Source organism: uncultured Streptococcus sp. (genome assembly GCF_905372115.1).
GTDB lineage: Bacteria > Bacillota > Bacilli > Lactobacillales > Streptococcaceae > Streptococcus.
Map to the genome: position 1 here is coordinate 1 of NZ_CAJPNR010000001.1, position 57,671 is coordinate 57,671.

General features: G+C 45.1%; 49 protein-coding genes and 3 pseudogenes (1 of these 52 running past the window's edge). 26 read left to right on the forward strand and 26 right to left on the reverse strand.

Going from position 1 to position 57,671, the window contains the following annotated elements; all coding sequences use genetic code 11:
* Both QZ169_RS00005 and QZ169_RS00010 read left to right on the forward strand, forming a co-directional pair.
* A partial coding sequence (locus QZ169_RS00005) for a CPBP family intramembrane glutamic endopeptidase (protein WP_295503937.1) occupies positions 1-404 on the forward strand: 404 nt, incomplete at its 5' end.
* A 109-nt stretch (positions 405-513) separates the two neighbouring features.
* Positions 514-1,131 carry a helix-turn-helix domain-containing protein gene (locus QZ169_RS00010; RefSeq protein WP_295503939.1) on the forward strand — a complete coding sequence of 206 codons (618 nt, stop codon included), beginning with the start codon at positions 514-516 and terminating at the stop codon, positions 1,129-1,131.
* Between the two features lie 89 nt (positions 1,132-1,220).
* On the opposite strand, the gene QZ169_RS00015 is transcribed toward QZ169_RS00010, so the two are convergent.
* The 10 genes and pseudogenes from QZ169_RS00015 to pabB all read right to left on the reverse strand — a co-directional run bounded on the left by QZ169_RS00015 (position 1,221) and on the right by pabB (position 10,585).
* Positions 1,221-1,943, reverse strand: coding sequence for a lantibiotic ABC transporter permease (locus QZ169_RS00015; protein WP_002910626.1), 723 nt, complete (start codon positions 1,941-1,943; stop codon positions 1,221-1,223).
* Positions 1,936-2,868: an ABC transporter ATP-binding protein gene (locus QZ169_RS00020; protein ID WP_295503944.1), complete on the reverse strand. Its 933-nt coding sequence runs from the start codon at positions 2,866-2,868 to the stop codon at positions 1,936-1,938. Before QZ169_RS00020 ends, QZ169_RS00015 begins: the two co-directional genes overlap by 8 nt.
* Before the next feature lie 145 nt (positions 2,869-3,013).
* Positions 3,014-3,709 (reverse strand): ABC transporter permease, encoded by a 696-nt coding sequence (locus QZ169_RS00025; RefSeq protein WP_295503946.1) that lies wholly within the window; start codon positions 3,707-3,709, stop codon positions 3,014-3,016.
* 12 nt (positions 3,710-3,721) lie between these two features.
* Entirely contained in the window at positions 3,722-4,630 is a 909-nt protein-coding gene (locus QZ169_RS00030) for an ATP-binding cassette domain-containing protein (protein WP_125406020.1), read from the reverse strand.
* 248 nt (positions 4,631-4,878) lie between these two features.
* A pseudogene (locus tag QZ169_RS00035) lies at positions 4,879-5,547 on the reverse strand (ATP-binding cassette domain-containing protein); the annotation flags it as partial.
* 144 nt (positions 5,548-5,691) lie between these two features.
* Positions 5,692-6,384, reverse strand: a complete 693-nt coding sequence (locus QZ169_RS00040; RefSeq protein WP_295503951.1) for an ABC transporter permease — start codon at positions 6,382-6,384, stop codon at positions 5,692-5,694.
* Positions 6,385-6,421: 37 nt separating this feature from the next.
* Complete coding sequence (locus tag QZ169_RS00045; RefSeq protein ID WP_002915960.1) at positions 6,422-7,180, reverse strand: ABC transporter permease; 759 nt, start codon at positions 7,178-7,180, stop codon at positions 6,422-6,424.
* Positions 7,181-7,196: 16 nt separating this feature from the next.
* Positions 7,197-8,105, reverse strand: coding sequence for an ABC transporter ATP-binding protein (locus QZ169_RS00050; RefSeq protein ID WP_268682019.1), 909 nt, complete (start codon positions 8,103-8,105; stop codon positions 7,197-7,199).
* Between the two features lie 133 nt (positions 8,106-8,238).
* Positions 8,239-8,853, reverse strand: a complete 615-nt coding sequence (locus QZ169_RS00055; protein ID WP_295503956.1) for an alpha/beta fold hydrolase — start codon at positions 8,851-8,853, stop codon at positions 8,239-8,241.
* Between the two features lies 1 nt (position 8,854).
* Entirely contained in the window at positions 8,855-10,585 is a 1,731-nt protein-coding gene (gene pabB / locus QZ169_RS00060; RefSeq protein ID WP_295503958.1) for an aminodeoxychorismate synthase component I, read from the reverse strand.
* A 132-nt stretch (positions 10,586-10,717) separates the two neighbouring features.
* Here pabB and QZ169_RS00065 point away from each other — a divergent pair.
* From QZ169_RS00065 to QZ169_RS00105, 9 genes and pseudogenes are all read left to right on the forward strand, one after another.
* Positions 10,718-11,090, forward strand: a pseudogene (locus tag QZ169_RS00065) (insulin activator factor).
* 88 nt (positions 11,091-11,178) lie between these two features.
* On the forward strand, positions 11,179-12,270 hold the full coding sequence (locus QZ169_RS00070; protein ID WP_295503960.1) for an AI-2E family transporter: 1,092 nt from the start codon (positions 11,179-11,181) through the stop codon (positions 12,268-12,270).
* A gap of 229 nt (positions 12,271-12,499) precedes the next feature.
* On the forward strand, positions 12,500-14,752 hold the full coding sequence (gene metE, locus QZ169_RS00075) for a 5-methyltetrahydropteroyltriglutamate--homocysteine S-methyltransferase (protein ID WP_295503963.1): 2,253 nt from the start codon (positions 12,500-12,502) through the stop codon (positions 14,750-14,752).
* Positions 14,753-14,889: 137 nt separating this feature from the next.
* Positions 14,890-15,768 (forward strand): methylenetetrahydrofolate reductase [NAD(P)H], encoded by an 879-nt coding sequence (gene metF, locus QZ169_RS00080; protein ID WP_002896521.1) that lies wholly within the window; start codon positions 14,890-14,892, stop codon positions 15,766-15,768.
* 1 nt (position 15,769) lies between these two features.
* A complete protein-coding gene (locus QZ169_RS00085) occupies positions 15,770-16,714 on the forward strand; it encodes an AraC family transcriptional regulator (protein ID WP_295504220.1) in 945 nt (314 codons plus the stop codon).
* Between the two features lie 108 nt (positions 16,715-16,822).
* The gene (locus QZ169_RS00090) at positions 16,823-19,060 is read left to right on the forward strand and encodes an alpha-galactosidase (protein WP_295503965.1); all 2,238 of its coding nucleotides are present in this window, start codon (positions 16,823-16,825) and stop codon (positions 19,058-19,060) included.
* A 246-nt stretch (positions 19,061-19,306) separates the two neighbouring features.
* A complete protein-coding gene (locus tag QZ169_RS00095; protein WP_295503968.1) occupies positions 19,307-20,149 on the forward strand; it encodes an HAD family hydrolase in 843 nt (280 codons plus the stop codon).
* 11 nt (positions 20,150-20,160) lie between these two features.
* Positions 20,161-20,757, forward strand: a complete 597-nt coding sequence (locus tag QZ169_RS00100; RefSeq protein WP_295503969.1) for a histidine phosphatase family protein — start codon at positions 20,161-20,163, stop codon at positions 20,755-20,757.
* Positions 20,758-21,364 (forward strand): annotated as a pseudogene (locus QZ169_RS00105) (histidine phosphatase family protein).
* 90 nt (positions 21,365-21,454) lie between these two features.
* Here QZ169_RS00105 and QZ169_RS00110 read toward each other — a convergent pair.
* Positions 21,455-22,309 (reverse strand): LysR family transcriptional regulator, encoded by an 855-nt coding sequence (locus QZ169_RS00110; RefSeq protein ID WP_295503970.1) that lies wholly within the window; start codon positions 22,307-22,309, stop codon positions 21,455-21,457.
* Between the two features lie 113 nt (positions 22,310-22,422).
* On the opposite strand from QZ169_RS00110, the gene QZ169_RS00115 reads away from it, so the two are divergent.
* Positions 22,423-23,277: an aldo/keto reductase gene (locus QZ169_RS00115; protein ID WP_295503972.1), complete on the forward strand. Its 855-nt coding sequence runs from the start codon at positions 22,423-22,425 to the stop codon at positions 23,275-23,277.
* 99 nt (positions 23,278-23,376) lie between these two features.
* Here QZ169_RS00115 and QZ169_RS00120 read toward each other — a convergent pair whose 3' ends face one another.
* Genes QZ169_RS00120 through QZ169_RS00130 form a run of 3 tightly spaced genes read right to left on the reverse strand, consistent with a single transcriptional unit; the run spans position 23,377 to position 25,719 of the window.
* Positions 23,377-23,781 (reverse strand): hypothetical protein, encoded by a 405-nt coding sequence (locus QZ169_RS00120; RefSeq protein ID WP_295503974.1) that lies wholly within the window; start codon positions 23,779-23,781, stop codon positions 23,377-23,379.
* Positions 23,762-24,673, reverse strand: a complete 912-nt coding sequence (locus tag QZ169_RS00125) for a phosphodiester glycosidase family protein (RefSeq protein WP_295503976.1) — start codon at positions 24,671-24,673, stop codon at positions 23,762-23,764. The genes QZ169_RS00120 and QZ169_RS00125 overlap by 20 nt, the downstream gene beginning before the upstream one ends.
* The gene (locus QZ169_RS00130) at positions 24,670-25,719 is read right to left on the reverse strand and encodes a bifunctional glycosyltransferase family 2/GtrA family protein (RefSeq protein ID WP_295503978.1); all 1,050 of its coding nucleotides are present in this window, start codon (positions 25,717-25,719) and stop codon (positions 24,670-24,672) included. The genes QZ169_RS00125 and QZ169_RS00130 overlap by 4 nt, the downstream gene beginning before the upstream one ends.
* Before the next feature lie 362 nt (positions 25,720-26,081).
* Here QZ169_RS00130 and QZ169_RS00135 point away from each other — a divergent pair, with 362 nt between their 5' ends.
* On the forward strand, positions 26,082-29,291 hold the full coding sequence (locus tag QZ169_RS00135) for a DNA/RNA non-specific endonuclease (protein WP_295503981.1): 3,210 nt from the start codon (positions 26,082-26,084) through the stop codon (positions 29,289-29,291).
* A 1-nt stretch (position 29,292) separates the two neighbouring features.
* On the forward strand, positions 29,293-29,778 hold the full coding sequence (locus QZ169_RS00140; protein WP_295503983.1) for an immunity protein YezG family protein: 486 nt from the start codon (positions 29,293-29,295) through the stop codon (positions 29,776-29,778).
* Positions 29,779-29,965: 187 nt separating this feature from the next.
* Here QZ169_RS00140 and QZ169_RS00145 read toward each other — a convergent pair whose 3' ends face one another.
* Positions 29,966-30,787: a PrsW family intramembrane metalloprotease gene (locus QZ169_RS00145; protein ID WP_295503985.1), complete on the reverse strand. Its 822-nt coding sequence runs from the start codon at positions 30,785-30,787 to the stop codon at positions 29,966-29,968.
* Positions 30,788-30,947: 160 nt separating this feature from the next.
* Here QZ169_RS00145 and QZ169_RS00150 point away from each other — a divergent pair, with 160 nt between their 5' ends.
* Complete coding sequence (locus tag QZ169_RS00150; protein WP_295503986.1) at positions 30,948-34,004, forward strand: AAA family ATPase; 3,057 nt, start codon at positions 30,948-30,950, stop codon at positions 34,002-34,004.
* Positions 34,005-34,065: 61 nt separating this feature from the next.
* Here the strand turns inward: QZ169_RS00150 and hutG are convergent, their stop codons facing one another.
* Positions 34,066-35,055, reverse strand: a complete 990-nt coding sequence (gene hutG / locus QZ169_RS00155; RefSeq protein WP_367113030.1) for a formimidoylglutamase — start codon at positions 35,053-35,055, stop codon at positions 34,066-34,068.
* Between the two features lie 107 nt (positions 35,056-35,162).
* The gene (locus QZ169_RS00160) at positions 35,163-35,675 is read right to left on the reverse strand and encodes a hypothetical protein (protein ID WP_295503990.1); all 513 of its coding nucleotides are present in this window, start codon (positions 35,673-35,675) and stop codon (positions 35,163-35,165) included.
* A gap of 61 nt (positions 35,676-35,736) precedes the next feature.
* Here QZ169_RS00160 and QZ169_RS00165 point away from each other — a divergent pair, with 61 nt between their 5' ends.
* Positions 35,737-35,943, forward strand: a complete 207-nt coding sequence (locus QZ169_RS00165) for a hypothetical protein (protein ID WP_295503992.1) — start codon at positions 35,737-35,739, stop codon at positions 35,941-35,943.
* A 158-nt stretch (positions 35,944-36,101) separates the two neighbouring features.
* Here the strand turns inward: QZ169_RS00165 and hutH are convergent, their stop codons facing one another.
* From hutH to QZ169_RS00200, 7 genes are all read right to left on the reverse strand, one after another.
* On the reverse strand, positions 36,102-37,643 hold the full coding sequence (hutH, locus tag QZ169_RS00170) for a histidine ammonia-lyase (protein ID WP_295503994.1): 1,542 nt from the start codon (positions 37,641-37,643) through the stop codon (positions 36,102-36,104).
* 35 nt (positions 37,644-37,678) lie between these two features.
* Positions 37,679-39,019, reverse strand: coding sequence for an APC family permease (locus tag QZ169_RS00175; RefSeq protein WP_295503996.1), 1,341 nt, complete (start codon positions 39,017-39,019; stop codon positions 37,679-37,681).
* A gap of 75 nt (positions 39,020-39,094) precedes the next feature.
* A complete protein-coding gene (locus QZ169_RS00180) occupies positions 39,095-39,694 on the reverse strand; it encodes a HutD family protein (protein WP_295503998.1) in 600 nt (199 codons plus the stop codon).
* 12 nt (positions 39,695-39,706) lie between these two features.
* On the reverse strand, positions 39,707-41,380 hold the full coding sequence (locus QZ169_RS00185) for a formate--tetrahydrofolate ligase (RefSeq protein ID WP_295504000.1): 1,674 nt from the start codon (positions 41,378-41,380) through the stop codon (positions 39,707-39,709).
* A 66-nt stretch (positions 41,381-41,446) separates the two neighbouring features.
* On the reverse strand, positions 41,447-42,073 hold the full coding sequence (locus QZ169_RS00190) for a cyclodeaminase/cyclohydrolase family protein (protein ID WP_223361842.1): 627 nt from the start codon (positions 42,071-42,073) through the stop codon (positions 41,447-41,449).
* A 14-nt stretch (positions 42,074-42,087) separates the two neighbouring features.
* Positions 42,088-42,987, reverse strand: a complete 900-nt coding sequence (ftcD, locus tag QZ169_RS00195) for a glutamate formimidoyltransferase (protein WP_101771756.1) — start codon at positions 42,985-42,987, stop codon at positions 42,088-42,090.
* A 118-nt stretch (positions 42,988-43,105) separates the two neighbouring features.
* The gene (locus QZ169_RS00200; protein ID WP_295504005.1) at positions 43,106-45,136 is read right to left on the reverse strand and encodes a urocanate hydratase; all 2,031 of its coding nucleotides are present in this window, start codon (positions 45,134-45,136) and stop codon (positions 43,106-43,108) included.
* A gap of 199 nt (positions 45,137-45,335) precedes the next feature.
* On the opposite strand from QZ169_RS00200, the gene hutI reads away from it, so the two are divergent.
* From hutI to rpsR, 4 genes are all read left to right on the forward strand, one after another.
* The gene (gene hutI, locus QZ169_RS00205; protein WP_295504007.1) at positions 45,336-46,601 is read left to right on the forward strand and encodes an imidazolonepropionase; all 1,266 of its coding nucleotides are present in this window, start codon (positions 45,336-45,338) and stop codon (positions 46,599-46,601) included.
* Between the two features lie 178 nt (positions 46,602-46,779).
* On the forward strand, positions 46,780-47,070 hold the full coding sequence (rpsF, locus tag QZ169_RS00210; RefSeq protein WP_002896497.1) for a 30S ribosomal protein S6: 291 nt from the start codon (positions 46,780-46,782) through the stop codon (positions 47,068-47,070).
* A gap of 11 nt (positions 47,071-47,081) precedes the next feature.
* Entirely contained in the window at positions 47,082-47,576 is a 495-nt protein-coding gene (locus tag QZ169_RS00215; RefSeq protein ID WP_002896496.1) for a single-stranded DNA-binding protein, read from the forward strand.
* A 36-nt stretch (positions 47,577-47,612) separates the two neighbouring features.
* On the forward strand, positions 47,613-47,852 hold the full coding sequence (gene rpsR / locus QZ169_RS00220) for a 30S ribosomal protein S18 (protein ID WP_000068664.1): 240 nt from the start codon (positions 47,613-47,615) through the stop codon (positions 47,850-47,852).
* 109 nt (positions 47,853-47,961) lie between these two features.
* Here rpsR and QZ169_RS00225 read toward each other — a convergent pair whose 3' ends face one another.
* Both QZ169_RS00225 and QZ169_RS00230 read right to left on the reverse strand, forming a co-directional pair.
* The gene (locus QZ169_RS00225; RefSeq protein ID WP_295504011.1) at positions 47,962-48,633 is read right to left on the reverse strand and encodes a DUF1129 domain-containing protein; all 672 of its coding nucleotides are present in this window, start codon (positions 48,631-48,633) and stop codon (positions 47,962-47,964) included.
* A gap of 18 nt (positions 48,634-48,651) precedes the next feature.
* Positions 48,652-49,596: a magnesium transporter CorA family protein gene (locus QZ169_RS00230; RefSeq protein WP_032912532.1), complete on the reverse strand. Its 945-nt coding sequence runs from the start codon at positions 49,594-49,596 to the stop codon at positions 48,652-48,654.
* A 128-nt stretch (positions 49,597-49,724) separates the two neighbouring features.
* On the opposite strand from QZ169_RS00230, the gene uvrA reads away from it, so the two are divergent.
* The 6 genes from uvrA to QZ169_RS00260 all read left to right on the forward strand — a co-directional run.
* Positions 49,725-52,556, forward strand: coding sequence for an excinuclease ABC subunit UvrA (gene uvrA / locus QZ169_RS00235; protein WP_295504014.1), 2,832 nt, complete (start codon positions 49,725-49,727; stop codon positions 52,554-52,556).
* A gap of 155 nt (positions 52,557-52,711) precedes the next feature.
* Positions 52,712-53,773 (forward strand): Xaa-Pro peptidase family protein, encoded by a 1,062-nt coding sequence (locus QZ169_RS00240; protein WP_295504016.1) that lies wholly within the window; start codon positions 52,712-52,714, stop codon positions 53,771-53,773.
* 61 nt (positions 53,774-53,834) lie between these two features.
* A complete protein-coding gene (gene efp / locus QZ169_RS00245) occupies positions 53,835-54,395 on the forward strand; it encodes an elongation factor P (protein ID WP_002896485.1) in 561 nt (186 codons plus the stop codon).
* Positions 54,396-54,414: 19 nt separating this feature from the next.
* Positions 54,415-54,804, forward strand: coding sequence for an Asp23/Gls24 family envelope stress response protein (locus QZ169_RS00250; RefSeq protein WP_002896484.1), 390 nt, complete (start codon positions 54,415-54,417; stop codon positions 54,802-54,804).
* On the forward strand, positions 54,797-55,228 hold the full coding sequence (gene nusB, locus QZ169_RS00255; protein ID WP_295504018.1) for a transcription antitermination factor NusB: 432 nt from the start codon (positions 54,797-54,799) through the stop codon (positions 55,226-55,228). Before QZ169_RS00250 ends, nusB begins: the two co-directional genes overlap by 8 nt.
* A gap of 225 nt (positions 55,229-55,453) precedes the next feature.
* Positions 55,454-57,671 carry the 5' portion of a pullulanase gene (locus QZ169_RS00260; protein ID WP_295504020.1) on the forward strand. It continues 1,481 nt past the right edge of the window, so only the first 2,218 of its 3,699 coding nucleotides appear in the window; it begins with the start codon at positions 55,454-55,456; the stop codon falls past the right edge of the window.

Consider the following 57,671-nt stretch of genomic DNA (forward strand, 5'->3'; position numbering starts at 1 on the left):
TGCAGCCGGCTTTGGAAAAGAAGTTCTCTATGTTTATCGCCTCCTCGATAACCGGTATTATTTGGGCCATCTGGCATATCCCTCTCTGGTTTTACGATCGCTTTTATGATCGAAGCAAGGATCTGTTCTCCGTTTTTATCATTTTCAGTATCCTTCTATCTTTTTGGCTTGCAGCTCTGTATAAGAAGACCCAGTCTGTCCTTGCTTGTAACATCTTTCATGCACTCTCCAACACTCTCATCCCGACTTTTGTTGGAATAGCTCAAGCTAACAATTTGGATTTTTCTCAAGTTAATCCCTTCTTTTACTTTGGAGGTGTGATTCTCCTGACACTTTATAGTATCTATCTCTGGTATCGGACGGATAGGGAGGAAAAAGCTCTTCCATCTAAAGAAGAAGTCTAGCATTTTATGAAGAGGTGACAATCAGACTTTGCAATCTCTCCACCTTGTGCTATAATAAGTTTCAATGAAAGAAAGTATAAAAAATAAGAAAGATTAGGTAAAACAATCCATGAATCTATCAGACAGAATCCAGTACCTGCGAAAAGCGCGGGGCATTTCTCAGGAGGGGCTAGCCGACCAACTCGGTGTGTCCAGACAGGCCGTTTCCAAGTGGGAGAGTGAACAGAGTATGCCTGATTTAGATAAGATCATTTCCATGAGTGACTATTTTGAGGTGACCACAGACTATCTGCTCAAGGGAATTGAGCCTGTAGTCCAGAAAGAGGAAGAGCAGTCAATCAAGTACAGGAGAATAGCCAGCAATATTTGCTATCAGCTCTCTCTTGGCTTTGTCGGTCTGGGCATCATCCTCTCCATTATCCTAGCTGATTTTCTCAAGATCAGTGTCTTGCTAACGCCGGTGCTGATTGTCCAGGGAGTAGGGCTGTTGGTGTGGGGAACGGGCCGCAATCTATCCGAGGTAAGACCTTCTTTTCAGGTTAAGCTAGCCTTGATTTTATTCTTGTTCTTTGTTCCCCTCGGATTTCTATCTAATGTTCTTTTTCCTCTGGGCAAGATCTTTCCATATCCGACCAGTCTGGCAGCCAGTCTTACCTTTGTCACTTTCTACCTTATCCTAGGAGTCTGCATCAGTCTGTTCTTGAAAAAGCAAGATTGGAAGCAGTGAAAGAAAGCCGATAAAGCGGTTCTAGACCAGAAGGAGTGAAATCCGCTCAAAAAAACTCAGCTAATTTAGTGATTAGCTGAGTTTTTATTTTACAAATCTCTCTTTTTCAGTGTAGCCAGTCCTGCTAAGCTAAAGACCGTGATCAGACTGAGAGCAAAGATAGCTGTTTTGATGATGACACTTGGTATTGAAGCGTCTCCGTAGACGAACTCCATCTTGATAGCCTTGAACCATTCATTATTGGCATCAACCATTTGACTAGGGAGGCCGAGTAAGATGTAGGTCATGATATAGGTGATAAAGACGACACTATAGTTTCGAGTCAAGTAGAGGACAAAGCTGGTAATGCAGTACCAAGCATAGGTACAGATGACCTGCATGACAAAGAGTATTGCGAATTGTCCCCAGAAATTATCTGGCAGGGTTCCCATATTACCACCGGTTCGGACAAATTCGATGACAATACCAAAAATGTAGAGTAGTATGAACTGCATAGGAAGTAAGCTACCGATAGTCAGTGATTTAGAGAAGTAATACTGGGTCCGAGTCTTGCCTGTAGTCAGGTTATTGTGATAAAGTTTGTCATTGAGATCAACACCGAGAAGCAAGCTAGTCATGACATTGCAGGCAATAAAGAGCATGCCGCTGTTGTAGGAGACGACATCTATGGCAAAAAAGATACCGTTGTCGGAACTGACAACTTTGGAAGTGAAAATGCCGAGGAGAATTCCAAAGATGCAGAAAGCCTGCACTCCCCAGAATCCTACGGAGCGGAAGAGACGGTAGTAATCCGCCTTGATACTATTAAACATGAGTGTTTCCTCCTTGTTGGTTGATTAAGTCTGTAAAGTATTTTTCTAAGTCTTTGTGGGCGTAGTAGATTTCCCCGATTGGGATGTCGGCTAGGACTAGTTCCTTGGCAATCTTGCGAATTTCTTGTACTTGGCCGGAAATATGCAGCTCATCTTCCTTGTTGGTTGGTCTGAGCTGGTAGCCTAGCTTGTCTTGCACTAAATGAGCAGCTTGCTTGAGATTATCCGTTTTTAGGATGATATAGTCGCCGCTTTCTCGGTTAAATTCTTCCTTAGACAGCTCCTTGATGAAATGCCCTTGATTGATAAAGCCAAAGCGAGTTGCGACTAGATAAAGCTCGGACAGGATATGGCTGGAAATGATGATGGTGATGCCTAATTCTTGATTGAGGCGCTTGACCATTTCTCTAAATTCCTGAATCCCAACTGGATCTAAACCATTAATGGGCTCGTCCAGGATGAGCAAGTCGGGACGCCCCAAAATGGCAATGGCAATGCCCAACCGCTGTTTCATCCCCAGAGAGAAATTACGGAATTTCTTCTTTCCAGTATCGGTCAGGCCGACATATTGCAGGGTTTCTTTGATGACTTTGTCAGCATTTGGAATGCCCCGATCGGTACAGTAGTAGCGCAGATTTTCATAGGCCGACATGTGGGCATGAGCTACAGGGGTCTCGATAACAGATCCAGTATGGCTGAGGGCTTTTGTCCATTCTTGTTGGTTCTGAGAGCCCAGAACAGACACGGACCCTCCGCTAGGATAGATGACTTGCGTGATGATTTTGATCAGTGTGGTCTTACCAGCACCGTTTTTTCCGATGAGACCGTAGATCTCTCCTTTCTTGATGGAAAGACTGACATCTTTCAGAGCATATTGATCACCGTATTTTTTAGTGAGTCCTTTCACTTCTAAAACATTTTGCATGATGTTTCTCCTTTAGTTACTTTGTTTATACTTTTAGTATACAAACTAAATTTCAAATATTTCTCAAGAAATTCTAAAATATTTCTAAAGAAATTTAAAATTGGAAAGATTAAAATGAGCCAGTCAAGAACCGGCTCATTGTTTACTATAAATCCTTTTTGTGGAAAGTATAAAGACTTGCTGCGGTGAAGACTGTTCCTAAAACCAAGGCGATTAGAACAATTCTTAAGGTTACACCGTTGCTTTGGAGAGTCTCAAAATCAAAGCTCATGGTGAAATGCTGCAGCCATAGAGATTTGGGATAAAATTGAGCCAGAGCTCCGGTTAAAGATGCGCAGAAAAGGTAACCTCCCAGAGCAGCAATCATAGATTTGCTCAGATAAAGAATAAAGGAAATAACGGCTGTCCAAGCAATAACAGTCAGGCACTGCACAAAGAATAGAAGAATAAACTGAAGCAGGAAGGTAGCGGATAAATCACCAATACCGTTTAGGATGGCAGCTAGGATAAAGTTGATGCTATAAAAGAGAGCTAGCTGCAGGAACGTTACGCAGACCATGACTAGGGCTTTAGAGACGAAGAAACTGGTACGGGAAACGCCGCTGGTTAATGTATTCTTGTAAAGCTGCTTGTTCAGATCTGTCCCGATGACGACCATAGAGAGGATAATGATGATAAATGTATTATTACCGATAGCGTTGGACACAGCTTGTATAAGCTGGACAGCATTTAATTTGCCAAAGACTGCGCTCAAGGTCGTCAGTAGAAAGATGAATTCGGTAATCCAAACAGCCTTGGAACGAAAGAAACGGTAAAAATCTGCTTGAAAAGTATGTAACATGGTTTTTTCTCCTTACTGGACTAAATCTGTAAAGTATTTTTCTAAATCTTTGTGAGCTGCATAGATACCATTGACATGAATGTTGGATAGGACCAACTCCCTGTTGATGTCATTTAGTTCCTGCTCTTGGGCGACAATGTGCAGTTCGTCAGATTTATCAGCGTCCTTGAGCTGATAGTGGAGCTTGCCTTGGATGAGATTGGCAGCCTGATCTCTATCGCTGGTTTTGAGGACGATATAATCTTCGCTGGCTCGGTCAAAATCGTCTTTGGTGAATTCTGCGACAAGGCGTCCTTGGTCAATCACGCCAAACTTGGTGGCTACCAGATAAAGCTCAGACAAGATGTGGCTGGAAATAATAAAAGTAATCCCCAACTCTTGATTGAGTCGCTGAATCATCAGTCGAAATTCCTTGATGCCAAGAGGATCGAGGCCGTTGATGGGCTCGTCTAAAATCATGAGTTCAGGCTTGCTGATAAGTGCAATAGCGATCCCCAAGCGCTGCTTCATTCCTAGCGAAAAGTTGCGGAATTTCTTTTTACCAGTATTGCTCAATCCGACATAGGCCAGGGTTTCCTTGATGAGCTGGTCGGGCTGGGCAATCTGGTGGACCTTGCAGTAGTAGTTGAGGTTTTGATAAGCAGTCATTTGATTGTAAGCGACTGGTGTTTCGATGACAGTTCCTATCTTGCGCAAGGCTTCGTTCCATTCCTTAGAGTTCTGCGAACCAAAGACAGACACGGTTCCGCTGTTGGCATGAATGAGCCGGCTAATGGTCTTGAGAAGAGTGGTTTTGCCAGCTCCGTTCTTGCCAATCAGTCCATAAATATCACCTTTCTGGATTGAAAGACTCACATGGTCAAGGGCATATTGCTGGCCATATTGTTTGGTAACTTGCTTTACTTCTAAAACAGTTTGCATGGTATATTCTCGCTTTCTTAGGTTTGATTTTAGTATACAAGCTAGATTTCAAATATTTCTCAAGAAATTCTAAAATATTTCTAAAGAAATGCAGAACAACCAATCGGCTGACTGGCTGCTGGGGGTGATTATTTTTTATATTAAAAGATGTCGAGTTCTCAAAAGCGACAAAGGTTTCAGCAATGCTTAGTGAAGAATAGTCATTGCTAGACCTGTAGCTAGTTAAGCTGTTCTGGTATAAGTTGAGGGTCGAATTCTTCTTTGCTAAATTCTGTTACAAGCTTGCCTTGTTCCAGAATGCCAAATTTGGTGGCGACCAAGGAAAGTTTAGATAGGATGTGACTGGAAATGATAAGGGGCGTTCCTAGTTCTTGGCTGATTCGTTGGATCATGAGGTGGAATTCCTTGATATCAATAGGTCCCAGATTATTAAAAGGCTCATCCAATATCAGCAGGTCTGGCTTATCAATAAGGGCGATAGCGATGCCTAGCCGCTGCTTCATACCTAGGGAAAATTCACTGAATGTTTTCTTGCCAGTCTTGGTCAGACCGGTGTAAGTTAGGCATTCTTGGATAACCCTATCAGGATTGGCAACCTTTCGATCAATGCAATAATAGAGCAGATTATCAAAGGCCGTCAGATGCTCGTGGGTAATCGGTGTTTCGATGATAGCTCCGCTTTGCTTGAGCGCCTTCTTCCATTCCTTCTGATTGTCAGCAGAGGAAAAGAGGACAGTGGTTCCGTTGCTGGCATGAATGAGCTGGGAAATCATCTTAATCAGGTTAGTTTTTTCACTCCCTTTCTTGCCAATCAGTCCATAAATATCGCCTTTTTGGATAGATAGGCTGACTTGATCAAGGGACTCTTGCTGGCTGGATTGTTTCGTAATATGTTTAATTTCTAAGATATTTTGCATGGTGATACTCCGTTTCTTTGTGCTTACTTTTAGTTTACAGCCTAGACTTCAAATATTTCTCAAGAAATTCTAAAATATTTCTAAAGAAATGCGGAAGCAATCCAAAAGCAATAAAAAAGCAGCCAAAGGGCTGACTGCTTAAATTTATAAGTCCCTGTGCTGAAAGGCTTGGTAACCACCTAAGATAGAACCAGCTAGGATAAGGAATAAGAATAGTTCAGAATTTATCTGAGGGAAAACGATGACGAGGCTAGACTGAAGCATAATCAGGGCGAAAAAGACGAGATAGCTGACTAGGGTGGAGCGGGTCAGGTAGAGAAGACAGGTAACTACGGAACTGCAGGTCATAATAAAGAGAAAGGAGCGAAAGAAAGACAAGGAAAAGCTCCAGAAAAAGTTCTTTGGCATAGTTCCAAGTCCGTGGAAGAGGCTCCCAAAGATAAAGGCTATAGCAAAGGCTGCCGCCATTTGCAAGATGATAATTGTGATAAGAACAGCTATTTTGGATAGGTAAAATTCTTTCCGAGAAATCCCGCCAGCTAATATATTGTTGTATAGTTTTCTAGTCAGGTCACGACCTAACAGAGAGATGATGAGCACAAGGACAGTAATCATGACAAAGGGCAGGAAGTCTTTAGCAAGCTGCCCGAGAGCTTCAAATCCTGTCCAACCTTGGATGACTATTTCTTCTGGATCAGAAGATGTAGAGATATAAAAATTAAAGTTGCTTTCACCAAGAGAGCTGATGAAAATGAGAAAAAAGAGCAGCCCTTCTATTAGCCAAAAAAGCTTAGAGCGGACAAGCTGGTAGAGCTCCGCCTGGATAGTATGTAACATGAAATCTCCTCTGAATATTTAAGATTGTTCCTGCTTTTTATAAATCTTTCTTTTTGAAAACTATCAGCCCGCCACCCAGAAAGAGCAGGGTGACCGTTACCACTGTCAGGATAGCCTTGATAACAGCCCCGCCATCTGCTGCCATATTTGTGTTAAAACGCAGAGTCAGATAGATCAGCCATTCATTGTCCGGGTAAAAGATGAGGGGAATAGTCAGTAAGGTACCGCCAAGGAAATAGGTCAGAAAGATAGATACGATGGAGTGGCTGGCATAGAGTACAAAAGAAATGATGGCAATCCATGTAACCGTGCTGAGAAATTGAATGAAGAGAGCAGCTCCCAGCTGAGGCAAAAAAGAGCTGGGGGCACTTCCAATTCCGTTGGACAGACTAGCGGTCACAAAGGAGATAGATAAAATCATCAGGAAGTGAAAGGCTGCGATACTAACGCAGACAAAGAATTTAGAAAAATAATAGCTGAGCTTAGAGATGCCATAGCTCAGACAGTTTTTATAAAGTTTCCGAGATAGGTCCACTCCAAGGACCATACCGATACCAATGATGGTGAAAAAGAGCATACTGTCTGTATTGCCTGCAAAATAGTCCAGAGCTTGAAGGCCGGTTAGTTTTCCTAGAGCTTGAGTAGCAGCCTCATTTCTGGAGATATTTGCTCCAAAATGAATATTTGCTTGGAAGAAGGTTGCTGAGAAAATCACACAGACTAATAAAAACTCAGTAATCCAAAAGCCTTTTGAACGCATGAGCCGGTAAAAATCGGCTCTAATGAAATCCATCATGATAAGCCTCCCTTTGTCATTTGACCAAGTCTGTAAAGAAGTTTTCTAGGTTTTGTCGTGCATAGTAAATCTCCTGCACTGGTATATCTGCAGTCGCAAGTTCCTTGACAATCTTGCTAATCTCATGAGAATGGGTGAAGATATGAATCTCGTCAGAAGCATTGACCACCTTGATGCGATGCATGAGCTGGTCGTGAATCAGCCGGCTGGCTTCTTCTAACTGTGACGTTTTAAGCACGATATAGTCTTCGCTCTGTTCTTCAAACTCCGCCTTGGAAATCTCGCGAATCAGCCGTCCCTCCTCGATAATGCCGAACCGGGTCCCCACCAAGTAGAGTTCAGACAGGATATGGCTGGAGATGATAAAGGTCATGCCTAACTCTTCGTTGAGCCGCTGTACCAGCTGGCGGAATTCCTTGATGCCGACTGGATCCAGGCCATTGATAGGTTCGTCCAGTATCATCAGGTCAGGTCTGGTAAGAAGCGCGATAGCTAGACCCAGCCGTTGTTTCATCCCGAGTGAGAAGTCGCGAAATTTCTTCTTGCCGGTATCCGTCAAGTCCACGTATTCCAAGGTTTCACGGATGACCTTGTCCGCATGGGGAATATGGCGGAGCTTGCAGTAGTAGCTGAGATTTTCATAGGCTGTCAGGTGGTTGTGAGCAACCGGTGTTTCGATGACCGATCCGACCCGTTTGAGGCTCTGCGTCCATTCTTGATAGTTCTGAGAGCCAAAGAGGGAGACATTGCCACTGCTTGCTTCCAAGAGCTGGGTAATGACCTTGATCAGAGTGGTCTTACCGGCCCCGTTCTTGCCAATTAAACCGTAAATATCTCCTTTTTTTATCGTCAGACTCACATCGGTCAGAGCGTACTGCCGGCCGAATTTTTTGCTGACTTGCTGTAAAACCAAAACATTTTCCATGATCAATTCTCCTTTTCATGATGTTAGGAGAGAAAACTCCTCTTCCTATTAATTAGTATATCGCCAAACCTTCAAATATTTATAAAGAATTTCTCAAATATTTCTAAAGTTTTTGGTTTGTCTTGTAAAAGGGTCAGAATTCATGTAGGAATTTCTCAATTATTTGAGCAAATGTTTCTGGCGCTTGGCTATTCAGAGAATGGCCGCCCTTTTCTATAATGCGAAGTTGAGAATCTTTTAGCAGCTTGTTAAGTTCATAGGCAGCTTTTAGATTGGGCTTGTCTTTGTTTCCGCAAACCAGCAGGCTGGGGAGCTTGATTTTCTTTACCTTATCAGTAAGATTTACCTTACGCAGTTCGGTCAAAATCCGCAGCATCTGGCCTTTATCCGCCCCTTGCTTGGTGAAGACGCTTTTGGGCATCAGTTTAAAGACGAGAATCTTCAGTCTGTAGAGAAAATTATCTGCTAAATTGTATTGAGTCCCGGATAAAATCAAACCCTTCAGATGAGTAAGAGCTTGGTCAGCTAGGTCCAGTGCCAGCAAGCCACCGAGTGACAAACCGACTAAGATAAAAGGCTGTTCTTCAGCTTGAAGGTGCTGGAGGGTTGCTTGTCGAATGTCTTGGTAACTTTCATTGCCCTTCGGAAAAAGAGCCAGCGACTCCGTTGGGACATCGGCTAGGGCTTCTTGAACTTCTTTCCAAGAACGCTCATCTTGCCCTAGTCCGTGCAGAAAGATAACTTTCATGTCAGAGCTCTCCTTTATCAATCTCCAGCTCGTACAGTCCCCTGACTGCATTGCAGGCGTAGATTTTCTCTGCTTGAGCCAGGTCAGCTAACGTTAAAACTTTCTCAGTAGCCTGACCCTTATCCAGTAGCTGCTGGCGGTAGATACCCTTGAGCAGGCCTAGTTCAGCTGGAGGCGTGTAGAGCTTGCCGTCTAGCTTCAGCAGCAGATTTCCGATAGAAGTTTCCAGCAGCTGGCCTTGGGCATTGTAGTAAATCTGTTCTTGCTGCTCCAAGGTCAGATGTGGCCGATGGCTGGTCTTGAAATAGGTGAAAGGCTGGGCTAGATTGGCTGTTTGCTTGACCAGTTTTGCCTTTCTGAAAGTCGCCGTCAGCGGCAGCAGAGGAGCCGCTTCCAGCTCAATACCGCCGTCTTTTTTAAGAGCTATACGCAGCCTGTAATCCTGCCCTTTATCCAGCTGAGCGCAGGTTTCTTCTAGCTCTTGCTTCAGTTTGTCTTGGTCAAAAGGATAGGCAAAGTAGCCAGCTGCTTCTGTCAGTCTTTGCAGGTGTTTGTCTTGCAAGGTCAGCTTTCCGTCCGTCACTTTTCCTGTAGAAATCAGGTAGAATCGCGGATTTTTCCGATAGAGGACGGCAGATTTTTGCTGGGTTTCGATGTATTCAGATTTCCACGTGCTGTCCCAAGTGATGCCGCCGCCAACGCCATAAATGGCTTTTCTTCCCTCCAGCTGGATGGTGCGGATGGCAACGTTGAAAATCCGTCTCTGGTCTGGCAGGCAGATGCCGACTGTACCGCAGTAGACCCCGCGAGCAACTTTTTCTGTCGCCTTGATGATAGCCATGGTCGAAATCTTAGGTGCACCTGTAATGGATCCGCAAGGAAAGAGCGCCTTGAAAAGCTCTGCTAGCCCAATTCCCTCATGCAGCTGGCTTTTGATAGTAGAGGTCATCTGCCAGACTGTAGAGTATTGCTCGACGCTGCAGAGATGCTCAACCCGCTCGCTGCCTGTCTGAGAAATGCGATTCATGTCATTGCGGAGCAAATCGACAATCATCATATTTTCTGATCGGTTTTTGGCATCCTGGGCCAGCCATGCAGCCTGCTCTCTATCCTGCTCTAAGGTCAGTCCCCGATTGGTAGTTCCTTTCATAGGACGAGTGGTCAGCTCACCTCGGTGCTCCTCGAAAAAGAGCTCAGGACTGATGGACAAGATGGCGGTCTCATCATGCTCCACATAGGCATTGTAGGCAGCATTTTGCTCGACGACCAGCCTATTGTAAATAGCCAAGCTGTCCTCAGGATTGAGCTCCGCGCACAGCTGTACCGTGTAGTTGACCTGATAAGTATCGCCCTGGCGGATATGATGATGAATGGTCTCAATAGCCTTCTGGTACTCTTGCTCAGAAGTCAGCCCCTGCCAAGCCGCTGGCATTTCCACTTCCTCATAGGTCAAGGGAATGGCAGCCTCCTCGGCCTTATCGTGGATGGTAAAGTAGAGGAGGTATTCTTTCTGGAGCGGAGAGGAATGAACTTGGAACTTTTCCTCAAAGGCTGGAGCTGCTTCATAGCTGACATATCCGACAGCGTAGTATCCTTTCACCTGCCAGCCCTCAATCTCTGTTAAAAGCGCCTCTACCTGGTCAAGACGGCGAGTCTTTAGCTCCTTGATGGGATTCGAAAAAATCAGGCGTTGGCCCAACTGCTTAAAATCAATAATCGTTTTCTTGTGCATAAGCTTATTTTATCATAAGATAATTTGAATGAAAACGGATTTATCGGATGTGACAATCATTCTTTTATAAAGGTTGACAGATTAGAAAGTGACTAGGTATACTATGTTTAAAAAAGAAAGAATGAGATTGCTATGAAGTCAAAGAAATTGTTATTGGTAAATGGGATAGCTGGTATCTTGGGGGGGCATTCTAATCCTTTACGCTTCTTCTCAGAGATGGCACTGGGAAATAGTTGCTTTAGTTCCCAAAATGGTCGAAAAGTCTGACTGGGGCGTCCTGATCATACTGATCAGCTTGCTGCTTCTTTGTCTTTCCCTAGCTGGAATGGCTCATTATAGTGAAGAGCCAAGAGTCAATAAGATGAGCCATAAGCTTCTCTTTTTCGCCTTTCTTGCAGGAATCATTCCATTTTTGGGGAACTTGGCTGGCGTTCTAGCTATCATATCGGGGATTTTTTATCTTCAAGATGTACCCAAATTCAAGAGCGATGACAAAGCTGACTGACCTATGTGTCGCTCTGCTTCCTCCTGCTCGAAAGCCCTCGAAAATTATGATAAAATAAGGAAATGACAAAACCTTAAAAGGAAGCCTTATGAAAAAAATAAATGAATCTTATAAACTAATCATCTTTGCGGCGCTTGCTCTGGCTCTGGTTCTCTATATCGGGAATATCTGGTCTGGCCTGCAGAGCCTGACTTCGGTTTTTTCGCCTATTATACTGGGTGGAGTCCTAGCCTTTATCTTTAATGTGCCCATGAAAAAGCTGGAAGATTTCTTGGACAAATGCAGAGTCCCTCAGAAGTTGCAGCGCGGTTTGGCCTTGGTTTTAGAGGTGCTGATTTTAGCTCTCATTATGACAGGGATTGTTTCTATTGTCGTGCCGACTCTGACTACAGCGGTCAATCAGCTGAGCGAAACAATCGGCAAGGTAGCGCCTCAGGTAGCCAAGTGGCTGCAGCAGTCTGGTTTGCTTTCCTCTAGCCAGCTGAAAGATTTGACCAAGCAACTGCAAAACAGTGACATTGTCAACCGAGCCATCTCTCTTCTGGGCAGCCTAACGGGCAATATCTCTGCTATCTTTGGCAATTTCTTTTCTGTCATCATGTCTATTTTTCTCATGTTTGCCTTCTTGAGCAGCAAGGAGCATTTGCAGACAATCACTAGCCGTCTCCTGCAGGTCCTGCTTCCTGAGAAAGCTGTGAAACGCCTATCCTATGTCGGTTCTGTCATTGTTGAGACCTATGATAAGTTCCTGATGGGGCAGATGATTGAGGCCGTCATTGTTGGGATTTTAGTCTTTATCGCCTACTCTCTGACAGGTCTGCCTTATGCGGCCTTGACAGGAGTTTTGGCTGGAGTGCTATCCTTTATTCCCTACATAGGGCCATTCTCAGCTTGTGCTCTGGGAGCTATCTTTATCTTTACCGATAGCCCTTGGAAAGCCCTTCTCTCTATCGCAGTCTTTCAGGGAGTGCAGCTGATTGAGGGCAATGTTATCTATCCGCGCGTGGTTGGCCAATCCGTCGGTCTCCCAACTCTCTTTACTCTAGCCGCCGCCCTGATTGGGGGCAACCTCTTTGGCTTGGTCGGCATGATTTTCTTCACGCCTATCTTTGCAGTTATCTACCGCTTAGTTAGAGAGTTTGTTGTGGAGAAGGAGGAGAAAGAACCAGTTAAAGAATGAAAAGAAACCAATGAGATTTTATTCTCGCTGGTTTTTCTTTTTCCAAGGTCATAACTTCTACCTATAGCAAACAATAATTTCAGTCAATAGTGTTGTTAAAATAGGGCTTTTGGATTGGTTGATGAGGTTGGTTATAGTTTTAGACTATATCAAACTCTGGGAAATTCCAATTATACAGAGGGGGGATTTTCTGATAAGATAAAATCAAGAAAAATTTTGGAGGACGTTTATGTCAACGACTATCATTGGTTTCCCACGTTTGGGCGAATTCCGCGAATTGAAATTTACTACTGAAAAATACTTTAGACATGAAATCTCAGCAGAAGAGCTTCTGGCTGCGGCCAAAGAGCTGCGCGCTAAGCACTGGAATATTGTTAAGGAAAAAGGAATTTCAGAGCTTCCGTCTAATGATTTTTCTCATTATGATAATGTGCTGGATGCGGCCTTTCTCTTTAACGTGGTGCCGTCATCTGTGCAAGGCTTGGAGTTGACTGACTTGGAGCGGTATTTTGCCTTGGCTCGTGGCTATCAGGGCGAAAAAGGAGATGTCCGTGCTCTTCCGATGAAGAAATGGTTCAACACTAACTACCACTATATCGTTCCTAAATTTGAAAAAGAAACCCAAGTCAAGCTGGCTGGGCATAAGATTTTTGATGAATTTGCAGAAGCAAAAGAGTTGGGCTTGGTAACCCGTCCAGTTGTGGTTGGTCCATTCACTCTCCTGCAAGTATCTGACTTTGAAGACGGTGTGGCTCCGGCTGACTTTGTCGATGCCCTGGCTGCAGCTTATCAAGAAGTTTTTGCAAAATTAGCAGAGCTGGGCGCAGAGCGTATCCAGCTGGATGAGCCAAGTCTGGTCAAGGATCTGTCAGCAGAAGAAAAAGCTCTCTTCTTGGACCTTTATAAGAAGCTTTTGGCAGACAAGAAAGGTCTTGAAGTTTTGATTCAAACCTACTTTGGTGATGTTCGTGATATCTATGCAGACCTTGTAGAGTTGCCAGTAGATGCGATTGGTTTGGACTTTGTAGAAGGCAAGAAAACTCTTGACCTTGTAAAAGGTGGCTTCCCAGCTGATAAGACACTTTATGCAGGGATTGTCAATGGTAAAAATATCTGGCGCAACAACTACGAAAAGAGCTTGGCAGTGCTTGAGCAAATCCCAGCTGAAAACATCGTCTTGACAAGCTCATGTTCGCTGCTCCATGTGCCATTTACAACGGCTAATGAAGATTTTGAACCAGCAATCTTGAACCACTTTGCCTTTGCGGTAGAAAAATTGGATGAAATCCGTGACTTGGATGCTATCCGCAATGGTGGTGGTGCAGAAGCACTTGCTGCTAACAAGGCTCTCTTTGCAGCAGAGCGTGTTGGGCAAAATGCAGATCTGGCTGCTCGGATTGCTGGCTTGACGGATGCAGACTACACTCGCCTGCCAGTCTTTGCAGAACGTGAAGAAATCCAGCACAAGACACTCAATCTGCCACCATTGCCAACTACGACAATTGGCTCCTTCCCTCAAACCAAGGAAGTCCGTGCCAAACGCTTGGCTTTCCGCAAGGGCGAGCTGTCAGCAGAAGACTATGACAAGTTCTTGGCTGAGCAAATTGATGATTGGATCAAGTGGCAAGAAGAAGTCGGCTTTGACGTGCTGGTGCATGGCGAGTTCGAGCGTAATGACATGGTTGAGTACTTCGGTCAAAACCTGTCTGGCTACCTCTTCTCTAAGAATGGTTGGGTACAATCATACGGTATGCGTGGGGTGAAACCACCAATCATCTGGGGTGATGTGACTCGTCTCAACCCGATTACTGTTAAATGGTCTAGCTACGCACAAAGCCGTACTGACAAACCTGTTAAGGGTATGTTGACTGGACCTGTAACCATCCTAAACTGGTCTTTCCCACGTGAAGACATTTCTATCAAGGATTCTACTCTTCAAATTGCTCTTGCTATCAAGGATGAAGTTCTTGACCTTGAAGCTGCTGGTGTTAAGATTATCCAAATTGACGAGGCTGCTCTTCGTGAGAAATTACCACTCCGTCGCAGCGACTGGTACGAAGACTACCTTGACTGGGCAATTCCAGCCTTCCGCTTGGTACACTCAACAGTAGCGCCTGATACGCAAATCCACACTCACATGTGTTACTCAGAATTTACCGATATCATCCCTGCTATCGACAACATGGATGCGGACGTGATTTCCTTTGAAGCTAGCCGCTCTAACTTGGAAATCCTAGATGAGCTCAAGGCTAAGAACTTCCAGACAGAAGTAGGGCCTGGAGTTTACGATATCCACTCACCGCGCGTGCCGAATGAAGGAGAAATTGACCATACGATCGAAGCTATCTTGGCTAAGGTGCCAAGCAGCAAGGTCTGGATCAACCCTGACTGTGGTTTGAAAACACGTGGTATCCCAGAAACTAAAGCTAGCTTGGAGCGCTTAGTAGAAGCAGCTAAAGAAGCTAGACAACACCTGAAATAAACCTCCTCGAACCTCAACAGTTGATCTTGATGGAGGAACATACTAAAACTGAAGCAGAGCTGACAATCCTGCAGGAGCTATTCTTCTAGGATTGTCCTCAGCTATCGCTACCATCATTGAAAGGAACTTTTTGTTATATGGTTCGTCGTCATACACCTAGTCTCTCATTTGAAGTATTTCCTCCCAATCCGGCAGTAGGCAATGATAAGATTTTTCAGGCGTTGAGAGAGATGCAAGATCTGGCTCCTCACTTTATCAGTGTGACAGCCAGCAATAATAAGTTTGACATTGAGGAGACGACGGTTCGTTTGACGGAGTTCATCGCCAACGACCTCAAGATTCCGACGATTGCTCACTTACCTGCGGTCTATCTGACCAAGGACATGGTGTCTAATATCTTGCAGTCTTTGGATCGGGTTGGTGTCCATCAGATTTTAGCTTTGCGAGGGGATATTTTTCCAGATGTGGCGCCTAAGGATGATTTTACCTATGCGACTGACTTGATTGAATACATCAAGACAGAAGCACCGCACTTTGACATCATCGGAGCCTGCTATCCGGAGGGCCATCCGGATTCTCCAAATCAGATTTCGGATATTCAAAATCTCAAGAAAAAGGTGGATGCTGGCTGTTCTAGTCTGGTGACTCAGCTTTTCTTTGACAATGAGCGCTTTTATGACTTTCAGGACAAGTGCATTTTAGCGGGTATTGAAGTGCCTATCCATGCTGGGATTATGCCGATTCTCAATCGCAATCAGGCTCTGCGCCTTCTCAAAACATGTGAGAATATCAAGTTGCCAAGAAAATTCCGGGCTATTCTGGATAAGTACGAACATGACCCAGAGTCTCTGAGAGCAGCTGGTCTGGCTTATGCTGTGGATCAAATTGTTGACTTGGTGACCCAGGATGTGGCGGGCATACACCTTTACACTATGAATAATGCTGCAACAGCCTACCATATCTATAAGGCTACCCATGCCCTCTTTAATCATAACCCATCCGTCCAATCTTTCTAAGATGAATGAAGAAACCACTAATCAGATTCAGTTGCTGTTTAGTGGTTTTTGTTTTATAATAAGGATAAAAAAATTATCCAAATCTAAGGAGGAGCTGATGGAGCATTCGCTAACCTTGGTTAAGTCTATGCAGTTTGGCCAAGAAGATTGTTTTTTTGCCTTCTGTGGTTATTCAAAAACGGAAGCCCATCATAGCTTTGGGCCGGCTGTCCGGGATGTTTATGTCATTCATATCGTACTGGAGGGACGGGGGACTTACTCCGTGGGCAATCAGCGCTATGATTTGCAGGAAGGGCAGGGCTTTGTGGTGCCGCCAGGTCAATCGGTCTTTTATCAGGCTGACAGGGAAGAGCCTTGGTCTTATGTCTGGATGGGACTGGGTGGGCGTCTCTTGCCTCGCTATCTGCAGGCTCTGGGCTTACAGTCGAGCCAATGGTCTTTTGAGCTGACTTCTTTGCAGGAATTTAAGGCCTTGGTCTTTGAAAGTTTGGCCTATGAGGGCAGCGGAATAATAGCTGAACTAGCTCTGCAAAGGCAAGTTTATCGCTTTTTAGAACTCTTGTCCCAGCGTCTTAAGCAGACATCCTTAATCACGGAAAGCCGTCGGGTCAATCCTTATGTCCAGCAGGTCTTGGAACTACTGAGCAGTCATCTGCCAGAAAGTTTATCTGTGCAGGAGTTGGCGCAGAAATTGGCGCTGCACCCTTCCTACCTATCTCGGCTTTTCAAGGATGAAGTAGGCAAGGGGATTAAGGAGTACAGCAATGATTTGCGGCTCAATATGGCTGCTGATTTATTGACGAGCAGCCAGCTTTCGGTGGAAGAGATTGCCAATAAGACAGGCTTTGCCGGAACACAGAGCTTTTCAAAAGCTTTCAAGAAGGCGCGTGGCCAGTCACCCTTGAATTTTCGCAAGGCTAGCTCTCATCTGGGGCAGGAGCTGTAAAAAGTCACATTTGGATAAATAAAACTAGAAAGAAAGGCTTACCAAAAGGGGTGGCCTTTTTTATAATGAAAGGAGAAGCATGATTAGAGATAGCGAAAGGAGAAGGTCATGAATAAGGCGAGTATTTTGTTTAAGGAAGAGTGCAGGCAATTTCATCTGACTAATGGTGATGTTTCTTACATCTTTCGGGTTGCGGAGGATGGTAAACTCTTGCAGCTTTACTACGGAGCGGCGGTACCAGAGCGAAATTATTCTTATCTGGTGGAGTTGCAGCATCGGCCCATGACGACCTATAGGAAAGAAGGGGATTTACGCTATTCTTTGGAGCATGTGCGGCAGGAATTTCCAGAATACGGCACGACAGACTTTCGCCATCCCGCTATCTGTCTGCGTCAGGAAAATGGCTCACGTATTACTGATTTTGTCTATGTCAGTCATCAGATGGTAGATGGTAAGCCAGCTTTAGAAGGGCTGCCCGCTACTTATACAGAGGCTCAAACGGAGGCTAAGACTCTTATTCTAAGCCTGCGAGATGAGTTGACAGAAGTAGAAGTTCAGCTGTTTTATACGATTTTTGCTGATTGGCCGGTTATCGCTCGCTCCAGCAAAGTGATTAATCAAGGCGGGGAAACTTGCTATTTGGAATCCCTAGCTAGTCTGTCACTGGATCTGCCAGATGCTGACTATGACTGGCTGCAGCTATCAGGAGCATGGGCTCGGGAACGCTATATCAAGGAGCGCCCGCTTCAGCAGGGGATTCAGTCTATTGAGTCAACCCGCGGCATTTCCAGTCCCCACCACAATCCTTTTGTGGCTCTTAAGCGACCGGAAACGACTGAGTTATCAGGTCCAGTGCTAGGAGCGGCCTTGGTGTACTCGGGCAATTTTCTCATTCAGGCTGAGGTGGATACCTATGATGTGACCCGGTTGCAGCTAGGCATCAATCCTTTTTGCTTTGAGTGGAAGCTAGCTGCGGGCCAGTCCTTTACCAGTCCAGAAGCTCTGTTGGTTTACTCTGAGCAGGGCCTCAACGGCATGAGTCAAGCCTTTCATCAGCTATTTCGTCGACGACTAGCTAGGGATTACTGGCGCGAGCGAGCGCGTCCTGTGCTCATCAATAACTGGGAAGCTACCTATTTTGACTTTAGTGAGAATCAGCTGCTGGATCTTGCTGAAAAGGCTCAGCAAGTAGGAGTGGAGCTCTTTGTGCTAGATGACGGCTGGTTTGGCCAGCGGACTAACGATTGTGCTGGGCTGGGGGATTGGTTTGTCAATCCAGAAAGGCTGCCGCAGGGGCTGGGCTCGCTAGCAGAGCGAATTCACGGTTTAGGCATGAAGTTCGGTCTTTGGTTTGAGCCGGAAATGGTCAATAAGGACAGCCAACTCTACCGAACTCATCCTGACTGGCTGCTGGCAGTGCCAGATAGACAGCCCCACCATGGTCGGAACCAGTTTGTTTTGGACTATTCTCGGCTGGAAGTAGTGGATGAGATTTTTGAGCGTCTGTCGGCGGTTATCGAGGAAGCGCAGCTGGATTATATCAAATGGGATATGAATCGCCCTCTGACGGATGTCTTCTCAGCTGCCTGGCCAGCTGATCAGCAAGGAGAGATTTTTCACCGCTATGTCTTGGGTGTTTATGACTTGTATGAGCGTTTAATCAGTCGCTATCCGAGACTGTTATTTGAGTCCTGTTCTTCAGGTGGGGGCCGCTTTGATCCAGGTATGCTCTACTATGCTCCGCAGGCTTGGACCAGCGATGATTCGGATGCGATTGAGCGCTTGAAAATCCAGTACGGGACTAGTCTTCTCTATCCGCTTTCATCCATGGGAGCCCATGTCTCCATCGTGCCCAATCACCAGACCAATCGTCTGACTCCGTTGAAGACGCGGGGGAATGTCGCCTTTTTCGGTTCCTTTGGCTATGAGCTGGACCTTAATCAGCTAACTCCAGAAGAATTGGCTGAGGTCAGGGAACAGGTATCTTTTTACAAGCGCCATCGAGAGCTGATTCATAATGGAACTTTTTATCGACTGCAGTCGCCATTTAAGGGAGATGGGCAGACAGCTTGGATGGTTGTCAGTCAGGATCAGAATACTGCACTTTTAGGCACTTTCAAGGTCCTCAATCAAGTCAATCGCTCTCATCAGCGTTTGCAACTAAAAGGACTGGCTGTGGATAAGGTCTATCGGCTAGAGGGGCATGCCTATATGGGGGCTGAGCTTATGCGAGTTGGGCTGGTCACCACGGACGCTTCCAGTGGTCAGCTTTTAGATGAGTCTGAGCAAAAGCCGAGCTATGACTTTGATTCCAAACTCTGGCTATTTGAAGCAGAGGATGAGTAGATAAGATGGAGAATAAAAAGAGCAGAAGGAACAAGCTGATTAAAAGCTGTCCTTCTCGCTCTTTTTCTATGAGAAAAAAAGGATAGTACCATTATCTCTGATAATTCTATAGGAAAATGCTTTCGAAAAGGTATATAATAGGATAGAGGGTTCGTAAAATAATATTGGCCAAAAGTGAGGGAATTTGTAAAAATTGAAGAAAGCATTCGGCAAATGCGAGGAAGAAGATGAGGAAGAGGGGGATTTATGACGAGAAAAATCATCTTTCTGGATGTGGACGGTACCATCATCGATTATGATAGTCATATACCGGAGTCTGCTGTACTTGCCATTCGCAAGGCACGAGAAAATGGCCATCTGGTCTATGTCTGTACCGGCCGCAGCAAGGCTGAGATGCCGCCGGAAATTTGGGATATTGGCTTTGATGGCATGATTGGGGGCAACGGCTCCTATGTGGAGCATGAGGGGGAGGTTATTCTGCACCAACTGATTCCGCGAGATATCGCGAAAAGGCTAGTCGACTGGCTTCAGGAGCGGGGGCTAGAGTTTTACCTAGAGAGTAATAACGGTCTCTTTGCAAGCAAAGGCTTCCGTGAGGCAGCACGACCAGTTCTTCGGACCTATGTACTTGGAAAAGGTGTCAATCCAGAAAAAGTAGTAAATATGGAGGCTGAAGAAGCTCTTCATGGCCTGGTTTATGGTGGGGAGCTCTATCGGGACGACCTGAACAAAGTCAGCTTTATTCTCAGAATCTACCAAGACCATCTGGACTCTAAGGCAGCTTTTCCTGAACTTAAGGCAGGTACTTGGGGAGGAAAGGGTGAGCATGCTCTATTTGGCGATTTGGGTGTCAAAGATATTACCAAGGCGCATGCCATTGAGGTTCTGCTGAAGCATCTGGATGCTGACAAGGCGGATACTCTGGCTTTCGGTGATGCCAAGGTTGATATTCCTATGCTGGACTATTGTCAGGTCGGGGTCGCTATGGGAAATGGCGGAGCGGAAATCAAGGCTATGGCCGATCTGGTGACAGACTCGGTCAGCCAAGATGGTCTCTACAAGGCCTTTGAAAAGTTAGAACTCATCTAAAGGAGATATGAATGATGGCAAAAACTCTTTATCTGATGCGGCATGGCCAGACGCTTTTCAACCTATGCCACAAGGTGCAGGGCTGGTGTGATGCTCCTCTGACTGATTTTGGCATCTATCAGGCCAAGGTGGCAGGGCAATATTTTAAGGATTCCGGAATTACTTTTGACGATGCTTATAGCTCTACTCAAGAGCGGGCCTGTGATACCTTGGAATTGGTAACAGACGGGAAGCTTCCCTATAAGCGTGTCAAGGGACTCAAGGAGTGGAACTTCGGCACCTTTGAAGGGGAAAGCGAAGACCTCAATCCACCCCTGCCTTATAAAGATTTCTTTGTGACCTATGGCGGTGAATCCCAGAATCAGGTGCAGGAGCGTATGACAGCGACCGTTCTCAAGCTCATGCAAGAGACAGATGGCCAGTCCGTGCTCATGGTTTCTCATGGTGCAGCTATGGCCAATTTTGCTAGGGCTTGGCAGAAAAACTGGCGTCTGGATAGTCTGGGTCACATGACCAACTGTGGGATTTTGAAATTTACTTTTGAACATGACCAATTCTACCTAGAAGAGGTTATTGGTCACGATTTTAGCAGCTGGAAGGAAAAATAAATGAAAGATTTATACTTGATGCGGCATGGCCAGACCTTTTTCAACCAAGAAGGTTTGGTGCAGGGAGCTTGCGACTCTCCTTTGACTGAACTGGGACAGGATCAAGCCCGGCAGGCAGGAGCTTATTTGCAAGGGCGGGGCATTCGTTTTGGTCAACTTTACTCGTCCACCCAGGAGCGGGCTTCCGATACGCTGGAACTTGTCTCTGGCCGGACCGACTACACTCGCCTTAAGGGCATTAAAGAATGGAACTTTGGTCTTTTTGAGGCCCAGCCCGAACACCTGCAGCCGAAATTTCGGCCGGGAGCTACCTCTTTTGAAGACCTCTTCGTCCCCTATGGTGGAGAAGGTGTGGATCAAGTAGGTGAGCGCGTGCTAGTTACTCTGACTGAGGTAATGGAGCAGGCAGGCGGATGCAGAGCCAGTCTTGGCTGTCAGCCACGGCGGTGCCATGTGGGCCTTCTATCTCAAGATTGCGGCCCAAGCTCTGGATCCCAAGGTGCGCTTTGGTAATTGTGCCATCTGTCATTACCATTATGAGCAGGGATATTTTAAGCTGGCAGAAGTCATTGACCCGCTGATGGGTGATGTGTATGAGTGCGGATAAAGAAAGAGCATATTCTTGGCAGCTCTAGGCAACTGATGTTAGAATTAAAAAAAGGAAAATTATAGTGTTTTCCTTTTTTTGTAGCTATTGTTAAAAAAATTTTGGCCACTGGTTTTTGAGCTTCTTTGCTAGAGAAATAATCTTGTCCCTTTCTTCGATACGGTACACAATATAGAAATCCAAGTTTGCTTCTGGGTCTTGAATTGGCAAAAGCTGGCGGCGCTGTGTTGCTAGAGTTTTAACATCAATACTGAGGTTGGTTCCAAAATGCGGAAAGTTTGTATGGTCAAGAATTTCATGAAAGGCTTCTCGATCACGCTGATAGAGAAATTTTGAGTGGGGCATTTTTTTCTGGATAATATCACTCCAAATGCCGATATTTTCAAGGAGAATGAAGCTCACTCCATCCATCTCAGCGAAAGTGCTGCTCTTCTTATCAGAAGAAATAGTAAGAGTATCAACTAGAAAGGCCAGCTTTTCTCTTCCTAAATAGAGAGATTCCAGTGCTTGGCTATGGATTTCTTGATTGGAGATGATAGTGTCAAATTCCAACTGCTCTAGTCCATGCTCTATAGAGGAAATGGAAATATTGTCTGGGGAAATATCAAATATTTCCTCGGAAAAGCGTTGAAGAAACAAGCGAGGGCCGGGTTCAGTAGCGGCAATTTTCAGCATGGAGTTTTTGGAGTTAAATTGCTGAATTTTTTGGACAAAGTCGTCCTCGGCTTGCAGCAGCTTTTTTGCCTCTTGGACTGCTAAGAGTCCAGTTTCAGTCAGCTCAATTTTATTTGGTTTGCGGTCAAAAAGGACAACTTCTAACTCTTCTTCTAACTTTCGCATTCCTCGAGTAACGGTCGGTTGAGTGATTAAGAGCTGTTCGGCAACTTCTGCTAGGGTTCCGTATTGTTCAAATGCGATGAGTTGCTCTAATAACTGTCGGTTCATATCCACCTCCATGAGTATTCGCTATCTGTATACTATCATACAAAAGAAGTAATTTTCAAGTGGCAAGGTTGGGAGTATAATATGGTTAGCAATTAAAGAATGGAGACAAAAAGATGAATTATACAACTTTAAATAATGGAGTTCAAATGCCGATGGTTGGCTTTGGAGTATTCCAAATTCGTGATGAAGAAACTACTCAAAAGGTTGTAGAAGAAGCGATTGAGGTAGGTTATCGTCTAATTGACACAGCTCAATCTTATGGAAATGAAGAAGCCGTCGGAAAAGCAATCAAATCCTCTGGCGTGCCCCGAGAGGACTTATTTATAACAAGCAAGCTTTGGATTTCGGATATGAGTTATGAAGGTGCAAAAAAAGCTTTTGCCGAATCACTGTCTAAACTAGATTTAGACTATGTAGATCTCTATTTGCTTCATCAGCCAGTAGGAGATACATTTGGTGCATGGAGGGCTTTGGAAGAGCTCTACAAGGAAGGGAAAATCCGTGCCATTGGTGTTTCTAACTTTAAGCCAGATCAAATAGCTAATCTCTCCCTCTTCAACGAAATAACGCCTGCTGTTAATCAAATTGAGCTACATGTTTTCCACCAAAAAGAAGCTGAAGTGGCGTATCTAGCTGAGAAAGGAATTCAGACTGAGAGTTGGGGAGCTTTTGCGGAAGCTAAGTTTGATGTCTTTACAAATCCGGTGCTAATGGAGATTGCTGCAAAACATGGTAAAACAACTGCTCAGGTTATGTTACGTTGGCAGCTGCAACGAGGAATTGTATCTTTGTCTAAGTCTGCGACTTTAGAGCGTATTCGCCAAAATTTTGATATTTTTAATTTTGAATTGACAGAAGCTGATATGGAAGAAATTGCAACTATAAATAAGGATGCAACAGTATTCGCAGAGCACAATGAGGCTAGTACAGTCGAACTCCTAGCAGGCTTTATTGGAAAAACGTTTTGAGAAAAGGTAGAAATTTATAAAAATAGTAGCACTAAGCAGAAAAAACTAGCTTCAGAATTATTTCTGGAACTAGTTTTTTGTAAATATTTTTATTGAGATTTAAGTCTCTTTTGTCCACACACTTCGAGTAAAGACCATGGAGAGTAGCGCCAGAGCCACAAAGGCTGTTCCTAGGTACCAGTAGGGCTGATCCAGGGTCGTGGAGCGACCAGATAGGTTGACGATGCCACGGAAGAGCATGCCGGCTGTCATGATGGCTACTGCTGAGTTCCAGAGATTGAGGCTGAGCCGAGAGAGATTAGGGATGACCTTCATAAAGAGCAGGAGGAGGATGCCGCCCGCTAGAGGAACGGCAAAGAGATAGTGCATGTGGCTAGATGTTTCGCCGAAACTGAAGGATTCATAGATTCTGCTGAAAGCAAAGAAGAAAATAGTTAATAGTGCGTAGATAAGGGCCGTTTTTCTAAAACGTTTTTTGCTGGGATTAGTAACCGATGTAGACAATATCACTCACCGACCTTTCTGAGATAGTATTTCCGTTGGTTGTAGGCTTGTTAATGACCTGACCGTTAAAGTAAAGTGTAGAGGAGCCGCCACCATCAAGGTTGTAGGCAGTCTTGACGCCGTAAGATTTCATGATTTCGGCCATCTGGTAGAGGGAAAGTCCCTCGCTTTCTGAGGTGCGTCCGTCTGAAACGATGATGATGTAGTGGTTTTCATCAATGATACCGATAGCTGTCCGTGGATTGGAAGACATGGACTGGCCGACTTCGGAGTTGGTATCAACGACAATTTCACCATTTTCTACAAGAGATGGGCCGAAGGCCAAGAGATTAAGCACACCGTCTTTGACCAGTTGATCAGCAGAGACTTGGTCTTCATAGATAATCTTGAAGGAGCCGTCTTTGTAAATGGCTAAATCACCATTGCTGGAGTCTTCTCGGACAGTATCGCGGTATACGACGCCATTGCGGATGACATAGCCAGTCGTATTGGCTCCATAGTAGTCGCCGTTAATCGCTAGGATAGCATTGTTGTTGGCGGCCGTTTCCGAGGTCTTTGCTGTGACATTGTTTCCGTAGGTATTTTGGGCAAAGGCCGTTTTCAGGTATTCTGATGAGCTGACGGTCACATCAGCCATGTAGACTTGGGTGTTGCTGACGGTCTTTTCAGTCAGTGTGACCGAGATGTTGTCGTCTGAATAGCTGGTATCCGTCACTGTCGCTGTTTCCGCAGCCTTGCTGGCAGCCTCGGCATTGGACGACGAACTTGTGCTTGAAACCGTGGAAATGGTCTCTGCGATGACAAAGGTTTTCAGCATGGAGTAGCTGAAGGAAGCTGTCAGAAGCAGCCCGAAAATGGAGGCGTAGGCATAGCGTTTCTTTAAAAATTTCATGATGCGGTGTGTGTCCTTTCCTTAAAAATAAATCTCTTTTGGACCATCCAAGAGACGGTGAAGAGCAAGATGCCGACAATGATTTTGACAATCAGAAGATTGAGCCCAAAGACAGCGTAGAAGAGGCGAATCAGCAGTGTGTCTAGGATAAAGAGCACTACAGCTAGGCTGAAATAGCCAGTTCCTGTCTTGAGTATACTATCGTCGTTCTTAAAGACCAGCTTTTTATTGGTCGAATAGTTAAAGATTGAGCTGGTCACGCGGGCAATCCCATTAGCTAAAAGAATTCTCAGGCTGGTCGGCACAGCGGCTAAAAACAAGAGAGCCAGTGCATAGACGATGTAGTCGACGACGAAACTGCTGAGAGAAGTCAGGGCAAATTTGAAAATATTTTTATAAATCATGAGTCCATCCCGAATCGGCCGGAAGTGGGAGCCTTGATTGTCATTGATATAGACCGTCTCAATGGGAACTTCCAAAATGGGATATTCCTTGCTGGCTTCTAGGAGCATGTTCATTTCATACTCATAGCGCTGCCCCTCTACCTTTAGCATAAATGGAATCATGTTGGTCGTAAAGGCTCGTAAGCCTGTCTGAGTATCGGAAACATCCACCCCAGTCTGAAGCTTGAAAAGAGCCCGAGTCAGACTATTGCCGAAGAGGCTGCGCAGAGGCACCTTGCCAGTAAAGGCGCGTGCTCCCAGAATCAACTGATTGGGATTTTCAGAAGCTTTGGCCGCTACGCGGAAAATATCCCAGACCTTGTGCTGGCCATCTGCGTCTGCTGTTACCACCGTTCCGTATATTTTCAGTGCTTGGATAAAGGTAAAAGCAGTTTTCAGCGCTTGTCCCTTGCCTTGATTGACCTGATGACGGAGCACGGTCGCGTACTGCTCCGCCTGCTCAAAGACTATCTGGCATTTGGAAGAGCTGCCGTCATCGATAACAATGATATGAAAATCACTCTTATGGTGAATTTTTTTAATCAGCTTAATAAGATTATAATCCGGCTCATAGGCCGGAATCACTAGATAATCCATATCCATACCTCTTTCTTAGATGATTTTTAGAAAGTATACAGACTGCGGCTTAAAAGTTCCTGATATAAGTTAGTTTTAAGAAAATGTTAACATTTCTTTAAGGAAAGAGCATGGGGAAAATAGGATAGAAATGCCGATGGGGATAGAGTTGGATGATGCATAACTATCTTAAATGAGTCTTAAAAATTAGGAAAATAAATATGAAGATAATCCAACTTTTTATTAAAAAACTATAACATTGTACCAAAAATATTAACAGTATAAGAAATATGCGTTATAATATTAACGGTATTACATTATAGAAAGGTTGTCTTATGAAAAAATCATTTCGTAAAGTTGTTATAGCTTCGGCTGTCATACTGAGTGCGATGGCTTTTCAACCTCATGAGGTAAAAGCTTTCGATTTTGGCGGAGGTTTTAGTAGTTCTAGTTTTGGAAGTTCTTTCTCAGCCTCTGATTATGCGCCAATCAGTTCTAATTCTAGTTCAAGCTTAAGCAACATCAGCACAAGCGACTACCGTCCGATTAGTACACCATCGGTAAGTGAAAGTGTCAGCAATGTTAGTTCGAGCGACTATCGTCCGATTAGCACACCGTCGGTAAGCGAAAGTGTTAGCAACGTTAGTTCAAGTGACTATCAGCCAATTAGTACACCGTCGGTAAGCGAAAGTGTCAGCAATGTTAGTTCGGGTGACTATCGTCCGATTAGTACACCATCGGTAAGTGAAAGTGCCAGCAATGTTAGTTCGAGCGACTACCGTCCAATTAGCACACCGTCGGTAAGCGAAAGTACTAGCAGTGTTAGTTCGAGCGACTACCGTCCAATTAGCACATCGTCGACAAGTGAAAGTGTCAGCAACGTTAGTTCGAGCGACTATCGTCCGATTAGTACACCATCGGTAAGCGAAAGTGCTAGCAGTGTTAGTTCGAGCGACTATCGTCCGATTAGTACACCATCAGTAAGCGAGGACGCTAGCAATATCAAACCTAGCGATTACAAACCAATCAGCGATTCATCTGCAAGTGCTTCAGACAGCTTGGCGGATTCTGTTGATTATAAGGCGATTGCTGGTAAAGATGATACTGTAACGACAGACAGTCTTGCTAAAAAAGGTAAAGATGATGCCTTGAAAATGGCTGATTCCAAAGTAGATCAATCTGAAACAGACGCTTTGGGTGCAGTAGATGTTACCGAAAAGGCTTTGGAGTCTGCCAATGCTGGAACTCAAAAAGCAAGCACAGGCAGTAGCCGCTATAACTTAGCTGTCTCACCGGAAGTTGAAACGGCTTTAGATTCCTTGTCAGAAGAACATAGAAATCAGTTTATTAAAGCGCTGAAAGACTATGGTTATGGTCTGAATAATTCTGAAACGTCGGCTACCACGACTCCAGAGGATAGTTTAAGCTCAACTTCCTCAAGTAACAAGGGAAAGTTAGATTTTACTCCTTATGGTCAGTCTACTCTCACCGATAGCCAAGGTCAGCCTACATCGGCTTATCAAGACTTGTTGGATCTTGCAAATAGTAAAGAAAGTCAGCCTCTATTTAATCAATCCGCAAGTAATGACTATCAGATCAAGAAAGGTGATAGCTTAGCTAAAATCGGCAATCTCCATTATCCAGATGATAAGGAAAAAGCAGCAGCAGCTTCTATGCTGGCTCTTCAGGATTTGCATGGGCAGAATAAGCTGAACATCAATAATAAACAAAATCGTATTAATCTGACACCTGGTGATAAGGTCAATGTAGATTTATCTAACTATACATCAGAAGAAATCAGTGCATTAGCCAAAGGATTTAACAAAATCCAGTCGGCAGAAAATAAAATTGATACTTTCCGTCAGGCCCAAGAAGAAGCTAAGGCCTTGGCACGAGCTCAAGAAAGACAAAACAGAGCTTCTCAAGCAAGGAAAATCTGGCAGGAACAACCAACAAACGCTACTTCCAAACTAAGCGATTTGCTCCAGCAAAATACTGATTCATCCAGTGAAAGCAAAAGTCAAAAGATTGCTAAAGGATGGGCAAACCTGAGCGCACCTACGAAACCGAACCGATTTGGTCAGCCAAATTATCAAGCGGGTTACCAAGAGGTAAAAATTCGTCCAACAACTCTAGAAGAGGTAAGGCCGGGTGCACTCAGTCAATTTGTCAATAAATACCTTCTTGCAGATCCTAGTGCTTCGAATAAATATTTAGCCGAAACGAAGGTATTGCCAAAGGATTTTAGTCTAGATGCATTTGAAAAAAGATCCAAAATTAGCCATGAAGCTGGGAAAGCAGCCTTTAAGGAATATTATAATGATGCTGTTACTGGACTAGCTTCTTTGGCCGATTTAAGCTTTGATGGAATGAAAACTACGGCTCATAAGGCTGGGTTAGTCAATCTATCTAAAGATGAATTGAACGAAATTTATAATCGCGATTCTGCTGTATGGCAAGGGATTATTGATAAATGGGATTCAACCTCTGCACCAGAGATGTTATTAGGAGTAAGCAGATATGTAATGAATCTTGCGAGTCAATTATCTCCTGGCTCCCGCGAAATTAACTCTATTTCAAATTTCATGGCCGGAGACGGTTTGGCTCAAAAAAATCAGCTTAAAACTACCTTGGAAGCGGCCGAGTTTGCCTTACCAGCGTCGAAAGCATCTATAGCTGGAAAAATTGCAAAAAATGGCGTTGGTAGTGCGGCACATGCCATTGCTTCTAAAACTGGTAAAGTCTTAAATACAGCGGAAGGTTTTGGAAAGAATCTATTTGATGCTACTAAGAGTAAAGTTGATAATTTTGGTGAAAAATGGTTCCCACAACCTTCAATGGTGACACCAGAAGGTTTAGTACTTGATGTTTCAAAACCTTCTCATTCTAAATCAGCGCCAGCTTACCTCAGTAAAAAGACTGATTCTAATCTTGGTTTAACCAATAACAAAGATGGAGTTGGAGTTAAAAACAGCCTAAATAATACTATAGATCAGGAAGTCGGTCAACAACTGGCTAAACATAGCAATGAAGTAGCTAGAGGCTTAGAAGAGACTGCTGAAACTGCTAAGAAACCTTTTAAAGAAGTTGAATATGGCGAACAATTCACCAAAGGTGTCAATGGTCGTAAGGAGCTCTTACCAAACGTTCAGTATGTGGCAGAGAATGGTTACCGCTATACGACAGACGAGTTTGGTCGTATTTCTCGTGTTGAAGTGGATGATTTGGTTCTCAAGAAAGGGAAGCGGAATGCTCATAGCCAACGTGTGGCTGGTCGAGAATACCGGATTACTGAGGCAGAGCTTAAGGCAGGCCTGGATGATGGTGGACACTTGATTGGGACTCAGTTTAATGGCTCAGGTGATCTAGATAACCTTGTCGCTATGAACCGTGAAATCAACCGTTCTGGTGGAACTTGGTATAATATGGAGGAAGAATGGGCGAGTGCACTTAAGGAAGTGCCGCCTAGAAAAGTCACAGTAGACATCCAACCAGTCTACTCAGGTAAGTCATTGAGACCGGATTCATTTAAGGTAATCTATGAAATTGAAGGAAAAATGCCTGAGGTTAAAACAATCTTGAATCAAATCGGAGGATAAAATGGAAGAACAAATTAACGAAAAAATTATCGAAATTGTGCATCAAGCCAACGATATGATTCCAGTTGAGTGGGATGATCTTTATATCAATTTTGAAGTAGATAGAACCTTAAGTGGAGGAATTAACTTTTTCTTTAAATACAATGGAGAGTACCATTATTTCTTTTATATTCCTCGAGATTTTGGTGTTTCTAAGTTTGAATTTTTTGAGGAGTACGATAAATTATTTGAAAAAGCTCAGGAATTAAAAAAAGTATTCATGGATCATGAATTGAGCGATTGGTCAGCGGGGTTGATTCATTTGGATGAAAATAACAAGTTATCGATAGACTTTGATTATGCACCATGGCTTGAAAGTGACTTTGGACCAAGTGCTAGAACTTCTTTTTTCCAATATAAATACTTGGGCAAGCAACCTGACAACGAAAAAGAACTAGAACAGTTCAAAGCCATGGAAGCCTTCCAGCAGGAACATAACGGAAAATAGTTTGAATGGATAGCGAGTCTGGGACAAGAGTCTCCAAAACTTGCTATCTTAACAAATTGATAATTATAATCTTAGGTAGTTTAGTAGATAAGCTTCACCACATCCTATTTGCTGAAAAATAGTATTAGATAAAGATATCTTTATGATAAGAAACCAAAAAAACGACCCTAACGGTCGTTTTTTTGCATTAATCCACTTCCAATTCTTCCTGATCAATTTTATGGGCTGTTCGGTAGGCTTGGTAAAAGATAAAGACAGCCAGAGCAGTCATAGCCGGTACGATGATTGGGACGTCCGTTTCGATAGCAGTCAGCGGTGAATTCCAGAAGAAGTGGAGAACGAAGGCTGCTAGGAAGTAGAAGAGCCCCACTCGGAAGTAGTTTTTCTGAGTCTTGGCATAGCGTAGCATGAGAGCTAGACCGAGAGTGGTTAGGGCGGTGTAGAGCCAGTGAGAGGCAACGCCGCCTGTGATGCGGCCTAGGATACCAGAGATAGTGAAGGAGAAGCCTTCGGGCAGGTCAGAGAGGATATAAGAGAAATCCTCGCTAATCTGAAAGCCCATGCCAGCTGTAATACCCAGCATCAAGAAGGATTTGAGCTTTTTGACGGGGACTAGATAGACTGCGAAGGCAACTGCCAACAGCTTGAGGGGTTCTTCAACCAGCGGAGCTGCGATAGCATTTTCTAGGTCGCTGAGCAGAGTATTTGGGAAGCTCGTGCTGACCCACTCGTGGATATAGGTGTTGGCCAAGCCAGAGGTCCAGCCAGAAATGAAAAGGCCACCTAGCAGAGCTACCCCAAGACTAAGTGCAGGCGTCTGCCATTTTTTTCCCAGTTGACGAATCAAGAGCAGGGAAGGAATGATATAGAGCAGGGCCAAGAGGGCTGATAGTCCGACAATCCCATAGGAAGTACCTGACATACTGCCAGTAGTATAGGCTTGTGTCTCGTATTCTAAGCCAATCGCGCTCAGAAGGAGAAAAATGAAAAGAACAATATTTTTCTTCATAAGTAACTTTCTAAAATTTTATTTTCATCCTAGTATAACAAAAAAATCCTAAATAAAACCAATTTAAAAACTGGAAATTAAGGACTAGTATAATACTTTACTTGCCAAACTGTCTCTTTTTGTTTATATTAGTTTTATAAGGTTTCTTGGAGGCGTTTGCATGTCGAAAAATCTGTTGAGGTTGAAATTGCTGGGAAGTCCGAGTGTCTTTCTCAATCAAGAGGAAGTCTTTTTTCCTTTTGCCAAAATCAATGCTCTGCTTTACTATCTTCATATCAATGGTGCAGTCAATAGAGAAGAGATTGCAGGAATTCTATGGGAAAATAAGGATAATCAGACCGCCAAAAAGAATCTGCGCAATACAATTTATCAGGCTAACAAGCTACTAGGTGGGGAATGGATTGTCGCTCCTAACCGGACTGTGCTGTCGCTTAATCCCGAGTGTGCGATTGAAAGTGATGTAGAACTTTTTACGGATCATCCTGCGGAGCATCTGTCTCTCTATCAGGGGGATTTTCTGCAGGGCTTCTATCTCAAGGACAGCGAGGCTTTTGATTACTGGGTGTCTAAGATGCGGACGCGATATGAGCAGATTTATATCCAAGCCTGCTACCAACAGCTGGAAACAGAAAAAGATCATCTGGATTTGGAAGAGGCTGAGCGGAATTTGCGCCGTTTGATCAGCATTGATGAGTTTGATGAGAAGAACTACCATCTGCTCATGAAGCTCTATCAGGATAATGATCGGCCAGGTAAGGTGATAGAGACCTACTACAAATTGGTCAATATTTTAGATAAGGAACTGGGCATTAGTCCTACGGAACCTATCCAGCAACTATATCATGAGGTGCTTGCCAAGGACCGTAGCGAGCGCAAGACCAAGCAGTTTCTGCGCAATACGGATCACTTTTTCGGGCGGGTCGATGAAATCAAGCGCTTGGAATCTTATTTCTCTAAAGTGATAGAGACTCAGGAGGCGCGTGCTCTGGTTCTAGTCGGTGGTACTGGTATCGGAAAGCGGACAGTGACTCGTCAAGTACTGGCCAATCAGACCAAGTATTTCCAGATTGTCATGGCCGAGTGCTTCAAGGAAGAGATGAAGACAGAACTCCAGCCTTGGCGCGGTTTGCTGGACGGCCTGGGGGACTTGGTTATTCAGCACCAGATTCTCTCTATCAGTCAGTGGCAGGTCATCTTGGAGAGTTATTTTCCCATTTTGACAGGCGGCACTTCTGGTCGTCAGTTGGATGCGGACAAGCTGGCTCAGTTTGTGGTAGATATTCTGCAGAAGATTTCTAAGAAAAAAGCTTTGATAATCTTGATTGAGGACTGTCACTGGATGGATAAGTCCAGCGTTGCTGTCCTAGAGCAAGTTATGAATCATTTGACTGGCTATCCTGTGGCCTTTGTGCTGACCAAGCATCTGAGCACTCCTTCTTATTTGGAACATTTTTTCAATCACCTGCTGGTACGCAATAAGCTGGGCTTTATCGAGCTGCAGCCGCTGAATTTTAAGGATAGTACAGCTTACTTGCAAGCCCAGACAGGTCAGTTAGCCATATCTGAAGCAAGCCTTGAGGATATTTATCGGGTTAGTCAAGGTATCCCTTTCTTTCTGTCGGAATATGCTGAGCAGCTTCTGCGAGGAGAGAAGTTTCATCCGCTGACTCCGGCCATCAAGGCCAAGCTGTCCTTGAAGCTGGATTACCTGAGCAGTCAAGAAGAGGAGTTGGTGGACTATCTGGCCTGCTTTAGGGCTCCTGCGTCGGTTTCGCTCTTGGCTAGGCTACTAGGTTTGCCGATGGAAGAAGTGGTCGAAATCACTGAGGAGTTTGGACAGAAGCAGCTCTTGATGGAAGAGGAGCAGGGCGAGGACTTGGTAGTGCGATTCAGCCAGGAACTTTTGAGAATCTACGCCTATGAGCGCCTGTCACTTGCCAAGAAGCGAATGCTGCATCACCAGATTGCCCAAGGCATGGAAGACCAGCTGGGAGACTCTCTCTATCATGCTCAGCTGCTCAATGAAATCGCCTATCACTACAAGCTGTCCAAGCAGCCAATTAAGTCTCTGGAGTACGAACTGCATTATCTTGAAGCTACCCTGCAGTTTCATCACGAGCTCTTTCCGATTTATTCACGGGAGTTTGGCTTTATCGAAAAGACGGATGATAGCAATCAGTCAGCGGTTTTAGAGCAGTTTGACCGTATCCGTCGGGAGATAGAGGGCTTAGAGAGAAAACATCAGAATCACAAGGATTTTCAGTTATTGGTTCTCCGCTTTCTCTATCTAGAAGGGCGCTATGCTATCCGGACAGGGGATTACCAGCAGGGAATGGACAATATCCAGCAGGTGATAATTTCGGCCAAGGAGCTGCAGCAGATGGATTTTCTCTTAGAAGGCTATCGGCAGATGATTTATTACTGCATCCAGACGGAGAATATCTCTGAGATGCGCTATTATACGGAGTTGGCTCTGGATGCATCGGTCCAGGCCAATAATCACGAGGCCATTGCTATCAACCTCCGGCTCAAGGGGCTCTATCATCTCATGATTGGAGATGAGGAGCAGTCGCTTCACCATCTCTACCAGTCTATTGACTGTTTCAGCCTGACGGCTTCGCTGCGTTCCAAGTACTCGATTCAGATTGCGGCGGCTCTAGACTATTTGGCGGAGATTGAGCAGATTCGCGGGAATTTCACGACTGCGCTGACCCATCAGAAGGAGGCCATTAAGTTGACGGAAAATAAAACAGCAGAGCCTTCGATTTTTGCTTTCTACATCGGCTTGGGTATGACCTATTATCAGCTGAAAGATTATGAGCAGGCGGAGCGAATTTTCCTCAAAGCTAAAACAGCCTTGAAATCTCTCAGCTTCCCTTGGAAAGAGACCCAGTTGGAAGTTTATTTGGCCTTGATTGGTTGCGAGAAGGGAGATTACCAGCCTGTGCTTGATCTGCTTCGGAAAAAGGATAGCCTCATCAGCCGCTATGGCAATCCGCGGGACAAGGGACTGATCTACTATCTGATGGCTGTGATTAAGTATCGCCTGCTGACTGGCAGCTTGCAGGAAGCAGGCTTTGAAGACTTGCTAGTTCAGGACTTTGAAACCTACTATGAAACGGCTAAGAGCCAGCTCAATCCCTACCGTGACCGGCACCAACTAAAGGAATTAGAAAACTTACGCCAAGGTCTATCTCAGGTATTAAACACAAAATAAGAGAGGATGAACATAGAGTTCATCCTCTTTTGATGTTTCTAATGAAGTTTTTAAATCCCCATTAGTCATGTGCTTGCGCCCAGACTTGGGTCAGGTAAAAGACAAAGCTGGCTGCCAGATTAGCCGTATGGTTATCTATATCATGAGGTGGTGAGACTTCGACGATGTCAAAGCCGATTAGCTTACCTGAGGCGGCGATGTGCTGGAAGACCAGGACAGCTAGATTGGGATCCACACCAAGCGACTGAATGGCACTGACACCAGGAGCGGCACCAGCTGAGAAGCAGTCAATATCAATGGTCAAATAGATCTGCTCCTTGCCAGCCAGAAAAGTATCAACCGCTTTACAGACTTCCTTGTAACCCATTTGGTAAATATCCATTCCAGTCAGAAACTGGATAGCCTTGGATTTTGCCACAAAGTCAAAGAGAAAGAGATTGTTATTATGCTCCTGAATTCCTAGGATAAGGTAGTTAAAGGCCTGCTTCTGAGCTAGAGTGTCATCAAACATCTGGCGAAAACCGGTACCAGAGTTGGGACCAGTCTGGTCATAGGGACGCAAATCAAAGTGGGCATCCATATTGATAACGGCCAAGTCTTGGTCAGGAGCTAGTGACGACTTAAGTCCCAGATAGTGGCCGTAGGCTGTTTCGTGGCCACCCCCTAGGACAATAGGTCGGAGATTGAGCTCTCGCAGGCGTTTGACTGCTCGAGCCAAGCTTTGTTGCAACTGCTCTAGAGAGCGGTTAGGGCCGTCAATATCGCCAACATCAAAGATGCGAACGTTTCTGCCCAGATGCCAAGGAAGTTTGGCCAGCTGAGTTCGGATAGCTTGTGGCCCTTCGACAGCCCCTACTCGGCCGTGGTTGATATAAACCCCTTTGTCACTCTTGAAGCCAATTAAAGCAAAGTTGACCCCGTCAAAGGGTTTTAAGTTAGGGTCATTTAAGTCCAAAAACTCAATAACCATCCCCCATTTGGCAGCATATAAATCATCATCTAGTCTCTTATGATAATAGCTGTTATCTAGCTGATAGTAATCTTCTAACATGATTTTGTCCTTTTCCATAACGATACTTGCGACTTTATTATAAGAGTTTCCACAAAGCCTGTCAATGACTTTTGGCGGGAAAAGTACTCTAACGGATAGTGAATGTTTTATAAGAAAGATAGGATAATAGCGAGAAACAGAATAGTCCATGTAGCATAACGTATCTTAGCGTTGGACCGGTAGCTTTCAATGACCTTTGGTCTCTTTGAAAAGAAATAGGCAATATAGGCTGCAATTGAAAGGAAATAAGCATACGGGGTTAATTCAGGGTTAAGGACTAAGGTGTTTATAACTGTTGCAACAAGAGCGATTAAAGCTGTAAGCATACACCAAGCAGGTAAAAGAGAGTATTCTTTGCGATTGCGAATGTGGATAATAAACTGGACTAGAAAGCCTACCAAATAAATGATAAGAATAGAAATACAAAGATAAAAACCCAGAAGAAGGTAATCTGTTGTTTCCTTAATTTCTTTTCCTGTCCAAATGCTTATCAGAATGTTTAGCAAATCAAAGAAGAATTTTTTTAACATAAGCCAAATGAAGTAGGCCATTGTCGGTAGAGTGATGCACGCAACCGGATGCATAATTGTAAAATAGTCCACTTTAAACGCTTTTTTCATTATTACTTATCCCCTTAATTGAAGTCATTCAAGCTTCTAAAATTTTCTCTTTAGTATTGTCATGTCAATTCGGCTTCCAAACAATTGGTCTGGTCACCCATCTAGCCTCTTCTATGATGTGGAAGCACTTGGTGAGGTCTCTAGTTTGGAATCTAAAATGCCGGATTGGGGAGTGCCAAAAATCTTGCTCAGTGCAGGCAACTTTACACTATTAGAAAATACCATCAAATTGCATCAGCATCGCCTTGCTGCAGGCCATTGCTGTTAGCAGTTAGTTTGAGCTTGAGTATTAAGTCTTTCTTAATGCCACTTGCGACTTTATTATAAGAGTTTCCACCAAGCCTGTCAATGGCTTTTGGCGGGAAAAGAAGCCCAGCTGAACGAGAGCGGGCTTCTTAGGTTAGCTTTTTTACAGAGTCATCAGCTTTAGAATTGAATGGTCAAGTCCACAGCCTTTTCAACTGCTGCTAGGAATTCTTCGTTTTCAATCAGCTCAGAAGCCTTGTTGAGCTCTTCGTAGATTTCGATGTCCTTATCAAACTCGATAAAGCGGACATGCTGACGGAAGAGGTCGTAGGCTGGCTTGGTTCCTTTACCAAGTTCATGGTTTTCTGGTTTCAGATCCAGAGCTTGGCAGGCTGCCATGATTTCTGTTGCTACGATGCGGCGAGAATTCTTGAGAATTTCAGCTGCCTTGCGTGCTGCGGTTGTTCCCATGCTGACAAAATCTTCTTGGTTTTCACAAGATGGGATAGAGTCTACGCTGGCTGGATGAGACAAGACCTTGTTCTCAGAAGCAAGCGAAGCACAAGCATACTGGGTAATCATAAAGCCAGAGTTGAGTCCTGGGTGTTTGACCAAGAAGGATGGTAGCTTGCTCAGTTGGCTGTTGACCAGACGTTCCACACGACGCTCGGATACATTACCGATTTCAGAAATAGCGATGCCGAGGAAGTCAAATGGCTGAGCCATTGGTTCACCGTGGAAGTTACCGCCTGAGATAACATGGCCTTCTTTGGTGATGATAGGGTTGTCTGTAACAGAGTTGATTTCAATCTCAACCTTGGTCTTGACATAAGCGATAGAGTCCTTGCTGGCACCATGAATCTGCGGAATACAACGCAGGGTGTAAGGATCTTGGACCCGCTGTTGTGTTGCTACAGTTGTGTTGCCACTGCCTTCCAGCAGGTTGCGGATATTGCGGGCTGTAGCCAGCTGTCCGCTCTGAGGTCGGATGGTATGTAAGTCTTCTTCAAATGGACTGGTAATACCATTGTGGACTTCCATGGAAAGAGCGCCAGCGACATCTGATAGTTTAAGCAGCTGGATAGCATCGTAGGTAGCCAGAGCTCCGATACCTGTCAGGACAGTCGTTCCGTTAATCAGTGCAAGTCCTTCCTTGGCTGCTAGATCGATTCTCTCGATGCCGGCTTTGTCTAAAGCTTCTTGTCCAGAGAGCAATTCACCTTGATAGTAAGCACGGCCCAGTCCTAACATAGGCAGAACCATGTGAGCCAGCGGTGCTAAGTCACCAGAGGCACCGAGGGATCCCTTTTCTGGAATGTAAGGGATAACGCCTTTATTGAGTAATTCCAGGAGCTTTTCGACAGTAGAGAGACGGATACCAGAATAGCCCTTGACCAAGGAATTAATCCGGATTAGCATGATAGCACGGACGGCATCTTCTGGCAGGGGATCACCATAGCCTGAGGAGTGCGTACGGATGAGGTTTTCTTGCAGTTGAGTCGTATCTTCTGGTGAGATGCTGACATTGCAGAGAGAGCCAAATCCAGTTGTAACACCGTAGACCACCCGCTTTTCGCGGACGATGTCATCTACGATTTTACGAGAAGCCTCCACAGCTTCCTTTGCTTCTTGGACAATTTCGCAGGTGGCTCCATGTCGGGCTACTGCGATAACATCTTCAAGTGTTAGACTGTTTCCGTCTAAGTGAATCAATTTTGACATATAGAATCCTCCATTATGGGATATAATGCTTTGAGTTAGTCAGGGTTAGTAGGAACCTGTTTTCGACCGTGCATGAAGTAGTATACTAAACTTGCAACGGCAGCTCCAATGACACCGTAAACGACGTTCATCGGATTATCAGCTACAATCATAACCAGGCTGACAACAACAGCTAAGATTGGGATGATAGGGCCGAATGGTACACGGAAGACAACCTTCTTTTCTGGATACATTTTTCTGAGTTTCAAGACCGCCAAAGCAGTTGGAATGTATTGGAAGAAACGGAAGACCACGCTGAGGGTTGCCAATTCTTCGAATTTACCAGAGAAGAGCAGGGCGATGGCACATGCTCCAGAAATGATAATTGCTACAACAGGAGCGTTTTTAGAGTTGGTTTCTGAAATTTTCTTAGGGAGCAAGCCTTCATCTGCGATGGCTGCACCATAACGCGGTACCATGATGGATTCCCCGATATTAAGACCGGCGATTGAGATAAGGGCACCAATAGAGACAATCCAAGCACCAGCAGGGCCAATCATTGCTACAAAGGCATCTTGTACAGAAGCATCTGTCTGCATAATATGGTTACCAAGCATGGCGATGGTTCCAGCGATGATGAGCATATAAAGGACAGAAACGATACTAATGGAGCCTAGGATAGCCCGAGGCACGTTCTTTTCTGGGTTGCGCATTTCACCGGCAACGATAGACATGGTTTCAAAGCCAATGAAGCCATAGAAGATATAAACGGCTGTGTTGGCAATAGCAGTCATGACATTGGTTCCAGGTTCAAGCTGTAGGAAAGGAGTGAAGTTTCCTTTGTCTATTCCACCTTTGATAAAGAAGATGGCACATGCTGCAAAGGCAATGATTGGAATCAACTTAGCTACAGTTGCGGCCAGTGTGAAAAATTTAGAGGTCTTCAAACCAGCAATATTCATCAAGCTAAGCAAGACAATCAAAGTGATACTAAGGACTAGTTCGTAAGGAGTAAAAGCCGGGAAGGTAATGACGAAGAGTCGGGCAAAGCCGGCAGCCATTGCTGACCAAGCGATGATGGTTACGACCCAGCCTAGAAAACCTACATTAAAGCCGATAAAGTCTCCAAAGGCCGCTTTGGAATATTGGAAAGCTCCGCCGTTTTTATTAAAATAACCTGCAGTTTCTGCCAAGCAGACAGCTAGGAGAATAACGAGGAGGGCAGTTCCAAGCATGACAGCTAGAGAGGCAGGACCAAGTCCTTTATAAATCTTTTGCGGTAGGAGGAAAATCCCTGAACCGATAACGGCATTGATACCGTAGAGAGTTGCACCGGAAAAGCTGAATTTCGCTTTTTCCTGTTCTTGTTCTTGTGCAGTGAGTTTAGTTGCATCCATAATAATGTTTCTCCTTTAGAGATATGGGATCCTTTCCAAGTAAAGATAGAATGGTGACAAGGCATCATGGTATCTTTACTTAGTAGGGATGTGGGTCAAACCAGCCCAAATAGCAAGGGGCGTTCCCTTTGGCTGGTTACTCGAAAACATTATATGCAGCTCAGTTTCCTGAGTCTCTTTTTCCACTATCAGAAGTTGCTCCGCCTTTAGATTAAGTGCTGGCAGGTTTGTTCCCGTCACCGTCAAATCACCTAAGGCATAGATAAATTGAATTTCGTCATCTCGGCTAAGCTCTTGCCCATTTGAGATAGCAATCATCTGTCCCTGATAATGGTTGCTGTAGATTAAGTTAAAGTCGGTACAAGTTCCACGACTTGTGATAGAATCACTCCCTTCAAAGACATAGGGAGTAAAGGGAGCTAGAACCGTTTCCTCCTGCCGGCTGGCATTGTGGAGATGGAGTGTGTGGTCTAGGCTCATGAGAATGCGGTGAAAGCCGCTGAGGTCAGAAAACTGACTTTCAGCCAACTCCACAGTCGCTGTCGAGAGCCGATAGTCAAATTCCCGGTTGCCATAGTGGCCAGTTGGCGGGGAAAGATAAAGCTGTTTTGTCTTTCCCCCCGACCAATCGGAAACTTGAAAATCGTTTGCTCTTAAAAGGGTTACATTTGTCATTTTTGGTATTTATTAGAACAAACCGCTGATATTGCCGTCTTTGTCGACATCAATCTTTTCGCTGGCTGGTACTTTAGGCAGTCCTGGCATGGTCATGATGGCACCAGTCAGAGCAACGATAAAGCCTGCACCAGCAGAAACTTTGAGCTGGCTAATAGTCACAACAAAGTCTTTAGGTGCGCCCAGTTTCTTAGCATCGTCTGAGAAGGAGTACTGAGTCTTAGCCATACAGATAGGATAGTTGGAGAAGCCTAGCTCTTCCAGTTGTTTGAGCTCGCGTTTAGCGGCAGGAGTCAGGCGAACGCCCTTGCCTCCATAGACCTTGGTAACAATTTTGTTTAGCTTGGTCTCAATGGAGTCCTCTTCATTATATACAAATTGGAAGTGATTGTCTCCTTCGGCCAGTTCAACGACTTTTTCAGCCAATTCTTTACCGCCGGCTCCGCCATTGGCCCAGACGTCGGAAATCACTACGTCAACGCCGCGTTTTTGGCAGGCATCATAAACTGCTTGCAATTCTGCTTCGGTATCCAGCGGGAATTTATTGATGGCAACGACTGCTGGCAATCCATAAACATCTTGAATGTTTTCCAGATGTTTTTCTAAGTTTGGCAGACCATCTACAACGGCTTGGACATTTTCTTCAGCCAGGTCGCTCTTAGCCACACCACCATGCATCTTGAGAGCGCGGATGGTAGCAACCAGAACTACAGCCGCTGGACGAAGACCAGATGTACGACACTTGATATCAATGAATTTTTCAGCACCTAGGTCAGCACCGAAACCAGCTTCTGTGACTGCATAGTCGGCATATTTGAGAGCCAGCTTGGTAGCTAGGACACTGTTACAGCCATGGGCAATGTTGGCGAAAGGTCCGCCATGAATCAAGGCTGGTGTATGTTCCAGAGTTTGAACCAAGTTTGGATGGATAGCGTCTTTGAGCACAGCAGCCATAGCGCCACCAGCTTTCAGATCCTTAGCAGTTATTGGCTTGCCGTCAAAGCTGTAGCCAATGATGATTTTTTCCAAGCGGTTCTTAAGGTCAGTGATATTTTCTGACAGACAGAGAATAGCCATAACCTCAGAAGCAACTGTAATGTCAAAACCATCTTCACGCGGAACACCGTTGACTTTACCTTGCAAACCGTCCACGATGTGGCGCAGTTGCCGGTCATTCATATCCACTGCCCGCTTCCAAGTGATGCGGCGAGAGTCGATACCTAAGGCATTGCCATGATGAATGTGGTTATCAATGAGGGCCGCTAGTAGGTTGTTGGCAACACCGATGGCATGAAAGTCACCAGTGAAATGGAGATTGATATCCTCCATCGGCACCACCTGAGCGTGCCCACCGCCAGCAGCTCCGCCTTTGATACCAAAGACAGGTCCGAGTGAAGGCTCCCGCAGAGCGATAACGGCTTTTTTACCGATAGCAGCTAGAGCATCAACCAATCCGACAGAAGTCGTTGTCTTGCCTTCTCCGGCTGGTGTTGGAGAAATAGCTGTCACGAGAATCAGTTTGCCGTCTGGCTTTTCTTTTAAGGCTTCCAGTTGACCGGCACTGATTTTTGCCTTGTAATTTCCATAAAGAGACAGGGCGTCTTCAGCAATTCCAAGCTTTTCTGCAACATCTTTGATGGGCTTCATTTGAACCGAATTCGCAATTTCAATATCTGATAAAACCATATTGTTACCTCTTGAGAAAAGAAAGTCCATTCATGGGAAAGAGCGAACTTCTCTTCCGTTTATCTATTAGACAACTTTCAAAATTTCTTGATAAATTTCATCTGCTAGAGAGCAGCCTTTTTGTAGGAGTTCTTCCCCCTTGCTGCGGTAGTCTGCGACGAATGCTTCATCCTTGACACCTGACAGGTTGATGAGAACATTGAGCCAAGCCCCTTGCAGGCCAGCCTTAAGGTTGAGAGCTGCAACTCCCAAGTCGCTGGCAGCATTGGTATTGGACTTACCGACAGCCTTTTGAGTTGTTTGCAGGGCAGCCAAGATGTCTTCCATCATGCCATAAGGTGACTTGGTCGCTTCCTTGAGGGCTTGCTGCATAGCTTCCCGACGAGCAGCCTTATCTTCCTCTGTCTCCTTAGGCATATCAAAGACAGCAGAGACTAGATTGAAGGCTTCAGTGTCCTTGTCGATAGCTGCGAGCAAGCCTTCTTGCAGGCGGGCGCTTTCAGCATGTACTTGAGCAATTTCTGCTTCAAATTCTGCGTATTTTTTCTTGCCAAGTGTTAATTCACAAACCATTTTGGTTAGGGAAATACCGTTAGCTGCTGAAAGAGCAGCGGCAGAGCCGCCTCCTGGTGCAGGAGCATCTGAGCCTAGGACTTGGGCGAATTCTGTCAAGCTTAAATCTACTAATTTCATAGGTTTCTGTCCTCCTAGCCCAGCAAATGGTTTTCCAGAACTTGCTTGCCGTAGTCAAAGTCTTCGATTTGCAGATAGTATTCTGCTGCATCAATCAAAGCCTTGGCTGGCGCCAAACCGATGACTTCTGAGCCTAGGATACCAACTCCGTAGCGTTTGGCTTCAAAGCGAACTGTTTCAAAGACACGATAGAGCGGGAATTTTTCCAGATTGACCATGTTGATAGAAACCTGAGCAATGTTGCGGTCTTCCAGCATAACGCCGATCGCTTTACAGTACTTGTAACCACCGCTTGATCCACGGATGATTTTGGCAATATTGTTGGCAATTTCCAGATTGTCTGTATCCAAGTTGATGTTGTAGGCGATGAGCGGCATTCTAGCTCCGACAGCAGTGACACCAGCAGTTGGGTGAATCTTTCTTTCACCGTAGTCAGGTGCCCAGTCAGCTTCCAAGAGTTTTTCAGGCATGCCTTCAAATTGTCCTTTACGGACCTTAGCCAAGTTCTTACGCTCAGGACGAGTCGCTGCATCTTCATAGAGGAAGATAGGGATACCGAGCTCACGGTTGATCCGCTCAGATACAGTCTTCGCAATTTCTACGCATTCCTCACTTGTGATGTCCTTAATCGGTACAAAAGGCAGGACATCAGTTGCGCCCATACGAGGGTGTTCGCCCTGGTGCTTGGTCAAGTCAATATTTTCAGAAGCGTATTTGACCAAACGGAAAGCAACTTCCTGAATATTTTGGTCATCACCGACCAAGGTAAAGACGCTGCGGTTGTGGCTGGCATCAGAAGAGTGGTCCAAAAGTGTCACTCCTGGCACGCTCTTAGCTGTTTCCACTAAACCGTCAATGACCGCTTGATTGCGGCCTTCAGAAAAGTTAGGAATACATTCAACAATTTTTGCCATAAGATATTACCTCGTGATATCAATAATTTTAATTTATAATATGAACTTAATAAAGCAGAACCTCCTCCTGAGCTAGGCTGAGCCCAGCCCAGGTTGGAAGTGGGGAGACAAGTTTTTCCTATTCGAACAATTTCTTAACAGATTCTTTGACCAAATCTTCGTCAGTTAAGTACGGAATGGTGATGTGGTCTGTTCCTTCATGGAGACGGTTGTACTCGATAGCTGTTTCGATAGCATGCTCATTGCGAGCCCAGTTACGACGTGCAACTCCGCCGATCGTATCCCAAGCGATAGCAGATTTGATGATTTCATCAATGCGTTCGCTTCCGTCCAGTACCAAGCCAAAGCCTCCGTTGATCGCTTTACCGATACCAGTTCCACCACCGTTGTGGAGAGCTACCAGACTCATACCACGAGCGGCATTACCAGCGTAACATTGCACAGCCATGTCGCAAGTGACATTAGAACCATCCTTAATATTGGAAGTTTCACGGAATGGTGAGTCGGTACCAGATACGTCGTGGTGGTCACGACCAATCATGACAGGACCAATCTTGCCTTCGCGTACTAATTCATTGAACTTGAGGGCGATGTTGACACGACCCATACAGTCTTGGTAGAGAATCCGAGCCTGAGTTCCAACAACCAACTGGTTCTTTTCTGCATCGCGAATCCAGTTGTAGTTGTCGCGGTCTTGGTAGCGGCGGTTAGGGTCGATGACTTCCATGGCTGCATGGTCAGTAGCGACTAGGTCTTCGTGCTTACCGCTCAGACATACCCAACGGAAAGGGCCATAACCATAGTCAAAGAGCATTGGGCCCATGATATCTTCTACATAAGATGGCCAGATAAAGCCGTCTTTATCATCAAAGCCATTCTTAGAAATTTCCTTGATGCCAGAGTCATAGACTGCCTTCATAAAGGCATTACCGTAGTCAAAGAAGTAGGTGCCGTTGTTAGTCAAGGTCTTGATTGCCTTGAAGTGACGTTCCAATGTTTCATCAACCAACTTAGCAAAGGTTTCCTTGTCTTCAGCTAGGAGGCGTGTCCGCTCTTCAAAGCTGATACCAGCTGGACAGTAGCCACCGTCATAGACGTTATGGCAAGAAGTTTGGTCAGACAGCAGATCTACATGGATATTGTTCTCGTTGACATATTCCAAGAGGTCTACGATGTTACCATGATAGGCGATAGAAGTTGATTCGCCAGCTTCCAGAGCTTTTTGAGCCAAGTCAATTGCTTCTTTTGGACTTTCGGCTAACTGGCTAATCCAGCCTTGGGAGTGACGAGTTTCAATCCGAGAATAGTCTACCTCTGCCACGATTGCTACAGCTTTCGCAATTTCTGCTGCTTTCCCTTGAGCTCCACTCATGCCGCCCAGACCAGAAGAGATAAAGAGTTTACCAGTCAGGTCGCCGTCATCAGCTACACCTAGTTTCAAACGTCCAGCATTGAGGAGGGTGTTGAAAGTACCATGGACGATACCTTGAGGGCCAATGTACATCCAGCCGCCAGCTGTCATTTGACCGTAGTTAGTCACGCCCATTTCTTCAGCAATTTCCCAGTCCTTCATGTTGTCGTACTCACCGACCAAGAGGCCATTGGTGATGATAACACGAGGTGCTTCTGGTTTAGATTTGAAGAGTCCGAGTGGGTGGCCAGATTCCACGACCAAGGTTTGATGGTCGGTCATGATTTCCAAGTATTTCATGATGAGGTTGTACTGCATCCAGTTGGCGCAGACAGATCCAGTTTCCCCATAAGTAACCAATTCATAAGGATAAAGAGCGATTTCAAAGCTCAGGTTGTTGTCAATCATGACCTGCATAGCCTTGGCTGCGGTACAGTTCCCTTTATACTCATCAATCGGTTTGCCGTAGATGCGTTCTTTTGGACGCCAGCGGTAGCCATAAATCCGTCCGCGAGTTTTCAGTTCTTCCAGAAATTCTGGAATCACTTCCTCATGGAATCTCTTTGGAATATAGCGAAGGGCATTTTTAAGAGCAATTTCGGTTTGAGCTTGAGTCAAACGGAAGCCCCGGTCAGGTGCTCGACGGATGCCTTCTTGGAAAACTGTTTTTTCAGGTAGTACATCGTCTAATTTGACGGTCATTGCTGCTGCAATTTCATTTTCGCTAAAGTATGACATGAAAAATCCTCCTTTTAGTCAAGTGTAAAATATCTTTCTCCTACATTCTATAAGACTCCCGTCCATAAAGAGTCAAGAAAATGACAAAAACAGTAAAAAAAGTGGGGCTCCTATCTTTTACAAGCTTTTGACTATAATTTGACGATAGTGTATTATGATGAAAAGCAAATATGTCGGAAAATGAAATGGAGGAACAAGCATGACTGCTGATTTACTATTAACTCACTTTAATCAAGTCTTCTGTCCCAAGGATCTCGGGCATCCCCTTTTTGGCGCAGAGATGAAAGAAGCTCAGGTTTTGGAAGACGGCTACATTGCAGTCAAAGACGGCAAAATCCTAGCAGTTGGAAGCGGAGAGCCGGATGCCAGTCTGATTGGACCAGATACTAAGATTCAGTCTTATGAGGGCAAGATTGCTACGCCTGGCTTGATCGACTGCCATACTCACTTGGTCTACGGCGGCAGCCGGGAGCATGAGTTTGCTAAGAAGTTAGCTGGGGTCCCTTATCTGGAAATTCTTGCCCAAGGCGGCGGTATTCTCAGTACAGTTCGGGCGACGCGAGAAGCTTCTTTTGACACTCTCTACGATAAGTCCAAGAGACTGCTGGACTACATGCTGCTGCATGGGGTGACGACTGTTGAGGCCAAAAGTGGTTATGGTTTGGACTGGGAAACAGAGAAGCGCCAGCTAGATGTCGTTGGAGCTCTGGACCGTGACCATGATATTGATTTAGTTTCGACCTTTATGGCTGCCCACGCTGTTCCACCAGAATACAAGGGACGCTCTCAGGAATATCTAGAGCTCATCGTCGAGGAAATGCTGCCTCGAGTAAAGGCAGAAAATCTAGCTGAGTTTTGTGATATTTTCTGTGAAAAAGGCGTCTTTACAGCTGACGAGTCACGCTACCTGCTTTCTAAAGCTAAGGAAATGGGCTTCAAGCTTCGTATCCATGCTGATGAAATCGAATCTATCGGCGGAGTAGATGTAGCAGCTGAGCTAGGAGCAACTAGTGCAGAGCACTTGATGGTAGCGACCGATGAGGGCATTCGCAAGATGGCAGAAGCCAAAGTTATCGGGAATCTCCTGCCAGCGACTACCTTCAGTCTGATGGAAGATACCTATGCACCGGCCCGCAAGATGCTGGAAGCTGGTATGGCCATTACCCTGACTACCGACAGCAATCCAGGCTCCTGTCCAACTGCTAACCTGCAGTTCGTCATGCAGCTGGGCTGCTTTATGATGCGTCTGACGCCAGTAGAAGTTCTGAACGCTGTAACCATCAATGCGGCCTATTCAGTTAACCGTCAAGATAAGATTGGCAGCTTTGATACTGGCAAGCGGGCTGACATTACCATCCTAGACGCTAAGAATATCGACTATCCACTTTATTTCTTTGCCACCAACCTGACCCATCAGGTTTACAAGGCTGGAAAACTAGTTGTCGATCAAGGTAGAATTGTCTAAGCTTTCTAAAAACGAATCGTATTTTTCGGACTCTCTCTGGTGACAGAGAGAGTTTTCTTTATATCAAAACTTTCCCTTGCTATTCTGCTGGAAGTCTGCTATAATAGTTATTTGTGAGCAAACCTCACTTACCCCTTGCAAAGTCTCGGGGTCATTAGACCAAAAGGAGGAAAAATCAATGGCTAAATACGAAATTCTTTATATTATTCGTCCAAACATTGAAGAAGAAGCTAAAAACGCTTTGGTAGCACGCTTTGACTCTATCTTAACTGACAATGGTGCAACTGTTGTTGAATCAAAAGACTGGGAAAAACGTCGTCTTGCATACGAAATCCAAGATTTCCGTGAAGGACTTTACCACATCGTTAACGTTGAAGCAAACGACGATGCAGCTCTTAAAGAGTTTGACCGTCTTTCAAAAATCAACGCTGACATTCTTCGTCACATGATCGTCAAACTTGACGCTTAAGAAGGTAGACTATGATTAATAACGTTGTACTGGTGGGTCGCATGACCCGTGATGCCGAGCTTCGCTATACTCCGCAGAACCAAGCGGTCGCAACATTTACTCTGGCTGTCAATCGCAACTTTAAAAATCAAAGTGGCGAGCGAGAAGCAGACTTTATCAATGTTGTTATCTGGCGTCAGCAGGCAGAAAATCTTGCAAACTGGGCTAAAAAAGGAGCCCTGATCGGAATTACAGGCCGTATTCAAACGCGTAACTACGAGAATCAGCAAGGCCAGCGTGTCTATGTCACAGAAGTTGTTGCGGACAATTTCCAACTCTTGGAAAGCCGCTCTAATCGTGAAGGTCAGTCATCTGGCGGATACGGTGGAAACAGCTTCGGCGGCAGCTCTGCTCCAAGTTATGGCAGTGCAGACTCGTCTAACCAAGTACCGAACTTTTCTCGTGATGAGAGCCCATTTGGCAATTCTAACCCGATGGATATCTCAGACGACGATCTACCTTTCTAAGGATTGAATCTAACTATAATATAAAGGAGAAAACACATGGCTCAACAACGTCGTGGCGGATTCAAACGCCGTAAAAAAGTTGATTACATCGCAGCGAACAAAATTGAATATGTTGATTACAAAGATACTGAGCTTCTTAGCCGTTTCGTTTCAGAACGTGGGAAAATCCTTCCTCGTCGTGTAACAGGAACTTCAGCTAAAAACCAACGTAAAGTAACAACAGCTATCAAACGCGCTCGCGTAATGGCTTTGATGCCTTTCGTAAATGAAGACTAATTAGATTCCCTGCCTCGGCAGGGATTTTTTAGATAATAGAAGAATTGTATAATAAAAAGACAGTTTGATTTGAACTGTCTTTTTAAGTATTATTTGATTTAAAGATTTCTTATCTCGTCGGCCCCATAGTCGCGCTCTTGATGTTGAAGCGTTTTTTGAGATAGAAGCGCAGGGCTAGGGTGATAGCGCCGACAATAGCAACTACGACATTAGACAGGCGGGGGTTGAGGAATTCAGGCAGGAGACTAGTCAGGACGATGGACATGCTCCAGAGGAGAATAGCCGCTGCCATGGTCAGGATGGATTTGAGCAGCTTAGGGCGCTGGCTGCGGTCCTTGTCTGGTCCGTAGAAACGGTAGATAAAGTGGTAGAGAGCATAGAAAGAAAGCCCGCCGACGATGCTTCCGAGTATGAGAGTCGTCAGTCCATAGACAGACGGCTGAGAGGAAGCTAGATTGACGATTGAGGTAAGGAGGGTAAAGAAACCAAAGATAAAGAGGACAGAGTCCAGCATCATCCATTTAGGATCGTCATTTTCTTTTGGATGTTCGGCATCATAGCGCTCTTTTTCAGTCAGAGAAGATGCCCAAGTAGTTGGGGCTCCGTAGAGGCCGCGGGCAGTGATTCCCTTGGCTTGATTTTCCAGAATTTCCGGTAGAATACCTTCTAAGATAGTCTGGATTTCCTGATCGGATTTGCCGTCTTGTAGGAGTTGGTTAGTTGCGATATGGATAAATTCTTTGTTTTTTTTGCTGAGTTTGTCGAGGGATACTTGTGACATAGGCGTTCTTTCTAAAGGTTAAAATAGTTTTTTGTGCATGAGATAGGCCATGACCGAAGCACTCATGGCAAAGGCGATGAACATGATAATCCAGAAGGCATGTGGTTCACCGTTGAGAGGCAGTTCGTTATTTTTGAAGTTCATCCCATAGGCCGAGAAAATCATAGTCGGAATCGACATGACGATGGTCACCAGAGCCAAGGCTTTCATGATATTGTTCTGGTTATTAGAAATGATAGAGGCAAAGGTCTCTGTCATACTGTGGAGGATGTTGCCGTAGATATCAGCCATCTCAATGGCCTGCTGGGTCTCAATCAAGGTATCTTCCAGCAAGTCCTCGTCCTCCAGGTATTTCTTGATATTGCTAGTGGAGCTGGTCAGCTTCTTAATCACGCGCTCATTTGTCTTAAGGGAGGCCTTGAAATAGACGATGGTCTTTTCCAACTCCATGAGCTCAATCAGTTCTTCATTTCGCGTGGACTTGTGCAGCTGGCTCTCAATCTGCTCACTCTTGCGGTCAATGGAGCGCAGGGCTGTCAGATACAGCTCGGCATTGTGGTAGAGAATCTGAAAGATGAAACGTGACTTCATAAAAGTATAGAAGTTGCGCAGGCGCCTGTGAATGAAGATGTCCAGCAGAGGTAATTTTTCCAAACAAGTGGTAATAATAGCCTCTTCCGTGATGATAATACCAAGGGGGATCGTGACATAGTAAGTCTGGTTATTCCGCTCCTCAGTGATGGGCACGTCAACGATGATCAGTGTATACTCATCCTCGATCGTAAGTCGGGACATTTCTTCTGCATCGAGCGGTGCTCGCAGGTCGGCGATGTCAATACCAAAGGCGTTGGCGATTTCAATTGATTCGCTCTGGGAAGGGTTGACAAGATTGATCCAGGTGCCTGATTCGAGCGAATCAATCTCTTTGAATTCTGTCGTAGTTGATAAAAAGACTTGCTTCATAATCATTTTCCTTTCCAGAGTGTTTTTTGCATACCGTACTATTATACTACAAATTCGGGTTTTTGGGGCAAAAGTTTGCAGAAAAATTTGTTATAATGGAGAAGGTTTATAAGTGAAACGAGGTCAAAATGCAAGATAAAATTGTGATTCATGGAGCGCGAGCTCATAATTTAAAAAATATTGATGTAGAAATTCCGCGGGACAAGCTAGTCGTGGTGACGGGGCTGTCCGGTTCGGGCAAGTCCAGTCTGGCTTTTGATACCCTCTATGCTGAGGGGCAGCGCCGCTATGTGGAGAGTCTGTCGGCCTATGCTCGGCAGTTTTTGGGCAATATGGAAAAGCCGGATGTGGACTCGATTGATGGTCTCAGCCCGGCTATTTCCATCGACCAGAAGACAACCAGCAAAAATCCCCGCTCAACAGTGGGAACTGCAACCGAAATCAATGACTACCTGCGTCTGCTATATGCTCGTGTCGGAACTCCCTACTGTATCAACGGTCATGGAGCTATTACGGCTTCGTCTGTCGAGCAGATCGTTGACAAGGTCTTGGAATTGCCGGAGCGTCAGCGGCTGCAGATATTAGCGCCGGTCATCCGCAAGAAAAAGGGCCAGCATAAGACCGTTTTTGATAAGATTCAGAAAGACGGTTATGTCCGTGTGCGCGTGGATGGCGATATTTACGATGTGACGGAATTGCCAGAGCTTTCTAAGAGCAAGCAGCATGATATTGAGGTCGTGGTAGACAGAATTGTTATCAAGGAAGGGGTGCGCAGCCGTCTTTTTGACTCGGTCGAAGCTGCTCTGCGGATTGCTGAGGGCTATGTGGTGATTGACACTATGGATGGTCAAGAGCTACTCTTTTCTGAACACTATGCCTGTCCAGTTTGTGGCTTTACGGTGCCAGAACTAGAGCCGCGTCTCTTCTCTTTCAATGCGCCTTTTGGCTCCTGTCCGGACTGTGATGGTCTGGGGGTTAAGCTGGAGGTGGATCTAGATGTGGTTGTTCCAGAAGCTGGCAAGACCTTACGCGAAGGAGCGCTAGCGCCTTGGAATCCCATATCCTCCAACTACTATCCGCAGATGCTGGAGCAGGCCATGGCTGCCTTTGGTATTGATATGGACAAGCCTTTTGAGGAACTGACGGAGGAAGAAAAGCAGCTGATTTTCTTTGGCTCAGATGGACGAGAGTTCCATTTCCACTATGAAAATGAATTTGGTGGCGTGCGCGATATTGACATTCCCTTTGAGGGGGTTGTCACCAATATCAACCGTCGCTACCATGAAACCAATAGTGATTTTACTCGGACGCAGATGCGGGCTTATATGAATGAGCTGACTTGTGCGGCTTGCCACGGTTATCGACTCAGCCCTCAGGCCTTGTCTGTCAAGGTTGGCAGAGAAGATGGCTTGCATATTGGTGAGATTTCAGACCTGTCTATTGCAGATCATTTGGAACAGTTGGAGAAGTTAAGTCTGACTGATAATGAAGCCACGATTGCGCGTCCTATTCTCAAAGAAATTCATGACCGCCTGACCTTCCTTAATAATGTTGGGCTCAATTACCTGACTTTGTCTCGCTCGGCTGGGACTCTATCAGGAGGTGAGAGTCAGCGGATTCGCTTGGCGACTCAGATTGGTTCTAACTTGAGTGGTGTCCTCTATATCTTGGACGAGCCCTCTATTGGCTTGCACCAGCGTGACAATGACCGCCTGATTGCCAGCCTCAAGAAGATGCGCGACCTGGGAAATACCCTTATCGTGGTTGAGCACGATGAGGACACCATGCGGGAAGCTGACTGGCTGATTGATGTGGGACCAGGAGCCGGTGTTTTCGGTGGTGAAATCGTCGCAGCCGGTACTCCTGCACAAGTGGCCAAGAGCAAGAAATCCATCACAGGCCAATACCTGTCAGGTAAGCGCGAAATCCCAGTACCATTGGAACGCCGTGTAGGCAATGGTCGCTTTATCGAAGTGACAGGGGCTCAGGAAAATAATCTGCAGAATATCACGGCTAGATTCCCCTTGGGCAAATTTATCGCTGTGACTGGAGTTTCTGGATCCGGTAAGTCAACGCTGGTCAATTCTATCCTTAAAAAGGCCATTGCTCAAAAACTCAACCGCAATTCAGCTAAGCCAGGTAAGTTCAAGAAAATCAGCGGCATTGAGCATGTGGACAGACTGATTGATATTGACCAAAGTCCGATTGGCCGGACACCGCGCTCTAATCCGGCTACCTATACTGGAGTATTTGACGATATTCGCGATCTGTTTGCCAAGACCAATGAAGCCAAGATTCGTGGCTACAAGAAGGGCCGTTTCAGCTTTAATGTCAAGGGCGGCCGCTGTGAGGCCTGCTCGGGTGATGGGATTATCAAGATTGAAATGCACTTCCTGCCTGACGTCTATGTAGCCTGTGAGGTCTGCCACGGTACCCGCTATAATAGCGAGACTCTAGAGGTTCACTACAAGGAGAAGAATATCGCTCAGGTTCTGGACATGACAGTTAATGATGCGGTAGAATTCTTCCAGCATATTCCCAAGATTGCTCGCAAACTCCAGACCATCAAGGATGTGGGACTAGGATATGTGACTCTAGGGCAGCCAGCCACAACCTTGTCAGGTGGTGAAGCTCAGCGGATGAAGCTGGCCAGCGAGCTTCACAAGCGCTCGACTGGAAAGTCCTTCTATATCCTGGATGAGCCGACCACGGGTCTTCATTCTGAGGACATTGCCAAGCTCCTTCAAGTGCTATCACGCTTTGTGGACGATGGCAATACAGTCCTCGTTATCGAGCACAATCTGGATGTTATCAAGACAGCTGACCATATCATTGATTTGGGACCAGAAGGCGGTGTCGGTGGTGGTACGATTATTGCGACGGGTACGCCTGAAGAAGTCGCAGCTAATCCAGCCAGCTATACCGGCCAATATTTGAAAGGCAAGCTGCATGTGAAATAATACATCAAATCCCTGTTAGATATTATAAAAACAGGGATTTTTCGTGTCAGAGAATGCTCGTTGGATTCTAAGTCCTAGATACGGTTTGTCAAAAAAATGTCCTATTTGACTGGTTTTTTGATATAATAAGCTTAGTTATTTCATGGAGGTGGCTCATGTTATCAAGAGTTGAAAAGTTTGAAGCAGCATTGGCTCAGACAGAATGCGACGCTGTTTTAGTAACTAATCTGAAAAATATTTACTATCTGACTGGTTTCAGTGGGACGGAAGCGACAGTTTTCATCAGCAAGAATCGTCGGATTTTCCTGACGGATGCGCGCTATACGCTGATTGCCAAGGGAGTTGTCCAAGGTTTTGATATTGTGGAAACACGCGATGCGATTGGGGAGATTGTTAAGATTATTGCGGGCGATAAGCTGCAAAAAATCGGCTTTGAGGATGAAATTTCCTATGCCTACTTCAAAATGCTGGAAAGTGTCTTCTCAGCTTACGAGCTGGTTCCCATGACAGCCTTTATTGAAAATTTGCGCATGATTAAAGATGAGCAAGAAATCGCGACCATTCGCAAGTCCTGTCAGATTTCGGACCAAGCCTTCCTAGATGTGCTGGATTTTATCAAGCCTGGTGAGACGACTGAGCTGGCTGTTATGAACTTTTTAGATGCCCGTATGCGCCAGCTAGGTGCTTCAGGTGCCTCTTTTGACTTCATCATCGCTTCGGGTTACCGCTCTGCTATGCCGCATGGTGTGGCTAGTGACAAGGTCATTCAAAAAGGGGAAACCCTGACCATGGACTTTGGCTGCTACTACAATCACTATGTCAGTGATATGACGCGGACTGTTCATGTGGGACAGGTGACGGATGAGGAGCGGGAGATTTATGATATTGTCCTGCGCAGCAATCAAGCCCTGATAGAAGCAGCCAAGGCTGGTCTTAGCCGGATTGATTTTGACCGGATTCCGCGCCAGATTATTAACGATGCTGGCTACGGTCCTTACTTTAGCCATGGGATCGGCCACGGTATCGGCCTGGACATCCATGAGATTCCTTACTTTGGCAAGTCAGAAGAGCCGATTGAGGCGGGCATGGTCTTGACTGATGAGCCGGGTATTTATCTGGACGGCAAATATGGCGTCCGCATCGAAGACGATCTCCTCATCACAGAAACCGGCTGCGAAGTCCTAACTCTTGCGCCGAAAGAATTGATTGTTATTTGAGAATTATCAGGCTTTATGATAGAATAAGTAGAAATATAATTTTAAAAAGAGGTAATATAGAATGATTGAAGCAAGTAAGCTGAAAGCTGGGATGACCTTCGAAACAGCTGATGGGAAACTCATCCGCGTTTTGGAAGCGAGCCACCACAAGCCAGGTAAGGGAAATACGATTATGCGTATGAAGCTGCGCGATGTTCGTACTGGATCTACCTTTGATACCAGCTACCGTCCAGAAGAAAAATTTGAACAAGCCATTATTGAAACTGTTCCAGCTCAATACTTGTACCAAATGGATGACACTGCTTATTTCATGAATACTGAGACATATGATCAATATGAAATTCCAGTAGTCAATGTAGAAGAAGAATTGAAATTCATCCTTGAAAACTCTGATGTGAAAATCCAGTTCTACGGAACAGAAGTGATTGGTGTGACAGTACCAACAACAGTTGAATTGGTCGTGACAGATACTCAGCCATCTATTAAGGGAGCTACTGTTACCGGATCTGGTAAGCCAGCGACACTTGAGACTGGTCTTGTTGTCAACGTACCAGACTTCATCGAAGTTGGACAAAAATTAATCATCAACACAGCAGAAGGAACTTACGTTTCTCGCGCATAATATAGAAGAGGTAATAACTATGGCAGCTGAACAATTAGGTGAAATCGTCATTGCGCCACGTGTTTTGGAAAAAATCATTGCCATTGCAACGGCAAAGGTAGAAGGTGTTTATTCCTTCGCAAATAAGAGTATGTCAGACAGTCTTTCTATGCGCTCACTCGGTCGTGGAGTATCGCTCCATACAGATGAGACAGGTGATGTGACTGTAGACATCTATCTGTATTTGGAATACGGTGTCAGCGTTCCGACTGTTGCAGTAGCAATCCAGAAGGCTGTAAAAAGTGCTGTTTTTGATATGGCTGAGGTAGAGCTGTCTGCGGTCAATATCCATGTGGCAGGCATTGTTCCAGAAAAGGCACCGAAGCCAGACTTGAAAGATCTATTTGATGAGGACTTCCTCAATGACTGATATACTGTTGGAATCCAGAAGAGGTCTGCGCCAGCGGGCTTTTCAGGCCCTGATGAGCCTAGAGTATGAAGGGGATCTTGTAGAAGCTTGTCGCTTTGCCTATTCTTATGATAAGGATGAAGAGGCTGACAAAGCTGCGGAAGCTGGTATTCCAGCCTTCCTGCTCAATCTGGTCTCTGGTGTGGTCCAGTCCAAGGACGACTTGGATAAGAAAATTGCCCAGCATCTCAAAAAGGGCTGGACAGTGGATCGTCTGACGCTGGTAGAGAAAAATATCCTGCGTCTGGGTATCTTTGAGATTACAGAGTTTGACACCCCACAGCTGGTAGCAGTCAACGAAGCCATTGAGCTTTCCAAGCAATTTTCTGACGAAAAGTCCAGTAAGTTCATTAATGGGATTTTGAGTCAATTTATCGTTGAATAATAATGAAGGTCGAGACAAATGTCTTGGCTTTTTTGCTTGTCAATTGTCGTTTGAATCGCAAATAGCTTATCGAATCATCAAAATCCACACAGAAAGCATGAAGTATCTGAGTGAAAAAAACTCTTCTTGAAAGCCTTTACAAGTTCAAAAAGAATCGGTATAATAAATACAGAAAACGTTTGCATAGATGTTCTCTATAAGAAAAAATAAAGGAGTTTTCTGTTTATGAAAAATAACTATCACCTACAGTCTCGGATGGGCGAAAAGCGTCAATACTTTGGTATTCGTCGCTTAAAAGTTGGTGTGGCTTCTGTTGTGATTGCTTCAGGTTTTTTATTGGGGCAGTCCCACTTAGTGAAGGCGGATGAGGCGAGCACATCGGGCGGCCCAGCGACAGCAGCAGTCTCTGATACAAATGCGGCAGCCCAACCTAAGTCAGCAGATGAAGAAAAAACTGGAGAGGCAGATAGTTCAGGAGCGGGGGCTTCAGAGCAGGCTGCTCCAACTGGTGTGCTAGCAGATCAAGCTCCAGCTAGTGCGGGTTCAGAAGCAGCTGATCAAGAAGCTGCAAATCCAAGTGAAAAAGACAAGCAAGAACCAGTTAGTCAGCCGCAGGCTTCGGAGAAAGACACTATCGAAGAAGGCAATATTCGCTTTCATTTCAAAACCTTGCCTTCACAAAATCTAGACAGCTTGGGCCTGTGGACTTGGGATGATGTCGAGACGCCTTCTAGCCAAAAGGGTGGTTGGCCGACTGGAGCGACTAGCTTTGCGACTGCCAAAGAAGATGACTACGGTTATTACCTTGATGTTAAAATGGCTGAGAAAAGAAGCAAAATCAGCCTTTTGATCAATAATACAGCAGGGCAAAATATTACCGGTGACAAGACAGTTGAACTGCTCAGTCCTCAGATGAATGAGGTTTGGTTTGACACGGACTATCAACCTCATACCTATGAGCCTTTGAAAAAAGGGATGGTACGGATCAACTACTATCGTACAGATGGCCAGTATGATAAGAAGTCGCTCTGGCTTTGGGGAGATGTCCAAAATCCAAGCAAGAATTGGCCTGACGGGGTGGACTTCGAGAAGACTGGGAAATACGGTCGCTATGTAGATGTCCCTTTGAAAGATGCTGCTAAGATGATTGGCTTTTTGCTTTTAGACGAGAGCAAATCAGGAGATGATGTGAAGATTCAAAATCAGGATTATAATTTCGCTAATTTGGAGAAAAATAGCCAGATTTTCTTGCGTGATGCGGATCCGACAGTTTATACCAACCCTTACTTTGTCAACGATATTCGTATGACGGGAGCCCAGCATATAGGCTTGACCGAGATTGAAGCCAGCTTTTCTACCTTAGAAAATGCCAAAAAAGAGGAAATTTTAAAGAACTTAAAGATTACGGACAAAGATGGCAATGAAGTCGCTGTTAAAGATGTGGTTCTGGATCCTAAGACTAAAAGCGCCAAATTCATAGGTGATTTTAACCAAGCTCAGTCACCTTATCTTATCAAATATGGCAATGATCAATTCAAAACCAGCATGAACTGGCAGTTGAAGGATAGTATTTATAAGTATGATGGTGAATTGGGAGCTCGTGTTTCTCAAGCGGGCAAACAAGTGGACCTAACTTTCTGGTCACCAAGTGCGGACCAAGTCGATTTGGCGGTCTATGACAAAGAAGATCAGAACAAGGTCGTTGGACGCCTGGCTATGCAGAAGGGTGAGTCTGGCACATGGACGAGCAGGTTGACGCCTGAGAGCGGTCTGGGGATTTCAGACTATCGAGGGTATTTCTATCATTATGAAATTACTCGCGGTGGTAAAAAAGTTCTTGTACTGGATCCCTATGCCAAGTCTTTAGCCGCTTGGAACAGTGAAGATGCGGACAAGGGGGATGCCTACAAGATTGCCAAGGCAGCTTTTGTAGATCCAAGTGAATATGGACCGAAAGACCTGACCTATGCTACTATTCCGAACTTCAAGAAGCGGGAGGATGCCTTGATTTATGAGGCACATGTTCGTGATTTTACTTCAGATCCAGCTATTTCAAAAGATTTGAAATCTCAATTTGGAACTTTCTCAGCTTTCATTGAGAAATTAGATTATTTGAAAGATTTGGGAGTGACCCACGTTCAGCTCTTGCCAGTTCTAAGTTATTACTTTGTAAATGAGTTGAAAAATGCTGAGCGCATGGACAAGTACGCTTCCAGCAACAGCAACTATAACTGGGGCTATGATCCGCAAAACTACTTCTCGCTGACAGGTATGTACTCCAGCACGCCAACAGATCCAGCCAAGCGCATTGAGGAATTTAAAAACCTTGTCAACGAAATTCATAAGCGTGGAATGGGCGTTATCCTGGATGTGGTCTATAATCATACGGCTAAGACCTCTATCTTTGAAGACTTGGAGCCCAATTACTACCACTTTATGGATG

Bases quoted from the DNA above. Each gene is read 5' to 3' on its own strand.
- QZ169_RS00150 (WP_295503986.1), top strand. From the start codon at position 30,948: ATGTCGAAAAATCTGTTGAGGTTGAAATTGCTGGGAAGTCCGAGTGTC.
- ftcD (WP_101771756.1), bottom strand. From the start codon at position 42,987: ATGGCAAAAATTGTTGAATGTATTCCTAACTTTTCTGAAGGCCGCAAT.
- nusB (WP_295504018.1), top strand. From the start codon at position 54,797: ATGACTGATATACTGTTGGAATCCAGAAGAGGTCTGCGCCAGCGGGCT.
- QZ169_RS00055 (WP_295503956.1), bottom strand. From the start codon at position 8,853: ATGAAAGTTATCTTTCTGCACGGACTAGGGCAAGATGAGCGTTCTTGG.
- QZ169_RS00015 (WP_002910626.1), bottom strand. From the start codon at position 1,943: ATGTTTAATAGTATCAAGGCGGATTACTACCGTCTCTTCCGCTCCGTA.
- QZ169_RS00145 (WP_295503985.1), bottom strand. From the start codon at position 30,787: ATGAAGAAAAATATTGTTCTTTTCATTTTTCTCCTTCTGAGCGCGATT.
- QZ169_RS00125 (WP_295503976.1), bottom strand. From the start codon at position 24,673: ATGAAATTTTTAAAGAAACGCTATGCCTACGCCTCCATTTTCGGGCTG.
- QZ169_RS00070 (WP_295503960.1), top strand. From the start codon at position 11,179: ATGAAAAAAATAAATGAATCTTATAAACTAATCATCTTTGCGGCGCTT.
- QZ169_RS00200 (WP_295504005.1), bottom strand. From the start codon at position 45,136: ATGTCATACTTTAGCGAAAATGAAATTGCAGCAGCAATGACCGTCAAA.
- QZ169_RS00030 (WP_125406020.1), bottom strand. From the start codon at position 4,630: ATGCAAACTGTTTTAGAAGTAAAGCAAGTTACCAAACAATATGGCCAG.
- QZ169_RS00160 (WP_295503990.1), bottom strand. From the start codon at position 35,675: ATGAAAAAAGCGTTTAAAGTGGACTATTTTACAATTATGCATCCGGTT.
- QZ169_RS00020 (WP_295503944.1), bottom strand. From the start codon at position 2,868: ATGCAAAATGTTTTAGAAGTGAAAGGACTCACTAAAAAATACGGTGAT.
- QZ169_RS00115 (WP_295503972.1), top strand. From the start codon at position 22,423: ATGAATTATACAACTTTAAATAATGGAGTTCAAATGCCGATGGTTGGC.
- QZ169_RS00095 (WP_295503968.1), top strand. From the start codon at position 19,307: ATGACGAGAAAAATCATCTTTCTGGATGTGGACGGTACCATCATCGAT.
- QZ169_RS00225 (WP_295504011.1), bottom strand. From the start codon at position 48,633: ATGTCACAAGTATCCCTCGACAAACTCAGCAAAAAAAACAAAGAATTT.
- QZ169_RS00140 (WP_295503983.1), top strand. From the start codon at position 29,293: ATGGAAGAACAAATTAACGAAAAAATTATCGAAATTGTGCATCAAGCC.
- efp (WP_002896485.1), top strand. From the start codon at position 53,835: ATGATTGAAGCAAGTAAGCTGAAAGCTGGGATGACCTTCGAAACAGCT.
- QZ169_RS00110 (WP_295503970.1), bottom strand. From the start codon at position 22,309: ATGAACCGACAGTTATTAGAGCAACTCATCGCATTTGAACAATACGGA.
- uvrA (WP_295504014.1), top strand. From the start codon at position 49,725: ATGCAAGATAAAATTGTGATTCATGGAGCGCGAGCTCATAATTTAAAA.
- hutH (WP_295503994.1), bottom strand. From the start codon at position 37,643: ATGTCAAAATTGATTCACTTAGACGGAAACAGTCTAACACTTGAAGAT.
- QZ169_RS00085 (WP_295504220.1), top strand. From the start codon at position 15,770: ATGAATGAAGAAACCACTAATCAGATTCAGTTGCTGTTTAGTGGTTTT.
- QZ169_RS00100 (WP_295503969.1), top strand. From the start codon at position 20,161: ATGATGGCAAAAACTCTTTATCTGATGCGGCATGGCCAGACGCTTTTC.
- QZ169_RS00025 (WP_295503946.1), bottom strand. From the start codon at position 3,709: ATGTTACATACTTTTCAAGCAGATTTTTACCGTTTCTTTCGTTCCAAG.
- QZ169_RS00090 (WP_295503965.1), top strand. From the start codon at position 16,823: ATGAATAAGGCGAGTATTTTGTTTAAGGAAGAGTGCAGGCAATTTCAT.
- metE (WP_295503963.1), top strand. From the start codon at position 12,500: ATGTCAACGACTATCATTGGTTTCCCACGTTTGGGCGAATTCCGCGAA.
- hutI (WP_295504007.1), top strand. From the start codon at position 45,336: ATGACTGCTGATTTACTATTAACTCACTTTAATCAAGTCTTCTGTCCC.
- QZ169_RS00050 (WP_268682019.1), bottom strand. From the start codon at position 8,105: ATGGAAAATGTTTTGGTTTTACAGCAAGTCAGCAAAAAATTCGGCCGG.
- QZ169_RS00180 (WP_295503998.1), bottom strand. From the start codon at position 39,694: ATGACAAATGTAACCCTTTTAAGAGCAAACGATTTTCAAGTTTCCGAT.
- QZ169_RS00250 (WP_002896484.1), top strand. From the start codon at position 54,415: ATGGCAGCTGAACAATTAGGTGAAATCGTCATTGCGCCACGTGTTTTG.
- QZ169_RS00165 (WP_295503992.1), top strand. From the start codon at position 35,737: ATGTCAATTCGGCTTCCAAACAATTGGTCTGGTCACCCATCTAGCCTC.
- metF (WP_002896521.1), top strand. From the start codon at position 14,890: ATGGTTCGTCGTCATACACCTAGTCTCTCATTTGAAGTATTTCCTCCC.
- QZ169_RS00135 (WP_295503981.1), top strand. From the start codon at position 26,082: ATGGCTTTTCAACCTCATGAGGTAAAAGCTTTCGATTTTGGCGGAGGT.
- QZ169_RS00240 (WP_295504016.1), top strand. From the start codon at position 52,712: ATGTTATCAAGAGTTGAAAAGTTTGAAGCAGCATTGGCTCAGACAGAA.
- QZ169_RS00185 (WP_295504000.1), bottom strand. From the start codon at position 41,380: ATGGTTTTATCAGATATTGAAATTGCGAATTCGGTTCAAATGAAGCCC.
- QZ169_RS00215 (WP_002896496.1), top strand. From the start codon at position 47,082: ATGATTAATAACGTTGTACTGGTGGGTCGCATGACCCGTGATGCCGAG.
- QZ169_RS00130 (WP_295503978.1), bottom strand. From the start codon at position 25,719: ATGGATATGGATTATCTAGTGATTCCGGCCTATGAGCCGGATTATAAT.
- QZ169_RS00230 (WP_032912532.1), bottom strand. From the start codon at position 49,596: ATGAAGCAAGTCTTTTTATCAACTACGACAGAATTCAAAGAGATTGAT.
- hutG (WP_367113030.1), bottom strand. From the start codon at position 35,055: ATGTTAGAAGATTACTATCAGCTAGATAACAGCTATTATCATAAGAGA.
- pabB (WP_295503958.1), bottom strand. From the start codon at position 10,585: ATGCACAAGAAAACGATTATTGATTTTAAGCAGTTGGGCCAACGCCTG.
- QZ169_RS00175 (WP_295503996.1), bottom strand. From the start codon at position 39,019: ATGGATGCAACTAAACTCACTGCACAAGAACAAGAACAGGAAAAAGCG.
- QZ169_RS00010 (WP_295503939.1), top strand. From the start codon at position 514: ATGAATCTATCAGACAGAATCCAGTACCTGCGAAAAGCGCGGGGCATT.
- QZ169_RS00190 (WP_223361842.1), bottom strand. From the start codon at position 42,073: ATGAAATTAGTAGATTTAAGCTTGACAGAATTCGCCCAAGTCCTAGGC.
- QZ169_RS00040 (WP_295503951.1), bottom strand. From the start codon at position 6,384: ATGTTACATACTATCCAGGCGGAGCTCTACCAGCTTGTCCGCTCTAAG.
- QZ169_RS00045 (WP_002915960.1), bottom strand. From the start codon at position 7,180: ATGATGGATTTCATTAGAGCCGATTTTTACCGGCTCATGCGTTCAAAA.
- rpsR (WP_000068664.1), top strand. From the start codon at position 47,613: ATGGCTCAACAACGTCGTGGCGGATTCAAACGCCGTAAAAAAGTTGAT.
- rpsF (WP_002896497.1), top strand. From the start codon at position 46,780: ATGGCTAAATACGAAATTCTTTATATTATTCGTCCAAACATTGAAGAA.